Source organism: Bacillus sp. FJAT-27245, from assembly GCF_001273955.1.
In the GTDB taxonomy this organism is placed as follows: domain Bacteria; phylum Bacillota; class Bacilli; order Bacillales; family Cytobacillaceae; genus Bacillus_D.
The window spans coordinates 791661-849331 of the sequence record NZ_LIGI01000001.1 but is presented as its reverse complement, the minus strand read 5'-3'; the positions used below and the strand labels follow the sequence as shown (position 1 = coordinate 849331).

The 57671-nt window shown below is 45.1% G+C and carries 59 protein-coding genes and 2 riboswitches (1 of these 61 only partly in view); of the genes, 28 read left to right on the top strand and 31 right to left on the bottom strand.

Features of this window, described 5'->3' with window-relative positions:
- Positions 1-140: 140 nt before the first annotated feature.
- On the bottom strand, positions 141-1313 hold the full coding sequence (iadA, locus tag ADU24_RS04125; protein WP_053365436.1) for a beta-aspartyl-peptidase: 1173 nt from the start codon (positions 1311-1313) through the stop codon (positions 141-143).
- Positions 1314-1542: 229 nt separating this feature from the next.
- Here iadA and ADU24_RS04120 point away from each other — a divergent pair, with 229 nt between their 5' ends.
- Positions 1543-1866 (top strand): HPr family phosphocarrier protein, encoded by a 324-nt coding sequence (locus tag ADU24_RS04120; protein ID WP_053365435.1) that lies wholly within the window; start codon positions 1543-1545, stop codon positions 1864-1866.
- A gap of 718 nt (positions 1867-2584) precedes the next feature.
- Here ADU24_RS04120 and ADU24_RS04115 read toward each other — a convergent pair.
- Together ADU24_RS04115 and ADU24_RS22900 are read right to left on the bottom strand one after the other, a co-directional pair.
- Positions 2585-4678 (bottom strand): transglycosylase domain-containing protein, encoded by a 2094-nt coding sequence (locus ADU24_RS04115; protein ID WP_053365434.1) that lies wholly within the window; start codon positions 4676-4678, stop codon positions 2585-2587.
- Positions 4679-4998: 320 nt separating this feature from the next.
- On the bottom strand, positions 4999-5166 hold the full coding sequence (locus ADU24_RS22900; RefSeq protein WP_156324509.1) for a hypothetical protein: 168 nt from the start codon (positions 5164-5166) through the stop codon (positions 4999-5001).
- 185 nt (positions 5167-5351) lie between these two features.
- Between ADU24_RS22900 and ADU24_RS04110 the strand changes: the two genes are divergently transcribed.
- Positions 5352-5861 (top strand): universal stress protein, encoded by a 510-nt coding sequence (locus ADU24_RS04110; protein ID WP_053365433.1) that lies wholly within the window; start codon positions 5352-5354, stop codon positions 5859-5861.
- A 20-nt stretch (positions 5862-5881) separates the two neighbouring features.
- Here the strand turns inward: ADU24_RS04110 and ADU24_RS04105 are convergent, their stop codons facing one another.
- The 5 genes from ADU24_RS04105 to ADU24_RS04085 all read right to left on the bottom strand — a co-directional run bounded on the left by ADU24_RS04105 (position 5882) and on the right by ADU24_RS04085 (position 10649).
- A complete protein-coding gene (locus ADU24_RS04105; RefSeq protein ID WP_053365432.1) occupies positions 5882-6337 on the bottom strand; it encodes a helix-turn-helix transcriptional regulator in 456 nt (151 codons plus the stop codon).
- Between the two features lie 199 nt (positions 6338-6536).
- Positions 6537-6689, bottom strand: a complete 153-nt coding sequence (locus ADU24_RS22475) for a FeoB-associated Cys-rich membrane protein (RefSeq protein ID WP_442853736.1) — start codon at positions 6687-6689, stop codon at positions 6537-6539.
- A 20-nt stretch (positions 6690-6709) separates the two neighbouring features.
- Positions 6710-8713 (bottom strand): ferrous iron transport protein B, encoded by a 2004-nt coding sequence (gene feoB / locus ADU24_RS04100; RefSeq protein WP_053365431.1) that lies wholly within the window; start codon positions 8711-8713, stop codon positions 6710-6712.
- Complete coding sequence (locus ADU24_RS04095; RefSeq protein ID WP_053365430.1) at positions 8714-8938, bottom strand: FeoA family protein; 225 nt, start codon at positions 8936-8938, stop codon at positions 8714-8716. It lies immediately after the preceding gene.
- Between the two features lie 292 nt (positions 8939-9230).
- Positions 9231-10649 (bottom strand): amino acid permease, encoded by a 1419-nt coding sequence (locus ADU24_RS04085; protein ID WP_053365428.1) that lies wholly within the window; start codon positions 10647-10649, stop codon positions 9231-9233.
- Between the two features lie 430 nt (positions 10650-11079).
- Here ADU24_RS04085 and ADU24_RS04080 point away from each other — a divergent pair, with 430 nt between their 5' ends.
- The 3 genes from ADU24_RS04080 to alr all read left to right on the top strand — a co-directional run bounded on the left by ADU24_RS04080 (position 11080) and on the right by alr (position 14899).
- Positions 11080-12315: a PucR family transcriptional regulator gene (locus tag ADU24_RS04080; protein WP_231689560.1), complete on the top strand. Its 1236-nt coding sequence runs from the start codon at positions 11080-11082 to the stop codon at positions 12313-12315.
- A 129-nt stretch (positions 12316-12444) separates the two neighbouring features.
- Positions 12445-13578 (top strand): alanine dehydrogenase, encoded by a 1134-nt coding sequence (ald, locus tag ADU24_RS04075; protein WP_053365426.1) that lies wholly within the window; start codon positions 12445-12447, stop codon positions 13576-13578.
- A gap of 133 nt (positions 13579-13711) precedes the next feature.
- Complete coding sequence (gene alr, locus ADU24_RS04070) at positions 13712-14899, top strand: alanine racemase (protein WP_053365425.1); 1188 nt, start codon at positions 13712-13714, stop codon at positions 14897-14899.
- Between the two features lie 66 nt (positions 14900-14965).
- Here the strand turns inward: alr and thiT are convergent, their stop codons facing one another.
- Positions 14966-15574, bottom strand: a complete 609-nt coding sequence (thiT, locus tag ADU24_RS04065) for an energy-coupled thiamine transporter ThiT (RefSeq protein ID WP_053368767.1) — start codon at positions 15572-15574, stop codon at positions 14966-14968.
- A gap of 164 nt (positions 15575-15738) precedes the next feature.
- Positions 15739-15845: riboswitch (TPP riboswitch) on the bottom strand.
- A gap of 189 nt (positions 15846-16034) precedes the next feature.
- Between thiT and ADU24_RS04055 the strand changes: the two genes are divergently transcribed.
- The gene (locus ADU24_RS04055) at positions 16035-16910 is read left to right on the top strand and encodes a cation diffusion facilitator family transporter (protein ID WP_053365423.1); all 876 of its coding nucleotides are present in this window, start codon (positions 16035-16037) and stop codon (positions 16908-16910) included.
- A 74-nt stretch (positions 16911-16984) separates the two neighbouring features.
- Here the strand turns inward: ADU24_RS04055 and ADU24_RS04050 are convergent, their stop codons facing one another.
- Positions 16985-18271: a dicarboxylate/amino acid:cation symporter gene (locus ADU24_RS04050; RefSeq protein WP_082306804.1), complete on the bottom strand. Its 1287-nt coding sequence runs from the start codon at positions 18269-18271 to the stop codon at positions 16985-16987.
- A 377-nt stretch (positions 18272-18648) separates the two neighbouring features.
- On the opposite strand from ADU24_RS04050, the gene ADU24_RS04045 reads away from it, so the two are divergent.
- The 3 genes from ADU24_RS04045 to ADU24_RS04035 all read left to right on the top strand — a co-directional run bounded on the left by ADU24_RS04045 (position 18649) and on the right by ADU24_RS04035 (position 21212).
- Positions 18649-19209: a GNAT family N-acetyltransferase gene (locus ADU24_RS04045; protein WP_053365422.1), complete on the top strand. Its 561-nt coding sequence runs from the start codon at positions 18649-18651 to the stop codon at positions 19207-19209.
- A gap of 157 nt (positions 19210-19366) precedes the next feature.
- Entirely contained in the window at positions 19367-19801 is a 435-nt protein-coding gene (locus tag ADU24_RS04040) for a MerR family transcriptional regulator (RefSeq protein ID WP_053365421.1), read from the top strand.
- Positions 19802-19859: 58 nt separating this feature from the next.
- Positions 19860-21212: a hemolysin family protein gene (locus ADU24_RS04035; protein WP_053365420.1), complete on the top strand. Its 1353-nt coding sequence runs from the start codon at positions 19860-19862 to the stop codon at positions 21210-21212.
- Positions 21213-21331: 119 nt separating this feature from the next.
- On the opposite strand, the gene ADU24_RS04030 is transcribed toward ADU24_RS04035, so the two are convergent.
- Positions 21332-21688 carry a hypothetical protein gene (locus tag ADU24_RS04030; RefSeq protein ID WP_053365419.1) on the bottom strand — a complete coding sequence of 119 codons (357 nt, stop codon included), beginning with the start codon at positions 21686-21688 and terminating at the stop codon, positions 21332-21334.
- A gap of 216 nt (positions 21689-21904) precedes the next feature.
- Between ADU24_RS04030 and ADU24_RS04025 the strand changes: the two genes are divergently transcribed.
- The 3 genes from ADU24_RS04025 to ADU24_RS04015 all read left to right on the top strand — a co-directional run bounded on the left by ADU24_RS04025 (position 21905) and on the right by ADU24_RS04015 (position 24116).
- A complete protein-coding gene (locus ADU24_RS04025; protein ID WP_053365418.1) occupies positions 21905-22213 on the top strand; it encodes a HesB/YadR/YfhF family protein in 309 nt (102 codons plus the stop codon).
- Positions 22214-22903: 690 nt separating this feature from the next.
- Positions 22904-23617 (top strand): AtpZ/AtpI family protein, encoded by a 714-nt coding sequence (locus tag ADU24_RS04020; protein WP_053365417.1) that lies wholly within the window; start codon positions 22904-22906, stop codon positions 23615-23617.
- 304 nt (positions 23618-23921) lie between these two features.
- The gene (locus tag ADU24_RS04015) at positions 23922-24116 is read left to right on the top strand and encodes a hypothetical protein (protein ID WP_053365416.1); all 195 of its coding nucleotides are present in this window, start codon (positions 23922-23924) and stop codon (positions 24114-24116) included.
- Between the two features lie 104 nt (positions 24117-24220).
- On the opposite strand, the gene ADU24_RS04010 is transcribed toward ADU24_RS04015, so the two are convergent.
- The 5 genes from ADU24_RS04010 to ADU24_RS03990 form a co-directional block, all read right to left on the bottom strand.
- Complete coding sequence (locus ADU24_RS04010) at positions 24221-25252, bottom strand: STAS domain-containing protein (protein WP_053365415.1); 1032 nt, start codon at positions 25250-25252, stop codon at positions 24221-24223.
- A 696-nt stretch (positions 25253-25948) separates the two neighbouring features.
- Positions 25949-26881 carry a cation diffusion facilitator family transporter gene (locus ADU24_RS04005; protein ID WP_053365414.1) on the bottom strand — a complete coding sequence of 311 codons (933 nt, stop codon included), beginning with the start codon at positions 26879-26881 and terminating at the stop codon, positions 25949-25951.
- 60 nt (positions 26882-26941) lie between these two features.
- Positions 26942-27574, bottom strand: coding sequence for a class I SAM-dependent methyltransferase (locus tag ADU24_RS04000; protein ID WP_053365413.1), 633 nt, complete (start codon positions 27572-27574; stop codon positions 26942-26944).
- 38 nt (positions 27575-27612) lie between these two features.
- The gene (locus ADU24_RS03995; protein WP_082307024.1) at positions 27613-29742 is read right to left on the bottom strand and encodes a heavy metal translocating P-type ATPase; all 2130 of its coding nucleotides are present in this window, start codon (positions 29740-29742) and stop codon (positions 27613-27615) included.
- Entirely contained in the window at positions 29711-30085 is a 375-nt protein-coding gene (locus ADU24_RS03990; RefSeq protein ID WP_053365411.1) for an ArsR/SmtB family transcription factor, read from the bottom strand. The genes ADU24_RS03995 and ADU24_RS03990 overlap by 32 nt, the downstream gene beginning before the upstream one ends.
- A 278-nt stretch (positions 30086-30363) precedes the next feature.
- Here ADU24_RS03990 and ADU24_RS03985 point away from each other — a divergent pair, with 278 nt between their 5' ends.
- From ADU24_RS03985 to ADU24_RS03970, 4 genes are all read left to right on the top strand, one after another.
- On the top strand, positions 30364-30681 hold the full coding sequence (locus ADU24_RS03985; protein WP_053365410.1) for a hypothetical protein: 318 nt from the start codon (positions 30364-30366) through the stop codon (positions 30679-30681).
- Positions 30682-30820: 139 nt separating this feature from the next.
- A complete protein-coding gene (locus ADU24_RS03980) occupies positions 30821-31153 on the top strand; it encodes a hypothetical protein (RefSeq protein ID WP_053365409.1) in 333 nt (110 codons plus the stop codon).
- 144 nt (positions 31154-31297) lie between these two features.
- Positions 31298-31621 (top strand): hypothetical protein, encoded by a 324-nt coding sequence (locus ADU24_RS23255; protein ID WP_197277470.1) that lies wholly within the window; start codon positions 31298-31300, stop codon positions 31619-31621.
- Positions 31622-31819: 198 nt separating this feature from the next.
- Positions 31820-32020 (top strand): hypothetical protein, encoded by a 201-nt coding sequence (locus ADU24_RS03970; protein ID WP_053365407.1) that lies wholly within the window; start codon positions 31820-31822, stop codon positions 32018-32020.
- A gap of 27 nt (positions 32021-32047) precedes the next feature.
- Here the strand turns inward: ADU24_RS03970 and ADU24_RS03965 are convergent, their stop codons facing one another.
- Complete coding sequence (locus tag ADU24_RS03965; protein ID WP_197277469.1) at positions 32048-32728, bottom strand: copper homeostasis protein CutC; 681 nt, start codon at positions 32726-32728, stop codon at positions 32048-32050.
- A 154-nt stretch (positions 32729-32882) separates the two neighbouring features.
- On the opposite strand from ADU24_RS03965, the gene ADU24_RS03960 reads away from it, so the two are divergent.
- From ADU24_RS03960 to ADU24_RS03915, 11 genes are all read left to right on the top strand, one after another.
- Positions 32883-34652: a SulP family inorganic anion transporter gene (locus ADU24_RS03960; protein WP_053365406.1), complete on the top strand. Its 1770-nt coding sequence runs from the start codon at positions 32883-32885 to the stop codon at positions 34650-34652.
- A 77-nt stretch (positions 34653-34729) separates the two neighbouring features.
- Positions 34730-35077 carry an ArsR/SmtB family transcription factor gene (locus ADU24_RS03955; RefSeq protein ID WP_053365405.1) on the top strand — a complete coding sequence of 116 codons (348 nt, stop codon included), beginning with the start codon at positions 34730-34732 and terminating at the stop codon, positions 35075-35077.
- 335 nt (positions 35078-35412) lie between these two features.
- A complete protein-coding gene (locus ADU24_RS03950) occupies positions 35413-36129 on the top strand; it encodes a class I SAM-dependent methyltransferase (RefSeq protein WP_053368765.1) in 717 nt (238 codons plus the stop codon).
- Positions 36130-36267: 138 nt separating this feature from the next.
- Positions 36268-36463: riboswitch (cobalamin riboswitch) on the top strand.
- Between the two features lie 148 nt (positions 36464-36611).
- Positions 36612-38888 (top strand): ribonucleoside-diphosphate reductase subunit alpha, encoded by a 2277-nt coding sequence (locus ADU24_RS03945; protein WP_053368764.1) that lies wholly within the window; start codon positions 36612-36614, stop codon positions 38886-38888.
- Positions 38889-39038: 150 nt separating this feature from the next.
- Positions 39039-40085, top strand: a complete 1047-nt coding sequence (locus ADU24_RS03940) for a ribonucleotide-diphosphate reductase subunit beta (protein ID WP_053365404.1) — start codon at positions 39039-39041, stop codon at positions 40083-40085.
- Positions 40066-40530 (top strand): flavodoxin domain-containing protein, encoded by a 465-nt coding sequence (locus ADU24_RS03935; RefSeq protein WP_053365403.1) that lies wholly within the window; start codon positions 40066-40068, stop codon positions 40528-40530. The genes ADU24_RS03940 and ADU24_RS03935 overlap by 20 nt, the downstream gene beginning before the upstream one ends.
- 180 nt (positions 40531-40710) lie before the next feature.
- A complete protein-coding gene (locus ADU24_RS03930) occupies positions 40711-41616 on the top strand; it encodes a DUF2935 domain-containing protein (RefSeq protein WP_053365402.1) in 906 nt (301 codons plus the stop codon).
- Between the two features lie 263 nt (positions 41617-41879).
- A complete protein-coding gene (locus ADU24_RS03925; protein ID WP_053365401.1) occupies positions 41880-42749 on the top strand; it encodes a cation diffusion facilitator family transporter in 870 nt (289 codons plus the stop codon).
- A gap of 267 nt (positions 42750-43016) precedes the next feature.
- Positions 43017-43343, top strand: a complete 327-nt coding sequence (locus tag ADU24_RS03920) for an ArsR/SmtB family transcription factor (protein WP_053365400.1) — start codon at positions 43017-43019, stop codon at positions 43341-43343.
- 74 nt (positions 43344-43417) lie between these two features.
- Positions 43418-43594 (top strand): hypothetical protein, encoded by a 177-nt coding sequence (locus ADU24_RS22890; protein WP_156324508.1) that lies wholly within the window; start codon positions 43418-43420, stop codon positions 43592-43594.
- A 14-nt stretch (positions 43595-43608) separates the two neighbouring features.
- Complete coding sequence (locus ADU24_RS03915; protein WP_197277558.1) at positions 43609-44469, top strand: permease; 861 nt, start codon at positions 43609-43611, stop codon at positions 44467-44469.
- A gap of 231 nt (positions 44470-44700) precedes the next feature.
- Here ADU24_RS03915 and rpiA read toward each other — a convergent pair whose 3' ends face one another.
- From rpiA to ADU24_RS03850, 12 genes are all read right to left on the bottom strand, one after another.
- Positions 44701-45399 carry a ribose-5-phosphate isomerase RpiA gene (gene rpiA, locus ADU24_RS03910; protein ID WP_053365398.1) on the bottom strand — a complete coding sequence of 233 codons (699 nt, stop codon included), beginning with the start codon at positions 45397-45399 and terminating at the stop codon, positions 44701-44703.
- A gap of 74 nt (positions 45400-45473) precedes the next feature.
- Positions 45474-46091, bottom strand: a complete 618-nt coding sequence (gene wrbA / locus ADU24_RS03905) for an NAD(P)H:quinone oxidoreductase (protein WP_053368763.1) — start codon at positions 46089-46091, stop codon at positions 45474-45476.
- A gap of 81 nt (positions 46092-46172) precedes the next feature.
- On the bottom strand, positions 46173-46796 hold the full coding sequence (locus ADU24_RS03900) for an alpha/beta hydrolase (RefSeq protein ID WP_053365397.1): 624 nt from the start codon (positions 46794-46796) through the stop codon (positions 46173-46175).
- A gap of 107 nt (positions 46797-46903) precedes the next feature.
- Entirely contained in the window at positions 46904-47512 is a 609-nt protein-coding gene (locus ADU24_RS03895; RefSeq protein WP_053365396.1) for a flavin reductase family protein, read from the bottom strand.
- A gap of 18 nt (positions 47513-47530) precedes the next feature.
- Entirely contained in the window at positions 47531-48469 is a 939-nt protein-coding gene (locus tag ADU24_RS03890; protein WP_053365395.1) for a ring-cleaving dioxygenase, read from the bottom strand.
- A gap of 669 nt (positions 48470-49138) precedes the next feature.
- Positions 49139-50242: an AI-2E family transporter gene (locus tag ADU24_RS03880; RefSeq protein ID WP_053365393.1), complete on the bottom strand. Its 1104-nt coding sequence runs from the start codon at positions 50240-50242 to the stop codon at positions 49139-49141.
- Between the two features lie 191 nt (positions 50243-50433).
- On the bottom strand, positions 50434-50856 hold the full coding sequence (gene arsC, locus ADU24_RS03875) for an arsenate reductase (thioredoxin) (protein WP_053365392.1): 423 nt from the start codon (positions 50854-50856) through the stop codon (positions 50434-50436).
- Between the two features lie 30 nt (positions 50857-50886).
- Positions 50887-52185, bottom strand: a complete 1299-nt coding sequence (locus tag ADU24_RS03870; RefSeq protein WP_053365391.1) for an arsenic transporter — start codon at positions 52183-52185, stop codon at positions 50887-50889.
- A gap of 24 nt (positions 52186-52209) precedes the next feature.
- Positions 52210-52557, bottom strand: a complete 348-nt coding sequence (locus tag ADU24_RS03865) for an ArsR/SmtB family transcription factor (protein WP_053365390.1) — start codon at positions 52555-52557, stop codon at positions 52210-52212.
- Between the two features lie 93 nt (positions 52558-52650).
- Entirely contained in the window at positions 52651-54063 is a 1413-nt protein-coding gene (locus ADU24_RS03860) for a SpoVR family protein (protein WP_053365389.1), read from the bottom strand.
- Positions 54064-54187: 124 nt separating this feature from the next.
- A complete protein-coding gene (locus ADU24_RS03855; protein ID WP_053365388.1) occupies positions 54188-55711 on the bottom strand; it encodes an MDR family MFS transporter in 1524 nt (507 codons plus the stop codon).
- Positions 55712-56117: 406 nt separating this feature from the next.
- Positions 56118-56432 (bottom strand): DUF3889 domain-containing protein, encoded by a 315-nt coding sequence (locus tag ADU24_RS03850; protein ID WP_082307022.1) that lies wholly within the window; start codon positions 56430-56432, stop codon positions 56118-56120.
- Positions 56433-56621: 189 nt separating this feature from the next.
- Between ADU24_RS03850 and ADU24_RS03845 the strand changes: the two genes are divergently transcribed.
- Complete coding sequence (locus ADU24_RS03845) at positions 56622-56876, top strand: YhdB family protein (RefSeq protein ID WP_053365386.1); 255 nt, start codon at positions 56622-56624, stop codon at positions 56874-56876.
- Positions 56877-56964: 88 nt separating this feature from the next.
- On the opposite strand, the gene ADU24_RS03840 is transcribed toward ADU24_RS03845, so the two are convergent.
- Together ADU24_RS03840 and ADU24_RS03835 are read right to left on the bottom strand one after the other, a co-directional pair.
- Positions 56965-57609, bottom strand: a complete 645-nt coding sequence (locus tag ADU24_RS03840; RefSeq protein ID WP_053365385.1) for a response regulator — start codon at positions 57607-57609, stop codon at positions 56965-56967.
- Between the two features lie 14 nt (positions 57610-57623).
- Positions 57624-57671, bottom strand: the 3' end of a protein-coding gene (locus ADU24_RS03835; protein ID WP_053365384.1) for a GAF domain-containing sensor histidine kinase. Its footprint extends 1071 nt past the window's final position; only the last 48 of its 1119 coding nucleotides appear in the window; its start codon lies off the right edge, out of view — the gene reads right to left on this strand; its stop codon occupies positions 57624-57626.

Here is a 57671-nt window from a genome sequence, read left to right as displayed (position 1 = left end):
GTATTATGGCTATCCACAATTCTGAGCATGTCGCGCCCCTCCTTTTCCTTTTTTATACTTTGTTAGGTTAACACTGGGACTTGTTGTTTGTCAATTTTAATTTCCGAAATAGGTTTTATTTTCCGAAAAGAAAATTACTTTTAAGAAAATGTGCCTTTAACGATGGCGGTTCCATCTTGAACCATCATTCTTCCCATTGCAAAAACATCTTTAATGGCGAGGGATTCTTTATCAAGCATAACTAGGTCGGCATCCTTTCCTTCCGTGACCATCCCTTTGCACGAAAGCTTGAGGATTGCCGCAGGATTCTGTGTGATGACCCTTAAGGCAATTTCAATCGGGATTCCTTCCTGGACAATCGCATCCCTGACTTCATCATACAAAGTTGAAACCTTGCCAATTTTCAAGCCGAGCAGTTCACCGAATTCATCGAAATCCGGAAGGCTGCCTTGTGCGTCCGATGTGAACGTAATTTGTGAAATATCGATTTGCTGGTCAAGCATCCTTCTCAAGCCAATGGAAGGCTTAACTTCCCCTTCCTCAAAAAACTTCGGAATCGAGCTCGTCGTAAAATCGACATACCCGCCTTTTTTCGCAAAGCGAATCCCCTCTTCGAACAAGTGGTGGTTCCGGTTTATATGGGTCGGATAGAACTGCCTGATTGGAATATCCGTTTTCTCGACCACTTCTTCTATTACTTTGAGGTGGTTATAGCTGTCACCAACATGGACATTCACGATGCCGCATTTCCCGGATAATAATCCGCCAATCCTGGCCGCTGATGCAATTTTCGCCATTTCCTCGGCTGTTGGCTGCGATGAGCGGTGATCGGCAATCGCCACTTCCCCTGCGCCTATTACTTTGTCAATCAGAATAATATCGTCTTCAATTTTTCCGGTGAGCGTCTTTAAAGGTACCTGGTACGAGCCGGTATGGACATAGCAAGTAATTCCTTCTTCCTCAAGCGCCCGCGCCTTGGCAATTAGGTTGGTCATTGTCCTCGTGGTTCCATCAGTTCCAAGGACGCCGACAATTGTCGTTACTCCGGCAAGTGTCGCGTCGGTCAGTTGCAACTCCGGGGTGCGGGTGCGGTAGCTTCCTTCGCCTCCTCCGCCAGTAATATGTACATGCGCGTCAATAAAGCCGGGTACAATGTATTTCCCATCCGCGTCAATCACTTTTACAGGTGCGAAGTTTTCCGGAACATCGATCTGGTCCGCAATGCAGCCTATTTTCCTGTCAATGATAAGGAGGTCTTTTTTACCAAGATAATGGGGGGCATAAATTTCCCCGTTTTTAATGAGGGTTAACACTTTGGATCTCTCCTCTCGAGCACGCTGTCGCCATAGCTCTCCTGCCTCTCCAGAAAAGTTGGCTCCGCTTTCCTTACTATACCTAAAAGATACCCGGCCACGCAATTGGGTAAAACCGTTTTTAAAAATGGGCGCCCTTTGGAAAGGAGAGATGTTTCAGTAAACAACGGGGTGGGTAAATAAGTACCACAACGTACTTATAGGACAAAAGGCAAAGGAGAAAAGAACGATGAAAGAAATCATGTCAGCAAATGTTATTATCCTCAATAGATTCATGATGAAGAAGATGCTGGATATTTTCCAGGCTGCGAAGCAATTCAATGGATCCACTTACTTGTATTGCAGAAACCGTGCGGTCGATGCGGCAAATCTTCCGAAACTCGTTTCTTTCCTATTAACGATTGAACCGGGTACTGCTGTGAAGATTATTGCGGAAGGCGAAAACGTCCAGGAGCACTTGGACGGCATCCAGAAAATCTGCACATCCGAGATTTCAATTTTGCAAAAAAGCGAGAAGCGTTTCCTTAATACAAGCGAAACGTTCCAGATTTAGGCTGGTGGCTTTATGATTAGGACCATTCTAACACTGATTGGCGCGATTGTAGTAATCTACTTGTTAATTAACTGGCTCGGTTAATTTAGATGAAACGAGGTGTTCGAAGTGGAAGAAAGGCGCAATGTCGAAGTAAGGAAAGAGGAACATTCCGACAGCTCCCGCGTGGGAAGCACCTTCATCAAGTATGCGGCATACCTAATCATCTTTTTCGGAGTCCTCTGGTTTTTGATTAACTATATACTGCCGAAGTTTTAAAAACAGGGCGCGGGCCCTGTTTTTATTTTGGCGTGCTCTTTCAACGACTCTGCGATACAGATTATTGAAAAGCTACTGCTAGGGCTTTTTATTCATTTGGACACTGAAGTTGCGAATATTCGATTTGCTGTCCGAATCCCTGCTTGATTTAAACTCATATCCTATGAAAATCCAATTCTTTGTCCAAACACAAGCTAACTTTGGACTCGTAACCTATGAAAACTCACTTCCGTGTCCAAACATGAACCTCCCTTTGGACACACATCCCCTGAAAACCCACTTCTAAATCCGCACAAGAGGCAACTTGCTCCTAATACCAAATCTGCGTCCCGATTCCACCATTATCTGTAATCTCAATCCTATAAAACATGCTCCTTCGTCCAAAAAGCCATCCACATTAATCCCAAGTAAATCTATAACCAGAACAAACCAAAAAAGACGGGGTTTCCCCCGCCTTCCATCAATCCTTATCTTTTTTCCCTTTATCTTTGCCCTTGCCTTTATCCTTGTCCTTGTCTTTCCCCTTCCCATTGTTCTTCATTTTCTTTTCCCATTTCTCACGTTCTTTTTTCACTCGTTCTTCCCATTTTTTTGCACCGCTGTTAAGCTCGTTCCACAATGCGTTTCTTTTCTTCGCTTCCTCTGCGCTTTTCCTTTGGGCAATCAATTCATCAATGTGCTGGACGTTGAAGCTTGAAGGCGGTGTTCCTTCAAGCGCGCCAGCCATGAACTTTCGGAAAATAACGGCTGCGCCTTCACTGCTTGTCGTCGTTAAATAATGATTTTTGTCCGTCTTGTCATAGCCGACCCATACGGCTCCGACCAAATCCGGGGTATACCCGACAAACCACTGATCTTTTACGCCATCAATTCCAGGGATGTCAACCTGGGTCGAGCCTGTTTTACCGGCAATTTCCCTGCCTTCAACTTGCGCCGCTTTTCCTGTTCCACGATCGACAACCCCAAGAAGCATTGTATTCATCTTGTCAGCCACTTCAGGCTTAATCACCTTCGTTTTCTTTTTCTTCCGTTCCGCCACGACGTTCCCGGCTGCATCGACAATCTTGACAATGGTATGGGCCTCGGACTTTTCGCCCCGGTTGGCAAAAACGGAAAACGCCTCCGCCATATTTTTCGGGGATACCCCGGTGTGGAGCCCGCCTAGCGCGATGGCAAGGTTGCGGTCCTCTTTATCAAGCGGAAGGCCGAATTTTTTAACCGATTCTAACCCTTTTTCAATACCAATCTCGTTCAACAGCCACACTGCCGGGATATTTTTTGAATCCTTCACAGCTTCATACATCGGGATTTCGCCGTCAACCCGGCCGTTGTAATTGTTTGGTTCATAATCGCCAAACTTCATCTTTTCGTCTTTAACCAAATCCGTTATTTTCCAGCCTTCCTCCAGAGCAGGCGTGTATGGAACAATCGGCTTGATCGCGGAACCAGGCTGCCTTTTTAACTGGGTCGCACGGTTATAACCCCTGAACACATGCTGGCCACGGCCGCCAACGAGCGCCCTGATTCCTCCTGTTTTCGCATCGACCAGCACGGCACCGCTTTGGACAAGCTGATCCTTCCCAGCCGGAAATAGGGAATCATCCTCATAGGTTTTTTCTACCGCAGCCTGCATTTTCGGATCCAACTCGGTATAAATTTTGTAGCCGCTTGTCAGGAGTTCGTCCTGTGTAAAACCATACGTATTAATTGCTTCCTCAAAGACCGCGTCTACATAATAAGGATACTTTCCATTGAATGGATCGACACTCTTATCCACGAGGGTCACCTTTTCCTGTTTTGCCTTATCTGCCTCTTCATTCGTAATAAATCCGTGCTTTGCCATCATACCAAGGACGACATTCCGCCGATCAAGCGCTTTGTCCAAATGCTTGTACGGATTAAGCGCTGATGGAGCCTTAATAAGCCCGGCAAGCATCGCCGATTCCGCCAGCGTCAAATCCTTTGCTTCCTTGCCAAAATATTTTTTGGCCGCACGGTTAATGCCCCATGCACCGTCGCCAAAATAAATCGTATTCAGGTACATTTGAAGGATTTCATCTTTTGAATACTCCTTTTCAATTTCCCTTGCAAGGAAAGCTTCCTTTAGCTTCCGGCTATACGTCTTCTCGTCATCCAGGATTGCGTTTTTGGTCAACTGCTGGGTAATCGTACTTCCTCCTTCAACGACGCCTCCAGCAATCAAGTTGCGGAAAAAGGCCCTGGAGATGCCAATCAGGTCAACCCCGTTATGCTTGTAAAAACGGTGGTCTTCAATGGAGATTACCGCGTTCTTCATATTCTCCGGAACATCTTTAATCGGGATTCCTTCACTCTTATTGGCGGTTACCTTACTGGCTACCTTTTCATGGACGTCATATATGACGGTCGCCTGGTTTAATTCAGTTTTCAATGCGGATATATCGGCATCTTTTGAGAAAAAGAGATAAGAACCAAGCAATCCCAATACGATCGTTAATAATGATAGGATGATAATCTGGTTCATATGCCACTTTTTCCAATTTTCGTATAGTCCGCTGAATAAAAGCCTTCTCATATTGTCCTCCTGTATGAAAACCTTCTGGATGTTTGGCCAAGATTCATAGTGTTGTACTTAGGCATCATGCCAAATTTGCTTAGTATCTTTTACCCATGACCCTATTACTCTACACCTACTATATGCTCTTGGTTTCAATTGCAGGCACACGCTTTCTCCGGGTAAAGTGGATCATATCACCTCGGCGATAATACCGTAATTGGAATCTCCACTTCCACATCAATATGCTAAAGCATATGCCCTTTGCCTCAATCAACCTAACACAATTCCTCTATCAAAGCCAAAAAAAAATAAAAAGCATCCGATTCATCGTCTGCTTTTTACCCGGAAAGTCCTGTCTTCGGCACATTCTCCTGATTTTGGGTGTTCATCTCTTTATAAAGGGATTGCATATACATGTACACAATTTGTTTTACTTTATCGTCCGCTTCAATGATGTCTAGATGTTGTAGGCATTTCCTAATGGTTGGATGGACCTGTAATCCCATTGCAAATCACCTCATTCCCCTTTTGCAAAAAAATTCGACGAGGATGAGGGGTTTATGGGGGTAAAAAATGGGAATCTACTATTCTCGAGAAAAATTATCAAAATGGAATAAGACTAACGTGAAATGGGTAAATAAAATAGACAGAAACTTCAGAAAACAAACTGCGCCATAAAGGAGGATTCCATATGACAGCTCAGTTCCTGAAAATAATTTTGGCGTATGATGGCAGCGAAGGTAGTGATAAAGCTTTGAACCTCGCTTCTGCTTTGGCTAAAGGCGATGCGGATACGGAGTTGACGGTTGTGACTGTCTATGACGAAAAAATTGAAAACAGGAGAGTAGATATCGCGGGGGAATCACGCCTTGCACTCCATGGCTACCTGATTGAAGGAATTCCGGCTCCACCTTCATCCCTCGGATACAGCCAGTCGCAGGCATCAACCCAGGCCATCATCAGCAACAGCGTCGACCAGATTTTCTATGAAGCAAAAACGAGGCTTGGCCACAGAAACGCCAAATTCCAAATTCTCGAAGGAAACCCCGCCGAAAGCATTTGCGCGTATGCGGAAGAAATAGGAGCTGATCTAATCATTATTGGAAGCTCTGGCAAGGGCGGCATTACCGGGCTGCTGATCGGGAATATCACCGAAAAAGTTTCCAAGCTCGCACCATGCCATGTATTAATCGCCAAATGAATAAGCCGGGGCATCCCGGCTTATATTCCTTCAGCAAGCTCCCTGAAACGGTGCTTGGCGTTTCCTTCGTCAAATGAACTATAAATACGGTAATGCTGCTCATCAAGGATGCGGAAATGCTTGCTTAAAATATTTTGCTGCAGGATATAGCCATTTTTCCTAACCACTTCCCGCCACCAGATTTTCCCGCCAAATGTTTTGCCGCGGCGGTAGTCCACCCCTTCCCGGGCGACAGTTTCAAGCACTTCAAGTGGTTCACTTCCAAACAGGAACTGGACTGTCTCCGTCTCGCGAAACAGGGCACAAACCGCAACAACCGTCGACCAGCCTGCCAGGACTCTTCCCTTTTCTATTTGGACAAGTGTCTTTTTGGAAACTCCGATGATATCAGCCATTTTGTCCTGGGTATATCCCGCTTCGGTCCGGATGAGGCGAAGCTTTTCGGAAACCATTTCAATTATGTCATCCCTTGTCACAAAAAAACCTTCCTTCATCATTCTTAAGTGTAATTTTACACAATAAAACACCAAATTAAAAGCAACAGTTCTTACAATTCATGTTTATAGCATTGGCTTTTTATTTTCACTCCTGGCAAACGTTTTTTTTATTATATCCAATTTAAAAACTGCTGTCGGATAACAGCAGTTTTTATCACACTAATATAAAGGTACCGAACTATTTTCCGGAAGGCTCGCAACCGCCCGCACAGGTGTCCTGGATTTCACAGGCCGCGCATTTTCCTTTTTTGGAGCGGTTAATGAACCGGACAAGCGCCCAGCCCGCATAGCCAAAAATTGCGCCACCCAAGATGATGTTTATAACCATCATGCTCATCTCCTTCCTGGTATTTAAGCCAGGCCTAATAATTTTCCGCCCTGGTAGATGACAAGGCATAGTACATAGGCGATTGCCAATGCGTATCCGATGGAAAAAGCTGTCCATTTCCTTGAGCCTGTTTCTTTATAGATTGTCGCAACTGTGGCAAGGCATGGGATATAAAGCAGGATGAAGGCCATGAAACTGTATGCCGAAAGTGGTGAAAAATAGCCTGCCATCAAGCCCTGGAGCTTTGCTTCGGTCGGAGCGAAATAAATGATGTTCATGGTTGAGACGATGGCTTCCTTTGCCAAAAAGCCCGTCAACAGGGATGCCCCGGCCTGCCAGGTCCCAAAGCCAATCGGCTCGAAGATGGGAGCCAGAAGTCCGCCAATCTTCGCCAGGAAACTGTGGTCCATTTCGACATTGATCCCACTTGGCCCTGCATAGGATAAAAGCCAGACAAACACGGAGCCAGCGAAAATGAATGTACCAGCTTTACGGACAAATCCTTTTCCCTTGTCCCACGTACTTCTCCATAATGCCTTGAATTGCGGCAGGCGATAGGGCGGGAGTTCAATGACAAACAGTGAAGCTTCCGATTTAAGTACCGTGCGCGAAAATATTTTTGCCAAAATGAGGGTGATCAAAATGCCAAGAACATACAGGCTCAATACAACAGCTGCGCCATTAGCTGCGAAAAAGGCGCCGACAAACAATGCGTAGACCGGCAGCCGGGCCGAGCAGGACATTAACGGTGTAAGAAGGACTGTTAATAGCCGCTCCCTCGGTGTTTCAATTGTCCTTGCTGCCATGATCCCGGGAACATTGCATCCAAAGCCAATCATCATTGGTATGAATGCCTTGCCATTCAAGCCGACAGATTCCATAACCCTGTCCATGACAAGCGCCACCCTGGCCATGTATCCCGAATCCTCAAGAAGTGAAATAAAGAAGAACAGAATAAAAATCTGTGGGACAAAAACAAGTACTCCGCCTACCCCCGCTATCAACCCCTGGCTGACGAGAGCATGGAGGAACGCCGACGCCCCAACCGCCGTCAGTGCCTGGTCCGCCCAGGATGCTAGCGGTCCTGTAATAAAGCCATCAAGCAAATCGGATAGCGGCAAGCCGAGCCAATCAAACGTCAGCATGAACATCATGTACATTAGCAACAGGAAGATCGGCATGCCCAGGAACTTGTTTGTAACAATGGCGTCAATGCGCTCGGTCAGTGGGATTGCCGCTCCCTTTCTCCTGACTGATTCCTCGGCCACTTTCGAGATTACCAGTTTCCTTTTTTCATAGATGAATTGGACAAGGGTACCCTTCCCGTGATGTGCTGATACTTTTTCCTGGAGCCTTTCCATAATGGCGCGAATACGGGTTCCATCCGTGATATGCGACAAATACTCGGCAACATACCCGTTGCCCTCAAATAACTGGAGGGCCAGCCACCGTGGTGAATGCTCCGTTTTTCCTTGGACCGCTGATTCGATTTCCGAAATCGCTTCTTCTATTTCCTTCCCGTAATAGACAAGATTTTTTGCTGGAGGATGGGTGTTCCCTCCAGCTGCCATGGCCTGGAGCGTATCACAGCCTTTTCCGCTGCGGGCGACCACAGGTACAACCGGGATTCCAAGAAGTGAAGAAAGCTTTTCGGCATCTATGTGGATTCCCCTGTTATTGGCAACGTCAATCATATTTAAGCCAATTACAATCGGTTTTCCGAATTCAATCAACTGGAGGGTCAAATGGAGATTCCGTTCAATTTGTGAAGCATCAAGAATATTAAGCAAACGGTCGACCGGGCCATCCAGAAAGAAGTTTGTGACAACCCCTTCATCCTTTGATAGCGGATTGAGAGTATAAATACCCGGCAGATCGATAAGGCGGTCCCGTTTGTTCCGGAAAACCCCGACCTTTTTCTCAACCGTAACACCGCTCCAGTTGCCGACGTATTCGTAAGAGCCAGTCAGATTATTAAATAATGATGTTTTCCCGGTATTGGGATTGCCAATCAGCGCGATCTCCATTTATACCCTCTCCAGTTCGATGCATTTCGCTTCCTTGCGCCTTATTCCAATACACTGCCCGCATGATTCAATCATAATCGGCCCCCCGAAAGGAAGGACACACTTTATGCACACTTCGCTTCCTTCCGTTATGCCAAGGTCTAGAAGCCGTCTCCGGACCAGCTTGTCAACCGTTGAGATATCTTTTATCGTCGCTTTTTCCCCTGCTTTCAACTGTGCCAGCATGCAGTATCACCCTAACGATTTTAAATGAGAATGATTCTCTTTCTTATACATTTATTTTACCATTCGCCATGGTGGTAATCGGCATACTGTTTGTGACTATTGTGTTAAAACTGATACTCCCACGGCTTAAGAAGTGGGCTTTCCCATTCGGAAAGTCTGTTATCAATTTCACGGAGCAGTTTTTTATAGGCAAAAATCCGCATTTTGTTCTGACCGCCAATTTAAGTCCGGAAATATTAAAAACCGCCGGAAAAATCCCGGCGGCTGAATCGTTGCAAATATGGTTGGAATTTTATCCGGCCCTCTCGTCCGAATAACTGCCATTTTTAATATTTCCCTGGACATTAGTCCGTTTATGGAATCCTTTAAGGAAATACAGTGCGGTTAAAAGGCCGAGCCATAGCGGGCCGACGATGACTGCAATCCTCGTATCGGCGCTGTACGCCATGATGCACACGACAAATGCAAGAAACGCGAGCGCGATATAGGATGTATACGGAAAAAGCGGTACCTTGTACTTCAGCCTGAGCGTTTCCTCGCTGCTCAGAATCTTCCTGTATTTAATCTGGGAAAGGAGGATGACTCCCCACGTCCAGATTGCACCGAATGTCGCCACACTTGTAACGATGGTAAAAACCTTTGCAGGTACTAAATAGTTAAGCACAACTCCTATAAGCAAGGCGGAGGCAGAAGCAATAACCGCCACACCCGGAACGCCGTTCTTTGTAACCTTACTGAATTTCTTCGGAGCCTCTCCATGGCCCGCCAGGTTATAAAGCATTCTGGCTGTACTGAAAATACCGCTGTTGCAGGACGAGAGCGCGGCGGTCAAAACAACAAAGTTGATGATGCCCGCAGCAGCCGGAATGCCTATCTGTTCGAAAGTCAGGACGAACGGGCTACCCTTAGTCCCAATTTCTTCCCATGGATAAATGGACATGATGACAAACAATGCACCGACATAAAAGATTAGGATACGCCAAAATACCGTATCGATGGCACGAGCCAGCGATTTTTCGGGGTTTTTGACTTCCCCCGCAGTTACGCCAATCATTTCAATGCCAAGGTATGCGAACAGGACCATCTGGAGCGATAGAAGCACTCCTTTTGCCCCGTTCGGGAAAAGGCCTCCGTTGTTCCAAAGATTGCTGATACCTGTTGCAATTCCGCCATTGCCAAGCCCAAAAGCGATCATTCCCACTCCGATTATGATCATGGCAATGATGGTAACTATTTTTATAAGAGCGAACCAAAATTCCAATTCACCATAAGCCTTGACCGCCAGGAAATTGATTGAGGCCATGATAACAAGCGCCGCAAGCGCCCAAAGCCATTGCTGGGAATCCGGGAACCAGTATGTCATGTAAATCCCTACCGCGGTTATTTCCGCCATGCAGGTCACGACCCAAAGGAACCAGTAATTCCAGCCGGTTATGTATCCTGCAAGAGGACCAAGGTAATCCCTCGCGTACTGGCTAAAAGAACCCGCAACTGGTTTCTGGATTGCCATTTCGCCCAGGGCCCGCATAATGAAAAACATAATCAGCCCTGCAAATGCATAGCCGAAAAGAATACCGGGCCCCGCCATTTTAATTGCTGTTGCAGATCCCAAAAACAAACCTACACCTATTGCCGCTCCCAGGGACATAAGTGTTATATGCCTTTGTTCAAGCCCCCGCTGCAAAGTTTTTCCGTCTGTTGTCTTGCTCATCTGCTTCCCCCCGTTTAGTACCGGCTCACGCCGGAGAGTTTGCAACCTTCTCATTTACCCTGGAAAAGAGGACTGTAGTCCTGTTTTCCTGCTCCCTTTAGTTCTCTCTTTTTCCCATAAGATAAATCGTAAGAAAATAGACGAAATTGCCCGGCTTTGCACCGATGCAATTACATAACAGTTTTTGCTATACTCTTTACTATACGGCCAATCCCCCAATCAGCCGAAGAAGTGAACAGTATGGAAATTCACTATCTCCTCCCCTCCCACAATTTGGCAGCGCTTTCATATTGTTTGACAACTTTCCTGGAAAGATTGTAACATGTCCAAAAAAGAAAGCTATTGTGGAAAAACATAAAAATTTTCTTCGGCTTTTGTTGAATTCACCAAAAGACACTCGAAAATTACTCATCTCATGGAGGTGTCAGCATTGCCAACACATGTAAAAGACTTGTTCAAAACCACCTTCGATAGCCTTGAAGAATTTGCAGAAACGACCAGTTCAGCCCTTCTATGCCCAATTACAATAGAAGATGCCAACCATCGGCTCCTTGCTTACAGCAGCCACGATGACAGAACAGACCCTGCCAGGATCTCCACCATTATTAGCAGGCGGGTACCTGAAAAAGTTGTCAACCAGCTCTGGAAGGATGGAACGCTTCCTACCCTTTTGAAAAGCAGCGACCCGGTACGCGTAAGCTGCAATCATGAAATCGGGCTTGGCAATAGAGTTGCCATCGCAATCCGCAATCAGGATGAGCTGCTCGGGTTCATCTGGGCACTGGAAGTTGACAGGACTCTTGATGAGGATGATTTCACCCTGTTAAAAAGTGCAGCAGAAGCGGCAAAAAATAAACTCCTTCAGCTGCAAATCCGAAAAAACAGAAAAGAGGACCGGAAGCAGGAGTTCTTTTGGAAGCTGTTAACTGGCCATCTGAATGATAGCTGTGAAATAAAGGAGAATTTTAATCAATTGCAGCTTTGCCCTACCCCCGCCTTTGTTGTGGCGGCTTTTGACTTTGGCCAAAACATTTCGAGCCAGGAAGAAAAACGAATTTCCTATTTACTGTATACGTACCAAGAGCTGAAGCCGATGCTGCACACAATCGACTGCAGCCTGTTGATTCTCCTCATTGGAATCAGTGACGAGATCGGGCAGCCGGATAAGGCGGAGCGTTTTTATGGATCTTTTGCCGGAAAACTTGCCAGCCATCTTGGAAGGTCAATTCCTATCCGTCCGGCGTTCAGCAGTGTCCATTACGAATACAGCCAGTTAGCCAGAGCTTATCAGGAAGCGCTATCTGTTTTGGAAATCAAAGATAAATTCCCCGAGGAAACGGGAAAAATCCATAGTTATTCCAAGCTGGGCATTTACCAGCTGATGGACATCGTCCTTGAGAAACGGAAAAACAGCAGCTACGAAAACCGTGCCATCATGCGATTGGCCGAATATGACGAAAAGAATAACACTAACCTTGTCGAAACACTTGAAGTATTTCTTACAAAAGACACCAGCACAAACGATGCCGCCAGGGGGCTGAACGTCCATGCCAATACACTTAACTATAGGCTAAAGAGAATTTCCGAAATTGGCGGAATCAATTTTAAGGACCCTAACCAGAAGATGCTTCTTTACTTGGATCTGAAGCTCAGGAAATTTGACTGATTTTCCTTTTGTGGTTTTCCACAAAAGGAAGCGTTTTCTTTTTCCTTTCTTTACAATGAAATTATAGTCGAAACATTTTATACTTATCACAAACCAAATTGTATGGTTAACAAAGGGGAGGTAACAACAATGATTATTGGAATTCCAAAGGAAATTAAAAACAATGAAAACCGGGTGGCGCTAACGCCGGCGGGGGTCGTTTCATTTGTTGTTGCAGGCCATAAGGTGCTTATCGAGAAAGGTGCCGGGCTTGGAAGCGGGTTCACGGATGAAGCTTACGCTGAAGCTGGCGCGGTAATAATTGAAAACGCTTCCTCTGTATGGGCTGGTGCCGAGATGATTATGAAGGTAAAAGAGCCGCTTGAAAGCGAATATGGCTATTTTAGGCCCGGCCTAATCCTATTTACCTATCTCCATCTTGCAGCTGAGCCATCGCTTGCGAAAGCGCTCACCGATAAAAAGGTCATTGCCATCGCCTATGAAACAGTGGAAGTAAATCGGACACTCCCTCTTCTTACTCCAATGAGCGAGGTAGCGGGCAGGATGGCATCTCAAATCGGCGCCCAATTTTTACAAAAGACGAATGGAGGCCTTGGGATTCTGTTATCCGGGGTTCCAGGGGTAAACCGCGGCAAGGTAACTATTATTGGCGGCGGTATTGTCGGCACAAACGCTGCAAAAATGGCGATTGGCCTTGGCGCCGATGTCACAATCATTGACCTGAACGCGGACCGCCTGCGCCAGCTTGATGATATTTTCGGCTCACAGATTAAAACACTTATGTCCAATCCATTCAATATCGCAGAAGCGGTTGCTGAAGCGGATCTTCTGATTGGGGCTGTACTTATTCCAGGTGCAAAAGCGCCAAAGCTTGTAACCGAGGAAATGGTTAAGAAAATGAAACCAGGTTCGGTCATTGTCGATGTAGCCATTGACCAGGGCGGGGTCGTCGAAACGAGCGACCATGTGACAACCCATGATAATCCTGTTTATGAGAAACATGGAGTTGTCCATTATTCTGTAGCCAATATGCCTGGCGCGGTTCCAAGGACGTCAACCATCGCGTTGACAAACGTAACCGTCCCTTATGCACTGCAAATCGCAAACAAAGGGGTAATAAAAGCGATTACCAACAACCAGCATTTGAAACTTGGCGTTAACACTGCCAATGGAGAGGTAACGTACGAAGCTGTCGCCAAAGACCTGGGATACGTCTATGTACCGGTGGAAACCGCTCTTGAAAAAGAATTCTCAATGATTTAAATGCATTCACCTTTAAACCAAACAGCCCTTCAGCATGCGTGAAGGGCTGTTTTTAAAATTCTCCAATACCGGAGCGAAATGGTGGTATCCACAATCAGCCGACAACAAGTTTCAAATAAGGGGGATTAATTGGGTGGGTTTTACAAGTTTTAGGGACACATGGGCAGAAGTTTCACTGGATCATCTTAAAAGCAATTTGCGGCAATTCCGCGAATTTATCGGCGGCACCACAAAACTGATGGCGGTCGTCAAGGCAGATGGATACGGACACGGCGCGGTACAGGCGGCACAAGCGGCTATTTCCGCGGGTGCAAGCTATCTGGGGGTGGCCATTTTAGATGAAGCCATGGAGTTGAGGCAAGCAGGCATCAGGGAGCCTATCCTTGTCCTTGGCTATACTCCGGAGAGGTCAATCGGCGCGGCCATTCAACAAGATATAACACTAACCGTTTCCAGTTCGGAAACACTTCATAGCATTATCTCGAAAGCCAGCCGTTTGAAAAAACCAGCCGCCATCCATCTGAAAATCGATACAGGTATGTCGCGAATCGGCTTCACTTCGATTGATGAAGCTGTCGAAGCTGCCATGTTGGCGCATTCGGCAAAAGACATCCATCTGGAAGGTATTTTCACCCACTTTGCAAATGCGGACGATTGCCAATCTTCCTATACAAGTTTACAGTATTCAAGGTTCAAGGAAGTGCTGGACAGTATTGAGCTTAAGGGGGTCACGATTCCAATACGGCACTGCTGCAACAGTGCCGCTACGATGAATTTTCCGAATATGCATCTCGATATGGTCCGGATTGGAATCGCGATGTATGGGCTATATCCCGACCCATCATTAAAAGGGCACACAATCCGCCTTGTTCCGGCAATGGCCTTTAAGACGAGAATCTCCGCAATCAAAAAGGTCCTTCCAAACCAGCCCGCAAGCTACGGCTGTACGTGGGTTTGCCCGCATGAAACAGTTCTCGCAACCATCCCGGCCGGCTATGCGGATGGGATTTCAAGGCTTCTTTCCAACCGCGGCAAAGTATTGGTAAACGGACAATATGCACCTATAGCGGGCCGGATTTGTATGGACCAGACCATCATCGATGTAACCGGAATAAAAAATTGTAATATAGGCGATATCGTGACAGTATTCGGGCGGGATGGGGAGTGCCACCACCCAGTCGATGGCCTGTCCAGCCTGATCGGGACAATCCCTTATGAAGTTGTTTGCTCAATCGGCAAGCGCGTCCCGAGGGTACATATCAAATCTGAAGCTGGAAGGAATCCTCTAGATGGACGCCCTCCCGAAACGGTTGTGGGGTAGTCGCCACAAGGTTCCATTGTATAATTTCCAGAGAACCAAAAAGGAAGGGTCTCCCCTTCCTTTTTTCTATTTCATATTCATATTATGAACTGATTTTCCCGGGGCCGCAACGAGCCGCGGTGAAGCACCAAAGACAAGCCCCACGAGAATCGCGGAGAAAATTGCATTCGGGAGCATATAGGAGCCGTTATATAAAAACGAGAAAAGGGCCGCCGGCATACCCTTGGGAGCGGAAGTCGCAAAAAACACAATCCCTCCAATAAAATGCGCCATGAACCTTAACACGCTGCCGAGCAGGACACCAGTACTCATGTATGTGAGCCATTTTGTTCTATTATTTTCAGCTTTCGCTTTTCTGATGGCAGCTGCAAAAATACCCGCCGCTCCCACGACTGTAAAGGCGACCAAATAATCAAGCGCCCCCTGGACCGGATGTATGATATATGCCTGCCCAAGGACAATTTGCAGTAGCCCAAGAAGAAATCCACTAAGCAGGCCTCCCTTAAGGCCCCAGCGGTAAGCCATTAAGAAGATCGGGACCATCGCAATCGACAGCGATCCGCCTTGCGCCCAAATTTTCAGAGAAAGAAAATTTGCCGCCATATCCAGCAAAAACGCGAGTGCTGTAAATACTGCCACTTCTACCAAAAATAAAGTTTTCCTTTTTTGTTCCATTAACGTTTCCCCCTTGTTTGTCCGGATGAAAACTAGGCTTCCATCCATATTTGTCCGGGTATCCGTTTGAAACCTTCCTTTTCGATATGGTTGTGCCTTGGAGGCGTTTTGGCCAAATAAAAAAAGCAATACAAAAACGCATTTTAAGGGGTTTTGTATTGCCATTTATCGGCATGCCACATCCCTACGCTAGCGTTAACTAACAGGTTCAAAGGGTCAGAATTCAAAACATTCACTCTCAGCCGCCCGGGCAGCTCCCCTTGTGGAAGTATTCAATTGATATCCATCTTTACTATACTATTCCGGCCTACTTTTGACAACACTAATCACTGTCAGGTTGAGGTTAATGGCCAGGGTATGGGGTATGGAATTGTAGGAAGGCTCGCACAAAATAAAAAAGCAAATCCATCAACCGCTTCATTGTTGATTGGGCAAGTACCATGTTACGGGAGGACAGCCAATGGAGAGAAATAGCCAATTAAAGGCGGGAGAAACCGGCGCCTGGGTTAGCATTATCGCTTATATTTTTCTTTCATCCTGCAAACTGGCGGCAGGGAAATTCGGGAACTCGGAAGGTTTAATGGCGGACGGCCTGAATAATATGACAGATGTGGTTGCCTCCATCGCAATATTGATTGGGTTGAAAATATCCAGAAAACCGCCGGACAAGGACCATCATTATGGCCACTACCGGGCTGAAACGATTGCATCTCTTGTAGCGGCATTCATCATGCTTGGGGTGGGCATTGAGGTTTTGGTAAATGGAATCCAATCGTTCTTCGAGGGTGATAAGCCTATACCGAATTGGCTAACCGCATGGACGGCTCTTGGGTCGGCCGCGGTCATGCTTGGGGTTTACTCATACAATAAACGCCTCGCCAAAAAAATCAATAGCGCGGCAATCCATGCGGTCGCGCAGGACAACCGCTCGGATGCCCTTGTAAGCATCGGGGCACTGGTTGGAATCATCGGCTCAAAAATAGGTATTGTATGGCTTGATATGCTGGCGGCGGTCATTGTCGGAATTATTATTTGCAAAACGGCCTGGGAAATTTTTCGTGAAGCATCCCACGCGCTTACCGACGGATTCGATGTCAGCAGGATTCCAGGCCTGGAGCAAACAATTAACGGGACACCTGGAGTAAAAGGAGTAACGGAAATCAAGGCGCGTACCCATGGCAACCAGACTTTAATTGAATCAACGATCCTTGTTGACCCACGCCTTACAATCATTGAGGGCCATGCCATAACCGAAGCAGTAGAAAAAGGCTTGAAGTCAAAGCATGGAGTCCGCTATGCGATCATTCATGTGGAACCATATTTTAAGAAAGAATAAATCGCGGACGCCATTAAGGCAAGCAAAACCCGTACTTCCAAGGAAGTACGGGTTTTTATGTTTTGCCTATCTGCTTATTGCTTGTCCTGTATGAAGGAAGGTGTTTGGTTTGAATGACTTCCCTCACGCTCATCCCTCAAGCACTCCTTTTCCTGGCGGCGGCGTTCCCCTTCCGCGACAACAACCGCGCACGAAGCATCGCCGGTAATGTTCACAACCGTCCTAACCATATCAAGGAGCCTGTCAATCCCAAGAATAAGTCCAATTCCTTCAACCGGGAGATTGACCGACTGCAGGACCATCGCCAGCATAATCAGCCCGACTCCCGGTACGCCCGCCGTTCCGATACTGGCTAAAACTGCGGTTAAAATGACGGTCAACAGCTGGGTCATACTCAAATCCACATTGTAAACCTGTGCAATGAAGACTGTCGCCACCCCCTGCATGATGGCTGTTCCATCCATATTGATCGTGGCCCCAAGCGGTTGGACAAAACTAGAGATGCTTTCCGGAACCTTAAGGTTTTTCCGGGCTGTTTCCATAGATAGGGGCAGCGTGGCATTACTGCTGGATGTACTGAATGCAACCCCCATTGCCGGGGAAAAGCCCTTGAAAAATCTGACCGGGTTCATATTGCCGAGGAAGTAAACCGCACTTCCATAGGTTACAAGGGCGTGGATAAACAAACCAAGCAGAACGACAATCATGTAAACGCCCATCGACTTGATCGCGCTGAAGCCCTGGCTGCCGATAGCTGAAGCAATCAGGCCAAACGTGCCATATGGGGCAAATTTCATTACAATATTAACAAGATACATCATAATTTCGTTACCCTGCTCAACAAACCGGTAAAATACATTCGTCTTCTCGCCCAGTGCTGTTAGTGCAAGGCCAATAAAAATTGCAAAAACGATAACCTGAAGCATATTTCCGCTTGCAAGGGCATCAATCGGATTCTTCGGAATGATGTTCAGCAGCGTATCACTGACTGGCGGTGCTTTTTCGGCACTAAATTCGGCGGATTTTGTATCAAATGTGCCCATCTTGCCCGGTTGTATGGTCATGGCCAAAACAAGGCCAATTACAATCGCAATGGCTGTCGTGATGAGGAAATAAACAATCGTCTTAACTCCCATTCTGCCAAGCTTCTTGGGGTCTCCTAATCCCGCAACACCGAGAATGATGGAAAACAAGACGATTGGGACAACAAGCATAGTAATCAGGCTAATAAAAATCCTTCCCGCGGGGGTAAACACGAATTTGTTGAGGATGCCGAATGCATCAGGTGCGAATAAATTCAATAAAAGTCCTGTTATCGCCCCCGCTAGAAGGCCGATAATAATTTTCGTCGTCAGCTTCATACCTTAACCTCCAAATGAAAATAATCGGAATATTTTGATGAGCAATGAATGCCAGTACCTTTCTCTCTATACTCAAAGATTGCATACAGTGTTTTGGCATCTTGCTTTTACACAAAAATAATTTAAAGATTATTACCCTCCGGGAAAAGGGAACAAACAGGCATATTTTGGGATTGTGACGCAAAATATATACACCCTTGGTATTGGCGCCGAATTGATTTCCCTTAAGTCGATTGAATAGGGGGAAGGAAAGCCGGGTTCGGCAAGGATGAGGGAGCAAGAGGTTGCCATTTTGGCATCTCTTGGATAGTGTGTTTCTTAGATGGAAACAACACAAAAGAAATATTATCATAAAAATGAAATGTGGGGGAAATGGAATGTTTACGTTTAAAGTGGATGAGGAAATAGAATTACAATTATTTCAACTAAAAGATTGCAAGGAATTATACAGGATGGTCGATATGAACCGCAACCATTTAAGAAGTTGGCTTGGTTGGGTGGATGATATGACAAGCCCTTATCAGTATGAAACGATTATCCCGATGTGGCTGAAACAGTTCGCGGAAAATAACGGCTTCAACACAGGCATTCGCTACCGGGGCGAATTGGTGGGCTCCGTGGGTTTCCATTATATTGACTGGCGAAACAGTCATACCGCTATTGGCTATTACCTTGCACAAAATGCTGAAGGAAGAGGCATTATGACCCGTTCCGTACGGGCTCTTCTGAATCATGCCTTTCATGATTTAGGCTTGAACCGTGTTGAAATCCGCTGTGGAGAATACAATTTAAAAAGCAGGGCAATTCCGGAGCGGCTTGGATTTACAATTGAAGGGAAAATCAGGGAAGGAGAAATGCTGTATAATAAATTCCATGATTTAATCATCTATGGCATGCTGGCCAAGGACTGGAATAACCGCGGCGCATCCCCTTTTTAAAAGATTGCTATGTTTTTGTTCATACTGGCTTCCTCCCAAAAATAAACTGGTATAGAATTGGGTTGGCAGAGCGCCAGGATGCATCGGCCGAAGTACATTCCAACTGGAACGTTTGACTGTACAGTTTGTTTTCATTTATAATTATTCTTAATTTTATATGTCGAGGTGGTATGATGGGGTTATCTATCGTATTGGCGAACTAGCAAACCGGGCCGGCGTTTCCAAGAGGACGATTGATTACTATACTTCCATCGGACTCCTGAACGCGGAACGGACCCGATCCAACTACCGGCTTTATGACGAGGAAGCACTCGGAGACCTTAAATATATCGAAGAATGCAAGAATATGCATTTTCCGCTTGAAGAGATTAAGAGAAAGCTGGAAATCAGGAAAGCCGGAAAAATCTGTGAATCGGAAGTCGAGGACCAGGCCTATTCAGTTGCCCAGCAAATGAAGCAGCTGCAGGATGATTTAACCGCCCTGCTGCCGCTCATTCAAAAACTGGATACCCACAAGAGGGATTTGGTTTCAAAAAACCTGAACGATGAGGGCAATGCCCTGCTACAGTCCCTGAAAGAATTGACAAGTTGAGTTTCTACATTACCAGGAGGTGACTCCTTTAACCGCATATGCGGGATAAGGAAATTTATTGGACATATTAAACTTGGTTTTAATAGCCATTTTTATTGCTTTAACAGCCTTTTTTGTCGCATCGGAATTTGCGATTATCAGGGTTAGGAGTTCAAGGATTGACCAGTTGATTGAAGAAGGAAGTTCCAGCGCAGCTGCAGCAAAAAGAGTGATTATCAATCTGGATGAATACCTTTCAGCATGCCAGCTTGGCATCACCATCACGGCGCTTGCCCTTGGATGGATTGCCGAACCGACGATGGAAAGGATTCTCAAACCAATTTTGCATGGAATGAATGTTTCGACAGGTGTTTCAAGCATTCTAACGTTCACGATTGCCTTTGCGGTGATTACGTTCCTGCATGTGGTAGTTGGCGAACTTGCCCCAAAAACACTTGCCATACAAAAGGCGGAGGCAATCGCACTTTTAACAGCAAGGCCGCTTATCTTCTTTTACAAGCTGATGTATCCTTTCATTTGGGCTTTAAATGGGTCTGCGCAGATAATCGTCAGATCTTTCGGCTTAAAACCCGCCACGGAAAACGAACTGGCCCATACGGAAGAAGAACTTCGGATTATCCTGTCCGAGAGCTATAAAAGTGGTGAAATAAACCAATCAGAGTTTAAGTATGTGAACAAGATTTTTGAATTCGACAACCGGATCGCCAAAGAGATCATGGTACCAAGGACAGAAATTGTTTCCCTCTCCAAGGATGACACGCTTGAAAGCATCCTCGCAACAATAAAAGAGGAAAAATTCACACGCTACCCGGTAATTGATGGCGATAAGGACCATATTATCGGGCAAATCAATATTAAGGAAATTTTGACAGACCTGATAGGAGAAGGGAAAATACCGGATAAAACAATTGAGAGCTACTCAAGGCCAATTATCCGCGTCATAGATACAATCCCTATCCATGACCTGCTTGTCAAAATGCAAAAGGAACGGATTCACATGGCCATCCTGATGGATGAATATGGCGGGACTTCAGGGCTTGTAACCGCTGAGGACATTCTCGAGGAAATTGTCGGCGATATCCGCGATGAATTTGACATGGATGAAGTACCAATGATTCGAAAAGTCAATGACGAGCATTATATCATTGATTCCAAGGTGCTCGTCAGCGAAGTCAATGACCTGCTTGGCCTGGAAATCCAGGAAGAAGACGTTGATACGATTGGCGGCTGGATTCTGACGGAAAACTTCGAAGCGCGCGAGGGAGACATTATTGCCCGCGATTCCTTCGCATTTAAAATCATTGAAATGGAAGATCACCACATCCGCTATATCGAAGTTACAAAGCTGGTTGAAGAAGCGGAGCCGGCCATGCCACAAGTACCACTCGCAAATCCCGGCATCCTTTCTTAATTCAGATACGACAAAGGCACCTCCCTTTAAGGGAAGTGCCTTTCTTTTTTGGCTATTAAAAAGGAGGCTCTACATTAAGTATAGGGACGGTAACACATCCCCTTCCAATGAATGGTTGACTACCTGTTGGTTTTTAAAATAATCAGTTCTTCTTCCGCTTTGGCAAGCTTGACCAGATGCGAATCGAGCCTCCGGTTTATATGCCTGATTTCCTCACGGGCCGGCCCACCCGCCGATTCCCTGATTTCCTCTACCACCTTCACAATTCCATCTGTCTGCCGCTCCTCGATCCGCTGCAGCGATTCCTTTATATCCGACAGGTCAATTTGATTGACGGCGACACGGTGTTCGATGCTGTCCATTTTCTCTAGCCTGGCAAGCCGCTTTTCAATTTTTTCGAGCGTGGCACCGAATGAGTCAATCAGGTTTTTTATATCATTTACCGTATTTTCTATCTTGTTTGTGTTGTCGTCCATTTTAAGTAAGCTCCTTCTGCTTTTTTCCTATTTTATCACCTTATCCACTATAAGGATGTTACAAAATAGAGAAAATCATGAACGATTCTTGAACTGTCGCTATTCTACCCTGGCGGTGTGAACTATATCATAGTTGCCAATTCATATCCGAAGTAAGCTTAAATGAGAAAGACAATGATTCTATTACAAATACTCCTGTAAAGGCTGGTGGTTATAATGCATCTTGCAATCGATGATAAGGCGCTTTCCTGGTTTACCGATGAATTCGGAATAACATCACCAATCAGCATCCGGCTTTTCCCGCAATACGATGGATTTGGCATTAAGCACAAAGGGTACAGCCTGGCTTTCTCCGCCGAACCCGCGTCCCATCCGAGTTATGCGGCGAAATTGAACGGCCTGACCTTTTACATTGAAGCTAGCGACCTATGGTTTTTCGAGGATACGAAGACATTCCTTTTCTACGATGAGGCAGTTAAGGAACTTGCGGTCAGGTATGAAGAGGAAACAACGTTAAGCAATTGACCCCATTCAACCCGGAGGCACAAGCCCATTCCGGGTTTTTATTTTTTATAATAGGTTCCTCCCCACTACAATAGTGTTTTAACGATTGGATTGGCACCGAACCATCCACAAAGTTTTTCAAAAAATCGGACCATAACACCTACTCAAAACACAATTAATGCTCTCGCAAAATACTCATAAGAGGAGCAGGGTTCGACCGCCGAAATTGGACCTACTTTCAATCTTTCGGGTACTAAAAACGACTTGCCCGAACACCATTGGGCAGGAGGCCAATCGGGCTCTAAAAGGAATTGAGCAGCAATTAACCGAGTCTATTTTCACAAAAATTCTGTAAATAATGATACAATTAATTATAGAAGGGAACGTATTTTTCAGCAAAAGACAAACACTCATATTTTTGCATATATCCACTTCTTTGATATCCGCATGCGCGGTCTCACGCATATTCCCTAAGTTTCATCAAGCCATTCAAAACCGCCTCTCCCTTTCCTATCCTTGAGCAATTTTATACAACTATGCATTTGGACTACGTTTAATAATCGATTTTCTGGCAGTAACGGAATGTTTTTATGCACGTGTGGAAATGGCTTTCTGCCTGCAATCGTGCATATGCAAGGCACATTAACCAAACATAAGGAAGAGGCCTGGATGACCTGTTCACCCAATACCATAATAGGGGGCATGATTTTTATGAAAAGGACCTTTCCGAAAAATTATTTGGCAAGCTTCCTTGCGAAAGCGCTACCATACTATGGGATACTTGCACTCCTATTTGCTAGTTCAGGATACATCGGCTATAAATCCGGGGACTTTTTGGACAGCTATTTTGGCCTTTATCCACTTTTCACCTTGATTGGTTCAGCTGTTGGCCTGGCACTTGGCGTTATTTCAGCTTATTCATTAGCATTGAAGTATTTTAGGAATGGTGGAAAGTATAAAAAGCCGATTGATACCATAATAAAGGCCACTAAGGACTGGCCGGTAATCGAAGTTGACATAGTGGAAGTAAGGAGGGCAGTCAGGAAATTTTCAGACGGACTTCCCAAAGGAGTTTACAGGACCATACTCGTCAACGAGGACAACAGCATTGATTTTAGCCAACTTGCATATATTCTCGGAGGCATCCCTTCAAAAAATTTTTATATGTCTAAAGAAACTTACGATTTATTTGAAGAAATGGAAAAGGATATTCCTGTAGAAATGGATAAGGTGCAAAGAGCGGTCGACCTTTACGTAAAGGAAAAGCGCGAGTATCCAATGCTTCCTTTCGACCCAAGCAGGCGGGKTAATTATTATCAGCTTCTCCAGGACCATTATTTAAAGGAGCTGCCAAAAATCCAATTTTATATAACGGATTGCGATGGGCTGGTCTCACATAAGGAACCTGTCAAAAAACCGGGGTAAAACTTACTAGGAAGCCACACGATGTCGCATAAGCTTTATTAACCCAACCAAGTCATCTGAGTAAAGCGCAATAATTCCCTTTTATTTCCTGTTAAAAAATGAGCGTTATAAGGCTTCTGAATGTTTGTTGGGCTTTTATTATGGGGAATAATTAATATGAAAACTTCCATGAGGGTGGGAGAAATTGAACCATTTTCCGTTGCTGGAAAACAGATGAATCATATAGGATTTCATACAATCAAAAGGCACTCAGGAATCCAATCTGGTATTTGCCCCGGAAGTATCAGAAAGGAGGGATTGATTATTGTTTAAGCAGGTAGAACTTTCAGATTATCATCTTTGGATGTGCCAGCAGATTAAAGAAAAGCTGGCTGAGCGAAACCATATCTCTCCTCTGGATACATTTGACTATACAGAGCGTGACCTGGTAACCATCGCACTAAGTGAGTTGGTATATCGGCTGAACTTTACAGACTCCTCCACTTCGAGGTTGAAATAATACGGAGTATTCCATCCAATGATTAAAGGCCGGAAACGGCCTTTTTTTTGCTTGCCAACAAAAAAGCAACACCATTATTATAATTGGCATTGCTTAATAGGCACCTATATAATTCTCTTCCCGCTCTGAGACAGCGCATAATAAATGCCGTGCTGCAGCGTTTGAAAGCACTGGAATTTGGACAGGTTGATTTGCGATTTGGTTACCATTGCCCCTAGCTCCGCAGAAATGCCAACGAGTATTGTTTCAATCCCAATTAAAGATGCCGCCGAGCCAAGCTTCTGGATAAATTCAAATCCGTATTCACTCATATCATGGTCATGATCGAGCCCTGTAAGGTCAAGAATCAGATAAGAAGCATTGTATTTTGGCAGGTTGAAAAGTGTTTTCACAAGAAGGTCTTCGGCGCGGCTTTCATCGTATTTTCCGATAAGCGGAACAACAACAATGCCATCAAGGACAGGAATGATTGGAGACGAAATTTGTTTTACAAGCTCCTGAAGGTCCTTCGTTTTCTCCTCTACGAGCAGTTCCAGCTCCCGGATTTTTTCAGACTCTTTTTTCCTCGCCAGCTGATGAATATTGCTTGAGACCGTGATTTCCGACGGGAAATATTCGACAACTGTACATTCGTTTCCATCCATCTGGTCCTTCACTACCCTGTACCAAATGTTGGTCCCCAATAGCCCGGTAAAAATTCCAGCATAATGGGCTGGCAAATATTTTCCGCTTGCGTTTTTTCCTTGCACCTTGTTGATTTTATATTCCCAACTGTCCTTAATTTCAATTATAAGTGTTTTATCATCAAGATCCAGATGCTTGATTTCCGCTTTCCCCCAGCCTGCGGAAGCATATGTATAAGGAATCCTTTTTGAAGCTTCCTCCGGTGAAACTTTATTTTTCACAAAATACTCACTTACGACCAACCCCTGCCGAAATCCGGTTGTCTCAAGCACAAGAGCACCGGCTTCCTCTCCGGAAACTTCTTCAATCGTATCAAAAAAGGTTCTCATTGCGGAAGTAATCCAAAAAAGGACAGCATCTTCTCCTTCAAATAAGAATTGGCCATTCCCAATATTCCATTTAAAGTCCAGGCCGCCTACATTGATTTCCTGCTTGGGAGTTAATTTTTCCATAATTTTAGACTGCTCCCCTCTTTATCCATTCTCAACAGGCAGGAAGACCCCCACCTCAAGGTACCGTTGAAATCAAGGAAAATAGGTAGGAATCAATTGCTTGTAAAAGGTCCGATTGGTTCAGCTAACCATCAGCGGGGAAGCCCCCTGCTAATGGAAGGTTACTTTTTATTCAGTGGGTTATCCCCGTTCGTTCTTTTAATCTGTAAATACTTTACCTCTTTATTAATCCCATGTCTAACTAAACGCTTCTTATTGCTGCTGACCCAAAATGGGGAAACCAGCCGCCGGTAGCATGCGTTAAAGCCATTATTTTTGTTAATTACCCTGCGGCAAAAGGAACAGTCCATTACTCCTGAACAACAGCAAGGTTAACTTTTGGATTTTGCGCTCCGTCTCTGTGAGTATGTACTGGATGGAAAAATAAAACTGAACCAGGCCAGCTTTTCCATATTAACTTCCCCAAGTTGTGAAATTTAATCACAAAGTGCCGGATTGTACCATTCAATTACTCGTTCCACTTCACTGGAGGCCACCTGTTGACCAAATAAATCAAGGATTTGGAAAGCGAATGGAGATTCCCCAGATTCAGTGTCCAAATGAAGCGGAAATTTGGATAGCAAACGAAGGTGTCTTTTTCGCACACAAAAAAACGCCGTGTTTTACAAAACACGGCGCCTCCGCACAGTAAATCTTTTAATTGCAGACTCCATGGCTGCTCGGACAGCCCTCAACTTCCCTTTCAACCTGAATTGTACTATGGTCGATGCCAAACTGGTCGTGAAGAAGGCTTTGGGCTTCGTGAAGGATAGAATCATGATCCCCCTCACAGGAAATTGCGATATGGCAGCTCAGCATCGGCATCCCGCTCGTTACTGACCAAATATGGAGGTCATGGACATCGTTTACACATCGGATATTCGATAAAGCAGCACGCAGTTTTCCCGTATCAATATGGTGTGGAGCACCCTCCATCAGAATATGGAAGGATTCCTTCGTCACCCTCCAGCCGGAGATGATAATCAATACCGCGACGGCGACACTCGCAATCGGGTCCGCCACGCCCCAATCAAAGAAGAAAATCAATAAAGCGGCAACGATGGCACCAGCCGAGCCGAGCATGTCGCCTAAAACATGGAGGAACGCGCTCCTAACATTGAGGTTACCGTCTTTATCGCCTCTCATCAGGATAAAGGCGGCTGCAATGTTCACAAGTAGCCCAATAGCAGAAATTGTCAGCATCCCAAGGCTCTGTACCTCGGGCGGGTTCCTGAACCTTTGAAATGCCTCAATGAAAATATAGATTGAAATGGCCATCAACGTAAGGCCATTCAAGGCTGCCGCAATAATTTCAAATCGCTTGTAGCCAAAGGTTTTCCCAGGGGTGGATTTCCGTTCCCCAAGCTTAATCGCAAAATAGCTTAGCCCCAAGGCGGCCGCATCGCTAAGCATATGGCCGGCATCCGAAAGCAGCGCCAGGCTGTTCGTGATCAGGCCGCCCGCCACTTCCACGAACATAAACGAAGCGATTAGCACAAATGCCCAAAGCAGCGCCTTTTTGTTGCCTGTATGGTGGTGATGGCCGTGGCCATGGCCATGTGAATGGGAATGATGATGATGATGCCCCATGTAAAAATCCTCCCAAGTTACGCTCCGGGCCGGACGGATAGTAAGCCGACACCGAAGTAGTTATATTTTTCCGCCGTCTGTCCTTTCCAGGACAATCTTCCGGTACATCCCGCCTAACAGGATCCCCCTGTCTTCCTTTATCTTTACCCTGTTTTCGGAGCTGCTAATGACCTTTTCAAAAGAAATTCCGATATCCGTACCGAGAAGGCGGATGAGCGGCCTGACTAGTTTCTTCAATCGGCCCAAGTCTCTACCGCGGGGAGCAAATTTGTCAAATATCACAATGCCGCCTCCCTTCTTCACAACCCTGGCCATCTCCTGGAACGCTTTTTCCCCGTCAGGTACAACTGAGAGAATCAGGCTCCCAATAACCCAATCAAAAGACTCATCAGGAAAGGACAATTCCTGCGCATCCATTACGAGAAATTCAACCTTTTTTCCATTCGCTTTCCTTTTTGCCTTTTCAAGCATCTCCTTTGAAAAGTCAATCGCGGTTACGTTGAGGTCGGACAGAGGAATCTGCATAAGGTCCGCCCCTGTCCCGACTCCGACAAATAGGATCCGCTCGCTTTTCAAAAAGGGAATGGATGAAAATAGTTCCTTCCGCGCTTTTAAAAATGGCCCTTTATTGAAGAACACATCATAGACCGGCGGCCAAAATTTATAAATGATTTTGTTCCAGTTGCTATTCATCCCACTCCCCCGAAAGAAACCGCACAAGGTTGCCCTTTTTACTTTACCTTCAATAATCTTAATCCATTAAGCGTGACGAGAAGGGTCGCTCCCATATCGGCAAAAATTGCAATCCACAATGTCAGCCACCCAGGGATGACCAAAAGGAGCGCCACAAGCTTTAGCGCGAGCGAGAAAGTGATGTTCTGCTTAATAATCGCCAGAGCTTTCCTGCTTAACTTTATAGCGAATGGCAGCTTTCTGAGATCGTCACCCATCAGGGCTAGATCGGCGGTTTCAAGGGCCGTGTCCGTTCCCGCGCCGCCCATCGCGATTCCGATCGTTGCAGCGGCAAGTGCCGGGGCGTCATTTATTCCATCCCCAACCATCGCCACCTTCCCATAATCCTTCCTAAGCTCCTTTATTATTGACAATTTATCTTCAGGGAGAAGCTCCGCCCGGATATCGGTTACTCCGGTTTGTGCCCCAATTGCCCGTGCGGTTCCCGCATTGTCCCCTGTCAGCATAACCGTCCTCTTAATGCCCATGCCATGCAGCCTGTCGATGACTTCACGGCTGCTTTCCCGTACCTCATCCGCAACGCCAACGAGGGCTAGTATATCTTTTTCGCTAAAAAGGGCCATAACTGTCTTTCCTTCCTTTTGTAGCGATTCAATTTGCGCCTGAAGAGGACGGATCGCTTTTTCCCGGCAAACGTCCGCCATAAAGGCCGGGCTTCCGGCGAAAAAAGATGTTCCGTTAATCCTGCCTTTAATTCCCTTCCCGGTTACGGAAGATGCATCTTCAACGAATACATCTTTAAAGGGAATGGAGAGATCTTCAGCCTTTTTTAAAATTGCCGAAGCGAGCGGGTGTTGGGACCCGTATTCGAGAGCCGCCAAAACGGACAGAATCTCTTTTTCATCCTTTCCTTTTAAGGCAATAATGTCCGTTACGGCCGGAACGCCTTTTGTCAGCGTACCGGTTTTATCAAAGGCAATGGCATTTAGTGCTCCGGTTTCCTCCAAGTGGATGCCACCCTTAATTAGAACTCCGTTCCGGGCGGCATTTCCAATTGCCGTGACAATGGAAACCGGCGTTGAAATGACCAATGCGCATGGACAGCCAACAACCAATACCGATAGGCCTTGGTAAATCCATTCATTCCAGCCCGCTCCGAATAGAAGCGGCGGAACAATTGCGACCAGTGCGGCAATTGCCATGATTATCGGCGTATAATATTTGGCGAAGCGGTCAATGAAAGCCTGTGCGGGCGCTTTTTCCGCCTGTGCTTCCTCGACCAGGTGGATAATTTTTGCGATTGCCGTGTCCGCGACAAGCTTTGTTACCTCTACTTCCAAGATTCCTTCTTCATTTAAGGTACCGGCATACACATCATCGCGCTCCTTTTTTTCAACCGGAACGGATTCCCCTGTAATGGCAGCCTGGTTAACCGTTGAATGCCCTTTCGTTACAATTCCATCCATCGCCAGTTTTTGCCCTGGCTTCACAATCATGATGTCGCCGATTTCGATTTCATCAGCCGGAATTACCAGTGTATCGCCATTCCTGCGGATCAAGGCTTCTTTAGGGGCAATATCCATAAGCGACCGGATGGAGGCCCTCGCTTTATCCATCGAAAATTTCTCGAGTTCTTCGCTTATCGCGAACAGGATGACAACGACCGCTCCCTCGCTCCACTCTCCGATGATTGCCGCCCCTATGATGGCAATCGTCATTAAGGTCCTCATGTCGAATTCAAGCCGGACCAAGTTTTTCAGGCCGGTTTTAAATAATGGATATCCACCAATCAAAATGGCAGCAAGGAATGGCAAAAATGCGGCAGAAGCCTCCCCATTAAACCAGTGCGAAGCGTATCCCATCAGGACGAAAGCCAATGAAATGATTACCCTGGCGTATTTTTTGAAAAAAGGCTCTTGTACCGTTTCGGAAGCAGCAGCTCTCTCCGGGAAAATTTTCAGCCGGTCAAAGGCGCCCGCTTCTTCGATTTCCTCAATTGTTGCTGTTCCGTACACGGTTATTTTTGAAGCGCCAAAATTGATAGCTGCGTTAGAAACACCATCCAGGTGCTTGACGTTCTTTTCGAACTTCGCCGCGCAGCTCGCTCAGGAAAGCCCCTCAATACGAAAAATCTGTTTAGTTTCGGCCACGCCCAGCCACCTCCTCATGATGTTCAAAGGCAATCTCGATAAGCTGTTTCACATGGTCGTCATCCAGCGAATAAAAGACGAGCTTGCCTTCCTTCCTGAATTTTGCTAAGCCAAGGTTGCGGAGGGTCCGTAAATGATGGGAGGCCGTCGCAACGGAAGATCCAACGATAGTCGCTACATCACAGACGCAAAGCTCCTCTTCTATCGCCAAGGCGTAAGCAATTTTCAACCTCGTATCATCGGACAGGGCTTTGAAAATTTTCGCCACCCCACCAGTACTTTGATGTTGGAGCATCTCCTTAACTTGATCCACTTTATCTTTATTGACTGAAACAACTTCACATATATCTTGCCGGGCCATACTCCCACCTCATTCAAACAACCATTTGATTATATGATATTCAAATGTACATTTGACTGTCAAACAATAATCCATTTTTCCAAAAAAAGATAATTTGGCTGGCTGTTAAGCTTTTGGAAAGAAACCTTATATCACTGGTTTCCTGCAAAATGCAGTACCCTCCCACTGTCCGCCATGAGTGGGATAAAAACGGGTATTTGTCCTCCTTCATACGTCTAGTCCGCTTTCATCACTATGAATAAGCTAGCTAGTAAGCATGAGGGAAAGGAGTGGAAAGAATGTCTCATAGGGAATTTGATGATTTTGGCAATCAAAACTTGTTCCGCAACAACCGGCGGGGCAATACGAACGTGGATGTAAATGTTGACTTTGATACCGAACTCGACAACACCGTCCGCAGCAACGCCGAGTCCGCAGCGGAAGCAGATGTCCGCAATACAGACAAGAACACAAATATTGCCCGGGCAACGGTAACAAACTCGGGTAATTCGAGGGTTGATATCAGGTTGAACAGCAGGAGCAACTCCCGGGTGGTTTCTGAACAGGACCAGGATAATGACCAGGAGCAGGATATCGATATTGATGCTGACTTTTAATCTGTATAACCGCAAGTAGATTGGACCTCTGTTCCCGGGATAGGGAAACAGCAATACATCAAAATTCAATCCTGTACGGGAACAAGTAAAATTTTATTTTCTTAGTTTTTATAAAAAACAAAATTCAGGAGGCAGTAAAATGGGACGAAAAAGAAGGCGCCGCCGTATTAATAGGGAACGCTTTGAAAGAGAAAGGTTTGAAAGGAACCGAGGAAACAATACGAATACCGAAGTTGATGTAAACTTCGAAAATGACATTGAAAATGATATCCGAACTAGGTCAGAGGCCGAAGCGGAAGCGGATGTTCGAAACGTTGACAGAAATACGAACATTTCCCGGTCTTTTGTCACGAACTCAGGTAATTCAAGGGTTGATATTACCCTTAATAGCCGGAGCAACGCCAGGGTACGATCCGAGCAGGATCAGGATAATGACCAGGATCAAGATGTCGATGTAGATATTGATATTTAATTTCAAATGAGGGTGGGGTTCATTCGGCCCCACCCTTTTCAAAGATGAGGTGAAACCATGGAAGAAAACAAGGGGAGAAACAGATTGCGCCGTACTCGTGATGGGCGGGAAAATGTGCGTATCAATAAATCGGAAGAAACCTTTTTGGAAAACACGAATGAAGCCGAGGCCGTCTCAGCAGTTGAAGACATAGTAAAAATAAACAATGAAACGATAAACAGCATAGGCCAGAGCGGAAATTCAGATGTGGATATACAGGTTGAAGTGAAAGTAGAAACTACAGCGATTGCATTCGCTCTATTATGTTCTTTGCTTGCAACCAAACAAATGAATAATGAGGAATTTGATGAGGCGGTGAGGAGGCTGGAAGGCCTTACCCGCAAAAAAGACTTCCTTTTTACAAAGGAAGCTGAAAATGATGTTTCGCAAGTAAGAATTTTCAACAAGAATTTGAGGAGGAGACACTAACATCTTTTCTCTTCTAAAAGATTACTTACCGGGGAGGAAAATGGAGCCGTTTGGTGACTGAAACTTTGCCTCCCTTTTCGTTTTGTCCTTTTCTCTCCGGACAATAATTGCTTTTTTTGACAAATCCCAGAATTTTTTAACGTTGAAATGCTGTTAAACTCATAGTAGGATATTCGATACCACTGGGGGAAAACGAAAATGAAACGCCTGCTCATCGCCATTCTAATCACCGCCTCTTTTTTCGTGCTCGGTATGGCCGTGTATGCCAGCCCTGTTAACCATAAGGTAAGTGAACGCCTGGATAAAATGATTGGCCAAAAACTTGGCAAGAACGATCCATGCCTCGTTAAGAAGAAAGAACCACAAGAAAATTGCATTCATTATTTTTTTGCAAAGTAAGGGGCCAGGGAAACAAGGCCCCTTTTCTCATCCTTTTAAAATCCGGACAATCGATTTTGCCTCATCCAGGTCAATGGCTCTTACCGGGCTATTATTTTTCCGTATAGCTGTCCCAAAATGGTAGTGGCAAGTGTTTGTGGCAGAATGAACGGAGAGAACATTTTCCCTCGTTAACCCGCCTCCTACCAGTATGGAAATGTGGCCTGAAGCAATTTTCATATCATTGATTGTTTTTAGCCGGCTGGTGAGGCTTCCAATCCCGCCAGAGGTTAAGATGCTGTTTATCTCCTTATATTGGGACAGAAACTGTGCCGAAAGAACTGGATTGCTTGTCGAATCAATCGCCCGGTGGAACGTCACCTCCAAGCCGCTGCATTCTCCTAGTAAACTTTCCAGAGCTTCACGATTTATTTCGTTTTCCTCGGTAAGAACGCCAAAAACCACTCCGTTCGCACCCAATGAGCCCGCGATAGCAATATCTTTCCTCATAATCTCCAGGTCAGCTTCTGAATAGACAAACGACTGGCTATGCGGCCGGATCATAACATTTACCGGAATTTCAGTATACTTAACAACCGCCTCAACCATCGCATAACTTGGCGTTAATCCTCCCTCTGTCAGTGCGGAAACCAGTTCAATCCTGTCCGCCCCGGACTCTTCGATTAGTAACGCATCTTCCAGGGTTGTTGCAATATATTCGATCAGCACACTAAATCCCTCCTCTATGCAGAATATCATCCAAAATAGAAAATATCATTTTTTACAAAACAAAATCATTGACTTGCCAAGCAAATAGCGTAATATTTATGTTGTATATTCAAATAATCAAATATACAAATATTAAAAACAAGGAAGTGTAAGTGTGCTGCACAAGTTGGCTTTTGACGGAAGATATAAGAATTATTCTCTTCACTCCTTTCAAAAAGATCTTATTTCGGGCTTGGTTGTGGGCATTATTGCGATTCCTCTTGGGATGGCATTCGCGATTGCTTCAGGGGTGAAGCCGGAAAATGGAATCTATACGACCATTATTGCGGGAATTCTTATTTCATTGCTGGGCGGCTCAAAGTATCAGATTGGCGGCCCGACTGGCGCATTTATACCAATCCTGTTCGGAATTGTCATGACCTATGGATTCGAGAATCTCCTGATTGCAGGCTTCCTGGCGGGAATCATTCTCTTTTTAATGGGGATTTTCCGCCTCGGCGCATTAATAAAATTCATTCCGCGGCCTGTGACAATAGGATTTACAGCTGGAATCGCCGTTATTATTTTTGTAGGGCAAATCCCTAATTTCCTTGGTCTCACAAGAGTTGAACGGCATGAATATTTCTTTGACAATGTAAAGGAAATTATAATTCACTTTCCAAGCGTGAACCTGTACAGCGTTGCCACGGCAGCACTTTGCCTAGTAACTGTTCTGTTCACGCCAAAACTCTTCCCTAAGGTGCCTGGCCCCCTAATCGGGTTAATGATTTCAACGCTGGTTGCCACATATTTGTTTCCGGGGCAAGTGGCGACAATCGGCTCCACTTACGGGGAGATACCAGGCAAGATGCCAGAATTCCATTTTCCCGAAATAACGTTCGAAAAAATCCGCTTTCTACTTAAGCCGGCTTTTATCATTGCAATCCTTGGGGCGATTGAATCTTTATTATCAGCAGTCGTGGCCGATGGGATGAGCGGCACAAGGCATAATAGCAACCGGGAATTAATGGGCCAGGGTGCGGCCAACATGATTGCCCCATTATTCGGGGGGATTCCCGCAACAGGGGCGCTTGCCAGGACCGCCACCAATATTAAAAATGGAGCCGTTTCCCCATTGTCGGGAATCATCCATGGACTTGTTGTCCTCCTAGTACTTGTCCTGTTTGCACCCCACGCTTCAAAAATTCCTCTTGCCAGCATGGCGCCAATCTTGATGGTGGTTGCGTGGAATATGAGCGAGAAAACAGTTTTTTACAGCGTTCTTAAAACAAAAACACTTGATTCACTCATACTGGTTGTCACCTTCTTCCTTACCGTTTTTGTCAACCTTACAGTGGCCGTACAGGTAGGGCTGCTCCTCGCTGTCATTATTTTCACAAAGAGGATGGGTGACGCCCTGGTGACGGCAAAAGTTCTGCCCAACGACAATCATAAGCTGCAAGCCGTGAATCTGCAGTCAGCGGCGGGCAATTCACATGACTGTCCCCAAATCAGTATTTACACGGTTGAAGGCCCCCTTTTCTTCGGGGCCGCGCAAACATTTGAACAAACTATACTAAATACAATAAACTATAAACCGAAGATCCTAATCTTAAGGCTTGGCAAGGTCCCCTTCATGGATACGACTGGTGAATCGCACCTTTCAAGTATCGTTAAAGATTTCTCCGCCCAGGGAAGGGTTTTAATAACCGGGCTTAAACCTGGGCCGCTGGAACTTCTGAAGAAAACGGGCTTATATGATTTTATTGGCAGAGAACATTTTTTCAGCCATACGGGCGATGCGATTAATTTTGCGCTAAAAGAACTAGATAAAGACAAATGTCTGGGATGCAAACATTTCGCCTTTAGGGAATGCGCCACATTATCAGCCATTAAACAAAAGGCAGGCGAACCAGGACAAGCCCTTGTACATTCCAGGGGGTAAAGCGAATCAACATACAATGATGCCCATGGCACTTAGTTGTTCGCTGGTTAGGAAAGGGCAAAAAGGGAGGAAACGTATTGGATTTGGAAATGCAAAAGTTTAAAGCCGAGTTTTTCAAAGCTTTGGCGCATCCTTTGAGAATCAGGATACTCGAACTGCTTGGGGATGGAGACAAAAGTGTTAATGAAATACAAAGCCTTGTCGGGAGTGAGGGCTCTGCCGTTTCTCAGCAGCTAATGGTCTTAAGGACGAAAAATATTGTTACGGGGAGAAAGGAAGGGAATCGTGTCATTTATTCGCTGCGCGATCCCCTGATAATTGAATTGCTCGCAGTCGCGAGGCAAATTTTTAATAATCACCTTGTCGATACAATCACAATGCTGGACAGATTCAGCGAGGATGGCGGGGGCGTACAAGAGGAATAAAGTGGATAACGGGGACAGCAAATGCTGTCCTTTTTTGATTCGCCTGTAATATTTGTAATAATCGTTACATTTTTCTAGGTTCCACTGATCCCGACACTCTGCCAAGGCTATTTTCAGCCTTCATTCGCCATCAATATTTCCGCTTAACCCCTTAGTATTAAACTGCCTTTTTGACCCCCAATATAAGGCCCTGCCTTCCTAATAACCCTTGATTAGCCGTCCACTATCCCCTCCACCTCCCTGCTGAATTAACATTTACTTAATAAACCTGTAACGGATATACACGGATAAAAAGGTAGAATAAAGAAGATACGTTTTAGAAAGTGGTGATGATGGTGGGAAAAACAATACGCAGCGGCGAAGACCTTCTTTCCATGCTCGATGAGCTTTTAAAGGAGGAATCAACGTTCAACTGGGACGACTTTTATCAGAAACGTGACCGAAATGTTCCCTTTTTCAGGGATCTTCCGGATGAAAACCTGGCCGGCTATTTTAATAAAGGGCTTTTAACTTCCGGAACTGCTCTTGAGCTGGGCTGCGGCCCTGGACGGAACGCTCTTTTTCTCGCCAAAAATGGGTACAAAGTAGATGCGGTTGATTCTTCGCGCGAAGCATTGGATTGGGGAATTGAGAGGGCCAGGCACCACGGATCTGATGTGAATTTCATCCATAGCAACATCTTCGGGTTAAATTTGGCAACTGAAAGCTATGATTTCGTTTATGATTCGGGATGTTTTCATCACATTCCCCCGCATCGTAGGATGAATTATCTTGAGCTTGTCGCAAAAGCGTTGAAAGCGGGAGGATATTTTGGCCTTACCTGCTTTATTGAAGGCGGCGAACTGGGCGGATCCTCCCTCTCCGACCTAGAAGTATACAAGTTCCGGACAATGCAAGGCGGGCTTGGATTTACAGAGGAGAAATTGAGGCATATATTCAGAGATTTTGAGGCTGTTGAATTAAGGAACATGAAGCATGTGAATGAGCATGAAGGGGTTTTTGGCGTAAACGGCCTTTGGACTGCGCTTTTCAGGAAAAGAATATCTTCCTAATCCGACAATGTTGGAAAAGTAGGTTTGGAGACTTAAGGTAAAAAGAAAATGTTTTTGCTTGCCAATCAAAATTGAATCTATTAGTATAGAGACCATATTCAATATATTGATAATAACCTGTTGGAAACAACTATATATTGTATTGCCTTGAGATAGGATGCCGTTAGGCTTAATAGGGAATCCGGTTAAATTCCGGAACTGCCCCCGCAACTGTAAATGCAGACGAAATGGACGAACCACTTTACATCGTGCTTTTAAAAAGGTGCCTGTAAGGGAAGGGTCCAAAGTAGGTTGACGCATGAGTCAGGAGACCTGTCCTCTCTTAAGCTGTTTCACTTCCTCGGGGATTGGGAAGATGAAACGATGGCAATCAGAAGGAAAGGTATCGTTTGCTCCCCCTTTTGATGTGATCGTTTCATCCGCTCAATTCATGAGCGGATTTTTTTATTTCATTTTTGGAGGGATAATCGTTGAGCAGACAGATGAAGGAAAGATATTCAGGCATCATGGAAATAGTAAAAGCCGTAGCCGAAGAATACAGCTTGGATTGCTCGAAGTTAGTAACGAAGCTGGAGGTATTGGATGTTCCGGAGCAGGAAGCAAACCAGCAGGCCCTATTTTACGCATTGAACAATATTGCCATCGATGAGCCCGACTGGACTTTCGTCGCCGCACGCCTTTACCTTGAGCAATTGTACAATGAAGCGGCCGAAAACCGAGGTTATAGCCGCCACTTAAAATACGGCTGCCTCTTTAATCTGATTTCAACACTTACTGAACACAAAATCTATTCCCCCGCACTCCTAAACTCTTATTCAAAAGAAGAAATAAACGAACTGGCTAGGGCGATTGCCCCGGAAAGAGACCGGCTCTTTACATACATAGGTTTGTTTTTAATGGCCGACCGGTACCTTGCCAGGGATTACATGCGCAACCTTTACGAGCTCCCGCAGGAACGGTTTATGGTCATCGCGATGACGCTAATGATGCAAGAAGACAGAGCAAAAAGGCTCGAACTTGTCAAAGAGGCCTATTGGGCGATGAGCAACCTGTATATGACCGTTGCCACCCCTACCCTTTCAAATGCCGGAAAAAGCTACGGACAGCTTTCATCCTGTTTTATTGATACGGTTGAGGACTCGCTTGATGGCATCTACTTGAACAATTGGGATATCGCCCGCCTAAGCAAGGATGGCGGCGGAATCGGCATTTATTTTGGGAAGGTACGTGCCCTCGGTTCGGATATAAAAGGTTTTAAAGGCATGTCTTCCGGTGTCGTGCCGTGGATAAGGCTAATCAATGATACTGCCGTTAGCGTCGACCAGCTTGGCCAAAGGCAGGGCGCAATCGCCATCTACCTTGATATTTTCCATAAGGACATCATGAATGGATTCCTCGATTTAAAAACGAACAACGGCGATGAAAGGCGGAAGGCCCACGATATCTTTACAGGGGTCGCCATCCCGGACCTTTTCATGGAAAAACTGCTTGAGACCGATGAAAACGGGAGGAGCATTGGCGAATGGCATACCTTCTGCCCTCACCAGGTGAAGCAGCTTATGGGCTGGCGCGACGAGGAAGGGCGTCCGCTTGGCCTCGAGGACTTTTATGATGAAAAAGACAGGAGACTATTCACGGAGAAATACTACGAAGCGGTTAACAATCCGCTTTTGCCGCGGAAAACATACCGGGCGATGGATATTATGGCAAGGATCATGGTCGCACAACTTGAGACAGGTACACCCTATATGTTTTACAGGGATGAAGTGAACAGGCAAAACCCGAATAAGCACCTTGCCGCCGAATGCAGGACTTCGATATATTGCAGCAATCTATGCACGGAAATTGCGCAGAATATGTCCCCAACCACGATTGTTAAAGAATACTTGAACAAAGATGGAGACATCGTGATTGTCCGCAGGCCCGGTGATTTTGTCGTCTGTAACCTATCATCCATCAATCTTTCAAAAGCTGTTCCGGCGGAAGTCTTAGATAGGCTGATCACTATTCAGGTAAGAATGCTTGATAATGTGATTGACCTAAATACAATCCCTGTCGGGCAGGCGCAGCAGACGAACAAAAAATTCAGGGCGGTTGGGCTCGGAACATTCGGGTGGCACCATCTCCTCGCCCTCAGGGGAATCCACTGGGAAAGCGACGATGCGGTTGACTATGCCGATAAGCTCTATGAAGACATTGCTTACCACACAATTCGCTCCTCCATGGAACTTGCAAAGGAAAAGGGACCTTACAGCAAATTCCCCGGATCCGAATGGGAAACAGGCAAATATTTCGAGCGGAGGAATTACTCATCAAACCGCTGGAGGGAACTGAAGGAAGAGGTTCAGAAATATGGTGTCCGCAATGGCTGGCTGATGGCAGTCGCACCAAACTCCTCGACAGCCAAAATCGGCGGCTCGACGGACGGAATTGATCCTCTTTATTCTGTTGAATACGCAGAGGAAAAGAAAAATTTCAAATTCAAGGTAACAGCGCCTGACCTTAACCATATTACCTATAATTTCTACCGGCGCGCGCGGCATGAACTCGACCAAACTTGGAGCATCCGCCAAAACGCAAAACGGCAGCGCCATATTGACCAGTCGATCAGCTTCAATCTCTACGTCCGGCACGACATTAAAGCTATAGAGCTGTTGAACCTTCATTTGGAGGCTTGGAAACAAGGCCTAAAGACCACCTATTATGTACGGAGCACGTCCCAAGAGGAAATCCAGGAATGTGAAGCGTGCCATAGCTAAGCAGAAAAGCGAAAGCGCCTGTTTAGCGCTCGACAGGACTGGAGGGAAGCAACCACTTTGAGTTACTTCCTTGCAGTTTTGCGGCCGCAGCGTTCCTAGTGGAGCCAGACAAATTTTATTCATTCTTTTTCATTGAAAGGAGAACCATAAATGGAGATATTTGCACCATTGAAAAAGAGCAACCTATTAAACCACGATGAGCCGAACCGCTCGACAGGAATCATTAACGGCCAGTCATCGGGACTGCTCAATTGGAATGATATTGCCTATCCGCAAATGTATGACCTATACCAAACACTGCTGTCCAACTTCTGGAAGGCCCAGGAAATTAATATGCAGGACGACATCAAGCAATGGGATTCTTTAAGCACCGTGGAAAAAGATATTTTTCTTCGGGTCAACACTCAGCTTGCCTCCCTCGACAGCCTGCAAACCCCGACAATGAGCCAAGTGATGGATTATGTAACGGATTCCAGCTTCAAAGCGATTTTTGCGGTTATTTCCCAGCAGGAAGCGGTCCATAACGAATCGTATTCCTATGTGTTAAGCTCGTTGGTCCCTTTAAGTGAGCAGAATAAGAGATTCAATGAAGCAAAGGCTGACTCCATTGTACAAAGAAGAAACAAGCTGATTTTGGATGCCTATGAACAATTTCGGCAAACTCCTTCGCCACAGCATCTATTTGAGCTAGGCGTCAATTCAATTATTTTGGAGGGGATTTATTTTTACGCGGGATTTGCATTTTTCTATAATCTCGCCCGCCAGCAAAAAATGTTGAAGACGAGCACGATGATTAGCTATATCCAACGGGATGAAATGCAGCATGCCTATTTTATTTCCCAATTCATCCGGATTCTCCTCTCCGAAAATCCTGGACTAAATACAGAAAGGAATATCCAGTATATTTACGAGGCAATCGGTAAGGCAGTCGATTTGGAAAATGAATGGGCAGCCGCAATCCTGTCGGAAATCGAAGGAATTAACTTGGCTGAATTCAAAGGCTATGTTGAGTATTTGGCCAATAAGCGGCTACGGCAGCTAGGGTTAAAAAACCTTTATGAAGACAGGGATAACCCGATGCCATGGATCCATGTTTTCAGTGATGAAATGATCAATGAGACGAAGTCCGATTTTTTCGAACAAAAATCACGGACGTATACGAAGGTTACCCAGTCGAATGGCTTTGACGAACTATGAAGCGAGGGTAGCAATTGTTTACGCCTCAGTAACCGGAAATACTAAAGTTTTAGCGGAACATATAAAATCCTTTTTTCAGCAATACGGTATTTTCCCTTCCCTGTTTCAATCAAGCGCATTTCCACTCGAAACACTGAAGGGCTTCGATGCAATCGCCATCGTAACCTACACATGGGGGAAGGGGGAAATACCATCTAGCATGATTCCGATTTATGAAACCTTTGAACTGTTGGGTACAAAACACATTATTACAGGGATTGCCGGAACCGGAGATAGCTTCTACCCACACTTTTGCGGTGCGGTAGATGCTTTCAGGGACATGCTTTTCGTCCGGACAACATTGGCCGCGACATTGAAGATTGAACTGGCGCCCCAGGACACCGACCTCCCCCGCTGCCGCCTGTTTGTGGAGAGCATGCTTAAACGCTTGGGGTGCGAAACATAAAGCATTGTAAAAAGCGCGGAAACTACCGCGCTTTTTCAAAGCGAGACATTCTCCCGGCCAGATTTTCCTCCTCGGCGGCAATTATTATACAAAAAGCTGACTATCCCCCCGTATAAACACATATTCAACATTTCAATTCAATATGATGAATAGTGAATTGGAATACGAGGGGGGGAGAGCATGCAAAACCAGCCGCAATTACCCGGACATGTGAGCAGCGGCCAGTTCAGCCAAATGCTGGTGCCGCCAGAATCATTTGCTGCCAGGCCGGAGTCACTCACAGAGCAAATGTTTGTTGAACGCTCGATAACGGAAAACAGGTTTTGGCTCAGAATCATGAAGGAACACGCTTTGTTCCTTGGAGAAGGATTTAGCCGCAACGATACCCAGCTCATACAACAAGCAGACCGGTTCCATACGTATTTTGAGCAGCAGGAACGGAAAGCTTATCAAGTCCCGAATAACGTGTCACTTGTGAGAAAATTGAACGAAGAAAGCATTGAACTGGTCAATGGGTTCCGAAATTTTAAAAGAAACCTTCTCATTCTGATCATCAACTGCAAGGTACATGGCTTTAACTTCCCTCTGCTCGTTGACCATATCGCACGGGAAGCCGAATATTTTATGAGGACGCTAAAAAAATTCAATGATGGAATCCTGGACCCTATTCAGGATGCGATTATCAGCGAGAATGTCTTTTGGCTAAAAATAATGATGGAACATTCACGCTTTATCGCTTCTTTGCTCGATCAATCTGAACGAAATCTTGTTAATGCCGCGCGGAAATTCGGGGATGATTTTGAGGTTTTGCTTAACCAGGCAAAAGATGTTGAGTCAATGTTATACCGAAAACAGCCAACCTATCCGATTATCGGTAAATTGAATAAAGACAGCGAAAGTGCGACCACTGAATTAAGGGCTTTCAAGAAAGCAGGATTGGACTTCATCCAGGCGTGCCAAATCCAGAATGTCATTAACCCTTTACTGGCAGACCACGTTATCCGCGAAGCCGACCACTTCCTCTTTATGATTCATATATTGGAGCAAAGGCTGAATGCCAAGAAAGCGGCCGAACAACGGATGTAAAAAAATATTTTAAAGCCAACAATTTAGTTGGCTTTTTTCATTTTATAAGGGTAATGGATTCAAGCTACATAAGCCTTTCGAGCAGATTTGCTGTCCTGTCAGGCTTTGTTTGCCGCTTTAAGCGTAACACCGTCTATTTTCTCCAGGTTAACTTTCTTCACCATGCCTTATTTAGTTAAAAATACACAAAAGTCTTGCCCTAGACCCACACGGATGCCGGATGGTATGGTTATGGAGGAGTTTTTTTGGAGGGGATGGTTTCTATGGCAGAACAAAAATACAAAGATCTAAAACTAGGGGAACGCGGTGCCATCATTAGCATAGTTGCCTATCTCGCACTCTCCTGTTTGAAGCTGATAATTGGATATATGAGCGATTCTGCCGCCCTAAAAGCGGACGGGCTAAATAATACAACCGATATCATAGCCTCTATTGCTGTACTGATTGGGCTGAAAATTTCCCAAAAGCCGGCCGATGAAAACCATAAATACGGGCACTGGAAAAGCGAAACCATCGCATCGATGGTAGCTTCGTTCATTATGGCTGCTGTGGGAGTCCAAGTACTAATAGAAGGATTCACTTCCATGTTCCATAGCGGGAAAGAGTCCCCTGATATTATCGCCGCTTATGTTGCACTTATTTCCGCGCTGGCCATGTATTTTGTCTACCGGTACAACAATAAGCTTGCGATGAAAATTAATAGCAGTTCCGTTTCGGCCGCGGCAAAAGATAACCTTTCGGATGCCTGGGTAAGTATTGGTACGGCCATCGGTATCTTCGGATCACAACTGAACATGCCTTGGCTAGACACAGTTACGGCCATTGTCGTAGGTTTATTAATTTGCAAAACAGCCTGGGTTATTTTTAGACAGGCTTCACATGAACTATCGGATGGTTTTGATGAAACAAAGCTTGAATTCTATAAGGAAATCATTTTAAACGTTAAGGATGTAAAAGGCATAAAGGAAATCAAAGGACGAAATTACGGCAATAATGAGGTCATTGATTGCGTGATACTTGTAAATTCCAAGCTTGGAATCAAGGAGGCCCATGATATTGCGACCCTCGTCGAAAACATTATGATGGAAGACCACGGCGTGTACGATGTCCATGTCCATGTGGAACCACTTTAATGAGGCTCTTACTCTATCCTTCATTTTTCAAAAAGTTGCCTGCCAACCCTGTTGGCCCAGGTTGAATCCAGAGAAGTTTTTCATGTTCTACAAAGAAAAAAGCTCAGAGACACTTCTGGGCATTTGTCACCTTTGTCAACTAATGAAAAACAGATAATAATACCTGGAAACTTTTAATCAAAAAAATTTGTTTTAAGTGTTGCAATTTGGATATACTGGTACTATAATACAATTAATCAATAAAATTTGATGAAAGGAAGTTGCCGAATGGAAAAGACAATTCCGCTGACAGATGTTTCCCTGCAGGATACTTTTGCATCCTATGAGCAAAAATTCAAAGCACTTGCGGACCAAAAACGGCTCCAGATCTTAAACCTTCTCTGCCAGCAAGATTCCATCTGTGTTTGCGATTTAGCCGACATGATCGACATGCAGCAATCCAAGCTATCGTACCATCTAAAAATTCTCCTAGAAGCCAATTTGATTTTAAAGGAAGCGAAAGGGACATGGAGCTATTACGCAATTAACCAAAAGGAAATCAACCACTTGCTGTCAAACGAGCTATGCTGCTTATTCAGGCCTGCTTCCTGTTAGGCCTTTAGGCTGGATATTAAATCAATTTTTTTTGATTAATAAAACAACTTTATTTGATTAAGGAGGAAATTGCAATGACAATTTACGATATCGAACTGATGGTTGAATTAAAACAGCGGGAAATTGAAGAGAATGCTAAAGACGCCTGGAAACACTCTCCCCCTATGGAAGAAAGAAACTTTTTCGGTTTTTTCAAAAGGAACGCCCCAAAAGCAAAGGTTTCCGATTGCCAATGCTTGTGCGAGGCATAGGAGGCTAAGTTATGATGGATTTTTTAAAAAGTTTTCTCGGAATCGCGGTTGAATTGACCATCCTGTTCATTATCATCAGCTTTGCCATCAGCCTGCTGCAAGGCTATATACCTTATGAGAAAATAGAAAGAAAGCTGACTGGCAGCAATAAGTTCATTGCAAGCATCATTGCCATCGTGTTCGCTTTTATCACGCCATTCTGTTCTTGCTCCACGATACCGGTTGTCGTCAACATGCTGAAGAACAAGATTCCATTTTCAATCACAATGGTCTTCCTATTTGCTTCGCCGGTCCTGGACCCGACGATCCTGACAATCATGGGGGTTGTCATGGGCTGGAAAGTAACGGCTCTCTATACGTTAATCACTTCCATCCTCTCAATTGCCATCGGTTTTGCACTAGATAAACTAGGGTTTGAACGGCATGTGAAAAATGTTGTGATGAAGGGATATGAACAATCAACGAGGAAATTCAATTGGAGGTACGCGCTGGCCGAAACACTTTCCCTCATGAAAAGCGTCTACCCATATCTGCTCATTGGAGCGTTTATCGGGGCAGCAATCCATGGGCTGGTTCCGACACACTTTATCGCTGAATGGTTCGGACAGGACAGATGGTGGCTAATCCCAATTGCGGCCATCATCGGAATTCCTTTGTATATTCGATTATCAAGCATGATTCCAATCTCCCAGATCTTGATTGCAAAAGGTATGGCTCTTGGCCCTGTTATGGCGCTCATGATTTCATCCGCCGGTGCAAGCCTTCCGGAGGTAGTCCTTTTAAAATCCATCTTCCGCAAGCAGCTTGTGATTGCGTTTGTACTTTCTGTCATTACGATGAGCACGATTTCTGGTTTCATATTTTTTCTCGTTTAAACCGGATTATTAATCAAAAATACTTGATTAACTAAGGGGGGTGACTTGAATGTTTGACTTCATTAAGAATATTCTTGGACAGAATCCAAAATCTGATTGCTGCTCTGTGGAAATTAAAGAGGTTGAAGAAGATTTCTGTAAAAGCCAATCAGCTGAAAAGTGATGCAAGTGATGAATTCACCTGATTCTTATTAACCAATGTAAAAAGCCAACACTGGAGGTTGGCTTTTTTTATTGGAGAATATCGTCACTTGCCTTTTGCTCCCGCTTCTTCATTATTACTTCCTTATTTTCATCGACTGTTATAACAAGGTCAGCCATCCCTATAAAAAGCCCATTATCAACTACGCCTGGAATGATATTTAAGTTGTTCTCCAATTCATGGGGCGCGATTATTCTTCTGCAAGCACAGTCGAGGATATAGTTGCCGTTGTCTGTAATAAAAGGAGTCCCATTAACCATTCTTAATTCTGGATGGATTCCGAGTTTCTGAATATGCCTTCTTGTCGCTTCCAACCCAAAAGGGACAATTTCAACCGGCAATGGAAAGGAACCCAACTGATCAGCCAATTTACTGGAATCTGCTACAATGATTAATTTCCTTGCGGCTTTAGCCACTATTTTTTCACGCAATAATGCACCACCGCCGCCCTTAATTAAATCTAAATTGCTGCTTACTTCATCAGCCCCATCAATAGCTATATCAACCTGGTTTATGTCATCGAAGGAGGTTAAGGGAATGTTTAATTCGTTTGCTAATTTTTCAGTTTGGCGTGAAGTTGGAATTCCTTTTATGGAAAACCCTTGCTGAACAAGTTTTCCAAGCAATTGTAAAGTATAATAAACTGTTGAGCCCGTTCCCAGTCCAACTACCATGCCTTCCTTTACAAATTCTGCAGCTTTTTCTCCAACAGCCTTTTTTTCATTCAAAAACTCCCCCCCCTTTTAATGAATTCCATAGCAAAAGAGCTAATCAAACATCATTTGATTAGCTCCAACCTGCATTATTGATTTGCTTTTTTAACCCACTCTGCAACTTGGACAGTCCGTTTTGCCTGGTGTTTAACGGCTGGTTCTGCTTGGGAAGCATCCTTCATTTTTCCATCTTCACCGACAGTGACACTCGTTCCATACGGATTTCCGCCCGCTCCGAATAAAACTGGGTCTGTGTAGCCAGGCGGTACAATGATAGCTCCCCAGTGCATCATTGAAGTATATAAGGAAAGTATTGTTGCCTCCTGGCCGCCATGAGGATTTTGTGCGGAAGTCATCGCACTGACAACTTTGTTAACTGTTTTTCCAGATGCCCATAATCCCCCTTGAGTATCAAGGAACTGCTTCATTTGGGAAGGCATATTCCCGAATCTTGTAGGAACGCTGAAGATGATGGCATCGGCCCATTCAAGATCTTCAGAGGTAACAACCGGAATATCCTTTGTTGCTTCCGTTGTGCGTTTCCACACTTCATTTCCCTGTACAACGGATTCAGGAGCCAATTCCTGTACTTTGAATACTTTTACCTCGGCACCGGCTTCTTTGGCACCTTCCTCAGCCCACTTCGCAAGTTGGAAATTTGTACCGCCCATGCTGTAAAAAATGACTGCTAGTTTGACGTTTGACAAATTTTCTTCCTCCCTCTTTTTTGTTTTTCCAAACAACTTGGATAAAAATCCCATACTCTTATCACCCTTTTATATATTACCCTAACTATTCTTTTGTATTCCGATTCCATTACCATACCAATCAGCGGCCGCCTCAACTTCTGACAAAGTCAGCTGATGCCCATGATTTTCCCAATGAATCTCAACGTTCGCATTCGCCTTCTCCAATAAAGTTTGGAGTTCAGTCGATTCTGTTGGTGAGCAGATTGGATCATTTGTCCCCGCGGCGATAAACACCGACTTTCCTGACAAATCAGGCAGTTCTAAGCCCCGCAATGGTACCATTGGATGATGGAGGATTGCCCCCTTCAACGCGTTTTGATAATGGAATAATAAACTTGCAGCTATATTGGCCCCATTCGAGTAACCAATGGCAACAATGTTATCACGGTCAAATCCATAGTTTTTAGCCGCCTCATCAAGGAATTCATTCAGTTCCTTCGTTCGGAATACAAGGTCCTTTTCATCGAACACACCTTCCGCCAATCTTCTGAAGAAACGCGGCATTCCGTTTTCCAGTACATTTCCGCGGACACTCAAAACAGAAGCCTCATCGTCAATTCTTCCCGCAAGCGGAAGAAGGTCCAATTCATTCCCTCCTGTGCCATGAAGCAAGAGTAAAGTAGGTTTTGTTACATTTGATCCCCTGTTAAATATATGTTTCATGTTTTTCTCCCTCCAAAACGCGAACCACCACATGTGGCAAGGCTTCTTTCATCTCTTAAAAAGTATACCCCGCTCGGCTGCTTCCAATCCAGAGTTTGTAATGGAACCTATTCAGGCCGCTCAATTGAAAATATCTCACCTATTTTTGCATAATTGCTCCCAGCCAACCTGCTGACGGCAGCCAACCCCGTTGGATTTATTCGCCCATTTTCGTAAATGTCAGGTTCAATATGGAATTGAACAACTCTCCCTATAATCAAGTCGCATCCTATCGAATCTTCATCACCGAGTTCCAAATGTTTTTCCAATCTACATTCCATCCTAATCTTGGCTTCCTTTACTCCAGGAACTGAAATTTTCATACTATCAACCGGGGTTAAATTTGCCGCCTCGATTTCACTTTGGTCAGGCGGAAGTCTTGCAGCAGTTTGATTTATTTTTTCAACGTTCTGCTCATCCACGATGTGGACGACAAATTCCTTGTATTCAATGATGTTCCTCGCAGTATCCTTTTGTCTCCCTCCTTGCCTTTGAATCGATAGGGATATCATTGGGGGATTGGAAGAAACAATGTTAAAGTAACTGAAGGGTGCACCATTCAGGACGTCGTCTTTTGATAAGGTAGTAACGAAAGCAATCGGCCTGGGTATGATGCTCCCGATTAGGAACTTGTAATTTTCTCTTTCGGTATTCTTGGACGGATCTATAGAAAGCAATCGTATTCTCCCCTTTAATCAGTCTAAATTCCTGACCTCAAAAGGTATAAGCTGCCGTTCAATTCGCTCCCTTAACTGTTCATACTGTGAAGGAAGCATCAACTTTTCACCCATGGTCTCCTGTGATTCATCATGGGCAAAACCGGGAGGGTCAGTCGCGATTTCAAACAGGATTTCTCCGTGTTCCCTGAAATAAATGGCATTGAAATAGTTCCTGTCCTGGACAGGTGTTACGCCGTACCCATTTGAAGCAACGTATTTTTGCCAGTCCAATTGATCCGCATCATCGATTGCCCTCCAAGCAATATGATGGACAGTTCCTACGCCCATTTTGCCTCGTCCAGTTGGAGTTGTTTTTAAATCAATGACATTTCCTATATCGGCAGAAGAACGGAAGCGGAGGAAGCCTTCTTCACTTCCAACGAATTCAAGGCCCATAACCCTTTCTAGCAAATCTGCCGTTTTATCAGGCTGAGCGGAAAAGAGAGTTGCCCCTCCAAACCCTTTTATGGCCACTTTCGGAGTAACGTCGCCAAATGTCCACTGGTTCAATTCCCCTTGTTCTCTTTCAACAATCTCAAGACGCAAGCCATGGGTATCCTCGAATTGGAGATACTTCTCACCGAATCGCTCTGTTTTCGTGAATGGAATACGAAACTTTCCAAGTCTTTTTTCCCAGAATTCCATTGCCCCTGAAGGGACCGCGTAAGAAGTTACCCCTACCTGCCCATCACCGATCCTTCCTTGATAGGCACCTGCCCATGGGAAGAAAGTAATGATTGTTCCAGGTTCCCCTCCTTCGTTGCCAAAATAAAGATGATACGTACCAGGATCATCAAAATTGACAGTTTGCTTAACGAGGCGAAATCCCAAAACTCCTGCATAGAAATCAACGTTTTCTTGTGGATGGCCGACAATAGCTGTTATATGGTGGATTCCCGTAGTTTTTTTGCCCATTTTTTCACTCCCTCGTGAGATATGACTATTTTGTCCTGTTTCTTTATAAGAAATCTTCCCTTAATTATCTTTAACTAAACAATTCTTAATTAAAGATTTTATTGAAAAATATAAACGCCCAAAGTGCTTTGCCTTTGCAAGCACATTAAGAGTTAGCTGAAAATCATATATTTAAATATCTTTAATTCGAGATAATAATATCATCTTATTTTTAGTATGTCAACCGCTTGGAAAAATACGCATCGGGACTTCTCCTTTTTCAGCATGGAATAGTAAAAAGATATCATCTGGTCGATCATCTTTTGCTGAATGGCAATTCCAATTTGAAGAGAATGGGATGACAAAGAACGAAGTATTTAACCTTTAAAGGTTGAACCAAAAATTTATATTCAAATGGAACCTTGCGGTTGATTTCCGCTCCAGGCACACGCTTTCCGCGGGGCGTCAGTGGAGCCTCCTCGGCGCTAGCGCCTGTGGGGTCTCCACCTTGCCGCTGTACCCCGCAGGACACTGAATGGCATCCTCGAAATTGCCCACGCACGAAGGAAATGCGTAGCATTTTCGAGGAGCCGGTGCCTTCCTCTACAATCAACTTACATTTCAAATAAATAGTGTGTAAAAATTTATTTCAACCTATATATATTTTAAAAAAGGAACCTAGCCAATGGCTTAGGTTCCTGCCTTTGCAATGCTCTCTCTTTTTCTTGCTTTTAAAAATCTCACCAGGTTCAGTACGATGGTTTTTGTGACGGCATATGTTGGAACCGCCAGCACCATCCCCAATACCCCAGCGAGATTGCCCGCAGCCAATAATATCATGATGATCGTAGCCGGGTGTGTATCCAATGTTTTCCCCAAAATCATCGGGGAAAGGAGATTGCCTTCAATTTGCTGTGCGATAAGAATAACAATGATTACCAGCAAAGCTTTTGTCGGGGAATCGAAAAAAGCTACCAAGACAGCCGGGGTTCCCCCAATAATCGGCCCAACATACGGGATAATGTTTGTAAGGGCGACGATTAATGCCATGATTAACGCATAACGCAAGTCGATGATCAAGTAGCCGATGAATGCCAATGTCCCTACCGATAAGGCCACAATAACCTGTCCTTGGATATAAGCGGACAGTGTTTCACCAGTTTCCCGCAGGATTTTTAATCCCTCGTCCCGGTAATCTAACGGAATAAACTTTGATACTGCTTTTGGGAACTTTTGTCCATCCTTAAACATGTAAAACAATAAAAACGGAACCGTCACAAGGATGATTACGATATTCGTGAGGATGCCAAAAAATCCTTTAAGCCCGTTTGTAAGCCTGTTAGGGAGTGTATTGGCAAACTCAATCAGACGCTGCTTACCCGTCTCAATCATTTCCTGCTGTTCTTTCTTAAAACTTTCAAACTCGGAAGACTGGACTACGTCATAAAAAAAATCACTCGTCTTATTGGCCAGGACAGGAAGTTCATTGGCCAGCTCAGACGCCTGCTTTGAAACTGCAGGAACCAAATTGACGATAACCAAAACGAGCAGGCCAGTAAACACGGCATAGATGATTAATATAGATGCTGTCCTCGGAAGTTTCTTTCGTTCCAGGAAGTTCACTACCGGATTCAATAGGAAATAAAGAAACCCGGTAATCAGGATGGGAAAGAAAACGGTCGAGAAAAAAATCCCAATCGGTTTGAATATAAATGAAATTTTTGTCGCGACGAAAATAATCGTTACAATGAGCAAAATTTGAATCAGCCAGTACTGCAATTTGGATTTGGACAAAGTATGTACCTCTTACATTCATTTTTGTTAAAAGTATACCAAACTCATGTGCCGGTACTCAAGATTGGCGGGGCCACGGAAAATTACGGCAAGCATAAAAGGAAATTGCTAAATTTTGTTCCTGTAACAAGCAGAGACCACGCCTGCGGGGCAAACTATTGCCGAGTCCATAGTCTGCCTCTGCTTATTGTCTACTTTCCTGTATCGGCGAATGTCTTGATCCTATCGCCAATTTCATCACGAACACGCTGGAAGAAAGCCCATTTTTCTTCATCCTTTCCCTCCGCTTTCGCCGGGTCATCAAATCCCCAATGTTCTTTTTTTACATGTGGAGGGGTTACAGGACAATGGTCAGCCGCATGGCCGCACAATGTGACAATTAAATTTGCGTTATTCAAGATGTTGGGGTCTATCACATCGGAAGTCTGGTTGGAGATATCAATTCCTGCTTCCTTCATTGCTTTTACTGCGTTAGGATTCAATCCATGTGCTTCAAGACCCGCGCTTTTAACTTCCCACTCCTCGTTGCTTAAGTATTTTTTGGCCCATCCTTCAGCCATTTGGCTGCGGCATGAATTTCCTGTACACAAGAAGTAAATCGTTTTCTTTGACATTTTTGATTGCTCCTTTTTGAAAAAAATTCGCTACGAAATAATGGCCAGCCATATATAGAGCCCTGCCAGTGTGATAAAGAGGACAGGGATGGTTAACACGATCCCAGTTTTGAAGTAGGTCCCCCACGAGATTTTGACTCCTTTTAGGGAGAGTACGTGCAACCATAACAAGGTTGCAAGGGACCCAATAGGCGTAATTTTCGGGCCCAGGTCAGACCCGATTACATTCGCATAAATCAAGGCCTCTCTCAAAACTCCTGTTGTATTTGTATCGGCGATGGCAAGTGCATCAATCATGACGGTAGGCATGTTATTCATTATGGACGAGAGAACGGCCGCGATGAATCCCATTCCGATAGTAGCTGCGAATAATCCATGGTCCGCTGTCCATTGAATCATCCCGGCCAAAAGGCCCGTCAACCCAGCGTTTCGCAAACCATATACGACCACATACATTCCGATTGAGAAAAACACAATTGCCCACGGAGCACCCTTTACTACGGTTTTTGTATCAAAAGCCGGGCTTCTCCTCCCCATGAACAGGAAGAATAGTGCGACCGTTCCAGCAATGATTGACACTGGGATGCGGAAAAACTCGCTGATGAAGTACCCGGAAAGCAACAGTGCAAGGACAATCCAGGAAAGCCGGAACATTCTTTTGTCCTTTATCGCCTCAACAGGCTTTTTTAAATCAGTCACTTCGTACTTCCGGGGTAAAATCTTTCTGAAATAAAGAAACAGAACGAAAATGCTGCTGAGTAAAGAAAAAAGATTTGGAACGAACATCCTTGAGGCAAACTCATTGAAACCTATATCAAAGAAGTCAGCCGATACGATGTTTACCAGGTTGCTGACTAAAAGCGGAAGTGAAGTTGTATCGGGGACAAAGCCGCTTGCGATGATGAATGGGAAGATCATCTTCTCTTCAAACTTCAAGTTTCTTACCATCGCCAGGACAATTGGCGTCAGGATTAGAGCGGCTCCATCATTTGCGAACAAGGCTGCCACCAGGGCACCTAAAATACAAATGTAAACATACATTTTAATGCCGTTCCCTTTAGCGGCCCTCGCCATATGGAGTGCGGCCCATTCAAAGAAGCCTATTTCATCTAATATGAGGGATATGATTATAATGGCAATAAAAGAGAATGTGGCATTCCAGACAATTTGCGTCACATCCATTACATCGGTTAAATCAACGACCCCCACAAGCAGGGCAAGGACAGCTCCTCCGCATGCAGACCAGCCGATGGATAGATTTCTAGGCTGCCAAATAACCAGGATTAATGTTGCCAAAAAAATAAGTAATGCCAATATTGATGACACCAAGCTCAAACCTCCAAAAATAACAGTTTAGCAACCGCACCTCATTGTCGGGTTGCTTTCAATGATTTGTTCCATTTTTTCGTGTTGTCCAGGTACGAACTCCAGGACAGTTTCCACAAGCGGGGAAGCAATGTTGTTTTTATTAAGCGAATAATAAATCCACTGGCCTTTCCGCTCCTCTATTACAAGGCCTGCGTCCTTTAGTTTGCGCAGGTGCTGGCTGATGGCTGGCTGGCTCATGTCGAAAACCTCAAGCAGTTCACATACGCATAGTTCCCTCATTTTGAGAAGAGCCATGATTGTCAGCCTCGTCCTGTCACCAAGAAGCTTTAGGACAAGAGATGCTTGTTCAACCTCGATCTTAGTTTGTTGCATAAGTACTCCTCCTTTCCCTTAATTAGAATATAACTATTTGCTTATATGTTCAACATAAAAATAAGGCAGCCCCAAACAGGTGCTGCCCTCTCTTTATAAATACTTCCGATGCACGCCTTTCCCGTCATACGTGAACAGCATGTTTCGCTCTTCAATCGTTGTTTCGATGTGGACAGTCCTTCCCCAAAGCTGATAAATGTATGGAAGTACCTTTTCAAGGTACTTAACATCGAGCTCAATTCCCTCATACCAGTGTTTCAGGTACAGCTCGCCATTCTTCAAATAGTCCCCGTCATTCACTGTAATGTAAGGGAAGCCTCCGTTGACGCGCATGCTGACAAGCCGGTCGCGTACCTTCTCCCACTCCTTATCGACAATCTTGTACTCCTTCCCCTGCTTCTGGAACAGGTACATGTCTTCCCGCATGACGAGTTCCTTGGTCAGGTAGTTCCTAAGGAAAGAAATATCCGAATCCATTTCCCTAACTTCGAACATCTTCTCACGCCCGGAACCCGGCTTGACTCCCCGCCGTTTCATCTCCTCTGTCGGTTTGTTGTACCTTTCTTCAATATCCTCAAATATCTTGATTCCCAGGTAATAAGGATTAATCCCAGTTTTCGACGGCTGGACGACGCCGGCATTCAGCTTCGCGAATTCAATCGCCTCCGAACTCGTCAAGTCCATCTCACGGATTATCCGCTGGTGCCAGTAGGAAGCCCAGCCTTCGTTCATGATTTTCGTCTCAAGCTGCGGCCAGAAATACAGCATTTCCTCCCTCATCATCGTCAGGATGTCGCGCTGCCATGGTTCAAGTTCCCTGCTGTACGTTTCAATGAATAAGAGAAGGTCCTTTTCCGGTTTCGGCGGAAATTTCCTGGCTCTCTTTTTTCCCTTCTGTTTGCTCGACGGTTTTTCATCCAATTTCCAAAGATCATCATACGGGCTCGGAGGACGGTCGGGGCTCTCCTCCTCCTCATCGCCTATGGACCAGGAAAGCTTCGGCCTCATTAAAGATGGGTCGATGTGTTCATCAATTGCCAGGACGGCATCCAGAAATGTTTCGACTTCCTTTTTCCCGTACGTGATTTCATATTGGTGGACCCGCTCGGCAGTCGCAGCCATGCTTTCGACCATATCCCGCTTTGTGTTTTGGAAACGGACATTGTTTTTGAAAAAATCACAGTGTGCCAGGACATGGGCAACAATCAACTTATTCTGGATCAGGCTGTTGCTGTCGAGAAGAAAAGCGTAACAGGGGTTTGAATTGATGACCAATTCATAAATTTTGCTGAGGCCAAGGTCATACTGAAGCTTCATCTTATAAAACTGCTTGCCGAAGCTCCAGTGCGAAAACCGGGTCGGCATTCCGTAAGCGCCAAACGTATAAATGATGTCTGCCGGGCAAATTTCGTACCTCATCGGGTAAAAATCAAGGCCGAAGCCGCTCGCGATTTCCGTAATCTCGCCAATCGCGCGCTCCAGCTCCTTCCTGTCCTCGCTGTTCATAAAGCTATTCCCCCTTTTCCTCTTACAACAATGTATGAACAGAATGGGGGGATAGTTGTATTCTTTTTTAAAAAATCCCAGAAAAAAAGTGCGAAAGCGAATGCTTTTCACACTTTTGCATATATTACCTGGCTGTGTTCTTTTCCTTGTTTATTTCAACTCGGGCGTTGCCCATAAAAAAGATTGTGATCGCGGCAACCGCAATCGGAATTAGTGTAAGCAGGAAAATATACGTAATCGAGTCTGACATGGCATTTACGATAATTTCAAGGATATTTTCTGGTATCCTTGCCCTTCCTTCCCCGCTGAAAATTTGCCGCGGATCACTAATATTCATTGGATTACCGGCGCCTGCACCAGGAAAATCGGAAAACGCCTTCTCCAGCTTATTCGTAAAAACTTTTGTTTGTATCGTTCCGAAAATTGTAACCCCTAGTGTCATGCCAAACGAACGGAGAAACGAGTTCGTTGAGTTAGCCGAGCCCCGGTATTTAAAATCAAGATTATTAATGGAAGCAGCCGGAAGTAGCGAAAACGAAAACCCTGTCCCAAATCCGACAATAACCATATAGATTGTCAAAAGAACCCGGGAGGTCTCTGGCGTCAGCGTGCTTAATAAAATCATCCCGGCCCCATAAGCAATGATTGAAATGAACATCAGGTTTCTGAAACTCGTTTTCGTTTGGAAAATACCGCCGATCATGCTTCCCGCAACTGACCCAAGCATCATTGGCGTCAGGATGAATCCGGCATTCGTGGCCGAACCGCCATACACCGCCTGAACAAAGATTGGAATGAAAACCGCAAGAATGATGAATGTCCCGCCGTAAAGGAAAGCAAGGATTTGCGAAGTGGCGAATAGGCGGTTTTTAAACATCCAGAATGAAATAATTGGCTCTTCCGCTTTCCGTTCAATCATAAAAAAGGCGATGAAGAATACAGCAAAAACCGTGAACAAGCCAATAATTTGCGTAGAGTTCCACTCGTATTCCTTTCCACCGAGCTCCAATGCGAACATAAGCGACACAACTGCCACCACAAGCGTAATGGCTCCCCACCAGTCAACCTTTTGCTTTTTGTGTTCGAGCGATTCTTTGTAAAACAAAGAAATAAGAGCCAATGAAACGATTCCGATTGGGACGTTTATGTAGAATACCCAATTCCAGCCGACTGAATCAGTAATGAATGCGCCTAGTAACGGCCCGAGGACACTGGATAAACCGAAAACCGCCCCTAACAGCCCAGTCATCTTCCCCCTGTTTTCCGGCGGGAAAATATCAAAGACAATCGTAAAGGAAATCGGAAGAAGCGCTCCGCCACCAATTCCCTGGATTGCACGGAAAAGAATCAGCTGATCCATTGTTTGCGCGAGACCGCACAGACAGGAACCCAACAAGAATACAATCAGCCCAAAAATAAAAAACCTTTTCCGTCCATACATATCGGACAATTTTCCGTAAATCGGCATTCCAGCCATAACTGCGACCATATAAGAAGCTGTGACCCACACAAACCTGTCAAACCCTCCCAGGTCGGCAACAATTGTCCCCATTGCCGTCACGACAATCGTATTATCCATCGCGGCCATTAATATTCCGAGCAATAGCCCGGTAACGACGAGTTTAAGATTTTTATCCTTTGCCGCCATACATCTACCGCCTTCCCCACATAAAGTAACCTTTGATTAAGATGGCAAAAAAGTCCATTAAATTTACTGACTACATGAATATAATTGAAACTCTTAATCGGTGTCAAAGTTTTTTCAATGAGCCTTTTTGCCTGGGGAATGTCTTAATGGGCAGGAGGATAAGCATTACTTTTTATATACGGAGGCTGATGTTTTAAGAAAGGTCGCAGCGTTCTTTGCTCTGCGGCTTGTGAATGTTGATGAAGCGGACTTTATAAATGCACTAAAGACCATTTCAAATGGCTTCCCCACTTGAAACGGTCTTTACAAAGGCCTAGGGACCGTCTCAAACGGTTCCATGACCTGCAGTTCTATTGACTAGCCTGGCCGCTACAACGGCCATTGGGCCTGCCCACCAGGCTCCTGCCTATTTTTCAGGCTCAACCTTCATCGAGAGTAGTTTTTCCGACGTTAAACGATGTGTAATAATGACCCGGACGAAAAATGTTTTGCCGTTTTCCTCTACTTTGAATCGGAACGTATCGGCAACATCCGATTCATTTATTTTTGAGCGGCCAAGGTATTCATAGTCCCTGATTGGCTCGCCTGGATAGTCGGCACTAACCACCGTTATGGCCATTCTTCCATACTTTTCATAGTCAGGATTTTGCGCCTCAATGTTGTTTGGCTGTATCGCCATAAATGCCAGGACGGCAATAAGTACAGCAACCAGTTTTTTCATCCCCAACAGTCCTTTCCTGTTTTCTCATTGTATAGTGTGGCTCGGCGAAAATTTCCTATGCACCATGGATGGTTTCTAGTCCTGGCAGTTGTTACAAAGCCTTTCAAACAGGCATCTCCAACATTTTCAGCGTAACTTTCCACACGAACTCCATACACTAATTTCAACTCCTAACAAGGAGGAGAAAAAATGAATAAACTGGATTATGACAGGGCGCTTTATTATGTACACCGCTCCCAATGGGACAATCTTCTGATCCTCATGGTTCGGACACGGGACCATTTTCTTTCAAAAAAAATCGAGCATTTTCTCCATGCGTACCATTTCGAGCATGATTACGCGGTTCTTGAGAAAAAGCTCTACTCCCTGCTACGCTATCTAGACCATGCAGCAGAGATGCCCGAAAATGCTCCACAACAGCTGCCGGCTTACAGCTTATCCTGATACGTTCAGGGTGAATTCCACCACAATATGCTAAAAAGCACGGCCAAAATGGCCGTGCTCTTTTTAGAATGAATCCTCCCAAAACCGTTCAATCGTTTACAAGCCCATTTTTGACAGCATACAAGGCAGCCTGGGTCCTGTCGGCAAGTTCAAGCTTTGCAAGGATGCTTGACACATGGGTTTTTACTGTTTTTTCCGTTATGAAAAGGGAGGTCGAAATTTCCTTATTGCTCTTTCCGCTGGCAATTTCCTTTAGCACTTCCACTTCCCTCTTTGTCAGTTCATCAAGCTGTTTCCGCGCATCCCTTTTGCTCCCTGAAAATTGCGACAGCAAATGGGAGGTCGCTTTCGGATGGAGCTGGTTTTCGCCGGAGCAAAGCCTGCGGATGGATGCCGCGAGCTCATCCGGTTCAATATCCTTCAGCTGATAACCTGTCGCGCCTGCTTCAATCGCCGGAATGACATGGTTTTGGTCGGAAAAACTTGTCAAGATCATTATTCTCATATTCGGCTGGTTTTTCTTTATTGCTGCCGTCGCACTAATTCCATCCATGACCGGCATATCAAGATCCATTAAGACTATATCTGGATTCAATTCCGCCGCCATAGCCACTGCTTCCTCGCCATTTTTCGCCTCCCCGATTATCTCAAAATCCTCTTGTGTTTTTAAAAAGAACGCCAGGCCCCTGCGGACGACATTATGATCGTCGGCGATTAAAATTCGAATGCCCATTTTCTYTCCCCTTTTCAAACCGGAATTTGGGCTGATAACTTTGTCCCCTGGCCTTCCTCGCT

What these genes read in the sequence shown, in the direction of transcription:
- ADU24_RS03920 (WP_053365400.1), top strand. Translation starts at nt 43,017, where the DNA reads ATGGAAAAGACAATTCCGCTGACAGATGTTTCCCTGCAGGATACTTTT.
- ADU24_RS04025 (WP_053365418.1), top strand. Translation starts at nt 21,905, where the DNA reads ATGCATCTTGCAATCGATGATAAGGCGCTTTCCTGGTTTACCGATGAA.
- ADU24_RS03970 (WP_053365407.1), top strand. Translation starts at nt 31,820, where the DNA reads ATGAAACGCCTGCTCATCGCCATTCTAATCACCGCCTCTTTTTTCGTG.
- ADU24_RS04000 (WP_053365413.1), bottom strand. Translation starts at nt 27,574, where the DNA reads ATGAATAGCAACTGGAACAAAATCATTTATAAATTTTGGCCGCCGGTC.
- ADU24_RS03930 (WP_053365402.1), top strand. Translation starts at nt 40,711, where the DNA reads ATGCAAAACCAGCCGCAATTACCCGGACATGTGAGCAGCGGCCAGTTC.
- ADU24_RS04120 (WP_053365435.1), top strand. Translation starts at nt 1,543, where the DNA reads ATGAAAGAAATCATGTCAGCAAATGTTATTATCCTCAATAGATTCATG.
- ADU24_RS04085 (WP_053365428.1), bottom strand. Translation starts at nt 10,649, where the DNA reads ATGAGCAAGACAACAGACGGAAAAACTTTGCAGCGGGGGCTTGAACAA.
- ADU24_RS04040 (WP_053365421.1), top strand. Translation starts at nt 19,367, where the DNA reads ATGTCGAGGTGGTATGATGGGGTTATCTATCGTATTGGCGAACTAGCA.
- ADU24_RS04055 (WP_053365423.1), top strand. Translation starts at nt 16,035, where the DNA reads ATGGAGAGAAATAGCCAATTAAAGGCGGGAGAAACCGGCGCCTGGGTT.
- ADU24_RS04115 (WP_053365434.1), bottom strand. Translation starts at nt 4,678, where the DNA reads ATGAGAAGGCTTTTATTCAGCGGACTATACGAAAATTGGAAAAAGTGG.
- ADU24_RS03980 (WP_053365409.1), top strand. Translation starts at nt 30,821, where the DNA reads ATGGGACGAAAAAGAAGGCGCCGCCGTATTAATAGGGAACGCTTTGAA.
- ald (WP_053365426.1), top strand. Translation starts at nt 12,445, where the DNA reads ATGATTATTGGAATTCCAAAGGAAATTAAAAACAATGAAAACCGGGTG.
- ADU24_RS03865 (WP_053365390.1), bottom strand. Translation starts at nt 52,557, where the DNA reads ATGCAACAAACTAAGATCGAGGTTGAACAAGCATCTCTTGTCCTAAAG.
- ADU24_RS04095 (WP_053365430.1), bottom strand. Translation starts at nt 8,938, where the DNA reads ATGCTGGCACAGTTGAAAGCAGGGGAAAAAGCGACGATAAAAGATATC.
- ADU24_RS03940 (WP_053365404.1), top strand. Translation starts at nt 39,039, where the DNA reads ATGGAGATATTTGCACCATTGAAAAAGAGCAACCTATTAAACCACGAT.
- thiT (WP_053368767.1), bottom strand. Translation starts at nt 15,574, where the DNA reads ATGGAACAAAAAAGGAAAACTTTATTTTTGGTAGAAGTGGCAGTATTT.
- ADU24_RS03900 (WP_053365397.1), bottom strand. Translation starts at nt 46,796, where the DNA reads ATGAAACATATATTTAACAGGGGATCAAATGTAACAAAACCTACTTTA.
- ADU24_RS03890 (WP_053365395.1), bottom strand. Translation starts at nt 48,469, where the DNA reads ATGGGCAAAAAAACTACGGGAATCCACCATATAACAGCTATTGTCGGC.
- ADU24_RS04050 (WP_082306804.1), bottom strand. Translation starts at nt 18,271, where the DNA reads ATGAAGCTGACGACGAAAATTATTATCGGCCTTCTAGCGGGGGCGATA.
- ADU24_RS22900 (WP_156324509.1), bottom strand. Translation starts at nt 5,166, where the DNA reads ATGGGATTACAGGTCCATCCAACCATTAGGAAATGCCTACAACATCTA.
- ADU24_RS04010 (WP_053365415.1), bottom strand. Translation starts at nt 25,252, where the DNA reads ATGGAAAAATTAACTCCCAAGCAGGAAATCAATGTAGGCGGCCTGGAC.
- ADU24_RS03860 (WP_053365389.1), bottom strand. Translation starts at nt 54,063, where the DNA reads ATGAACAGCGAGGACAGGAAGGAGCTGGAGCGCGCGATTGGCGAGATT.
- ADU24_RS04030 (WP_053365419.1), bottom strand. Translation starts at nt 21,688, where the DNA reads ATGGACGACAACACAAACAAGATAGAAAATACGGTAAATGATATAAAA.
- ADU24_RS03840 (WP_053365385.1), bottom strand. Translation starts at nt 57,609, where the DNA reads ATGGGCATTCGAATTTTAATCGCCGACGATCATAATGTCGTCCGCAGG.
- arsC (WP_053365392.1), bottom strand. Translation starts at nt 50,856, where the DNA reads ATGTCAAAGAAAACGATTTACTTCTTGTGTACAGGAAATTCATGCCGC.
- ADU24_RS03990 (WP_053365411.1), bottom strand. Translation starts at nt 30,085, where the DNA reads ATGGCCCGGCAAGATATATGTGAAGTTGTTTCAGTCAATAAAGATAAA.
- feoB (WP_053365431.1), bottom strand. Translation starts at nt 8,713, where the DNA reads ATGGAGATCGCGCTGATTGGCAATCCCAATACCGGGAAAACATCATTA.
- ADU24_RS03850 (WP_082307022.1), bottom strand. Translation starts at nt 56,432, where the DNA reads ATGAAAAAACTGGTTGCTGTACTTATTGCCGTCCTGGCATTTATGGCG.
- ADU24_RS04110 (WP_053365433.1), top strand. Translation starts at nt 5,352, where the DNA reads ATGACAGCTCAGTTCCTGAAAATAATTTTGGCGTATGATGGCAGCGAA.
- ADU24_RS03945 (WP_053368764.1), top strand. Translation starts at nt 36,612, where the DNA reads ATGAAGGAAAGATATTCAGGCATCATGGAAATAGTAAAAGCCGTAGCC.
- ADU24_RS22475 (WP_442853736.1), bottom strand. Translation starts at nt 6,689, where the DNA reads ATGATGGTTATAAACATCATCTTGGGTGGCGCAATTTTTGGCTATGCG.
- ADU24_RS04045 (WP_053365422.1), top strand. Translation starts at nt 18,649, where the DNA reads ATGTTTACGTTTAAAGTGGATGAGGAAATAGAATTACAATTATTTCAA.
- ADU24_RS03845 (WP_053365386.1), top strand. Translation starts at nt 56,622, where the DNA reads ATGAATAAACTGGATTATGACAGGGCGCTTTATTATGTACACCGCTCC.
- ADU24_RS03855 (WP_053365388.1), bottom strand. Translation starts at nt 55,711, where the DNA reads ATGGCGGCAAAGGATAAAAATCTTAAACTCGTCGTTACCGGGCTATTG.
- ADU24_RS03925 (WP_053365401.1), top strand. Translation starts at nt 41,880, where the DNA reads ATGGCAGAACAAAAATACAAAGATCTAAAACTAGGGGAACGCGGTGCC.
- ADU24_RS03935 (WP_053365403.1), top strand. Translation starts at nt 40,066, where the DNA reads ATGGCTTTGACGAACTATGAAGCGAGGGTAGCAATTGTTTACGCCTCA.
- ADU24_RS03915 (WP_197277558.1), top strand. Translation starts at nt 43,609, where the DNA reads ATGGATTTTTTAAAAAGTTTTCTCGGAATCGCGGTTGAATTGACCATC.
- ADU24_RS03985 (WP_053365410.1), top strand. Translation starts at nt 30,364, where the DNA reads ATGTCTCATAGGGAATTTGATGATTTTGGCAATCAAAACTTGTTCCGC.
- ADU24_RS22890 (WP_156324508.1), top strand. Translation starts at nt 43,418, where the DNA reads ATGACAATTTACGATATCGAACTGATGGTTGAATTAAAACAGCGGGAA.
- ADU24_RS04005 (WP_053365414.1), bottom strand. Translation starts at nt 26,881, where the DNA reads ATGGGGCATCATCATCATCATTCCCATTCACATGGCCATGGCCACGGC.